This window comes from Aliiglaciecola lipolytica (genome assembly GCF_018860635.1).
In the GTDB taxonomy this organism is placed as follows: domain Bacteria; phylum Pseudomonadota; class Gammaproteobacteria; order Enterobacterales; family Alteromonadaceae; genus Aliiglaciecola; species Aliiglaciecola lipolytica_A.
The window spans coordinates 162,631-220,301 of record NZ_JAHKPT010000025.1 but is presented as its reverse complement, the minus strand read 5'-3'; the positions used below and the strand labels follow the sequence as shown (position 1 = coordinate 220,301).

The following is a 57,671-nucleotide window of genomic DNA, read 5'->3' as shown; positions in this document are numbered from 1 at the left end:
AATTACTTTTGTTGTAGTGCCAATAGTCGCGCCGGTTCTACTGGCTATGGGGGTAGATCCAATCTGGCTCGGTATTATGATTGCCGTCAATTTGCAAACTTCGTTTCTGACACCACCTTTCGGATTTGCTCTGTTTTACTTGCGAGGTGTAGCGCCAGCAAATGTTCAGACCACTCAAATATACAAAGGCGTGATACCCTTTATAATTATTCAATTACTATTATTGATAGGCTTGGCTATTTGGCCGGATCTGGTAACGTGGCTGCCTTCGATTTTGTGACCCCTATGGATTCAATTAAATGAAAACCTTTAAGTTTGTATCTTTATTTTTTTCGATTGCTCTTCTTGCTTCCTGTGGTGGCAAGTCATCGTCCGATTCTAATGCCACTGAATCGCAACAAACCTATCAGTGGAAACTGGTTACTTCGTGGCCGAAGAACTTTCCAGGTTTAGGAAGAGCCCCAGAGACATTTGCTAAACAAGTAGAGCGCATGTCTAACGGCCGCTTAAAAATTAAAGTGTTTGGCGCAGGTCAAATGGTCCCTGGATTTGAAGTCTTTGATACTGTTTCTAGTGGTGCCGCTGAAATGGGTCATTCAGGATCATATTATTGGAAGGGGAAAGCCCCAGCGGCACAAATATTTACCGCTATTCCGTTTGGCATGAATGCCACTGAGTTTAATGCTTGGCTGCACTACGGTGGCGGCATAGAAATGTGGCGAGAATTATATGCCCCATTTAATTTAATCCCCTTTGCAGGTGGCAATACCGGCGTACAAACTGCGGGTTGGTTTAAAAAAGAAATTAATAGCGTTGAAGATTTGCAAGGCTTAAAAATGCGGATTCCAGGGCTGGGAGCTGAAGTTCTTAAAAAATTGGGTGGTATCCCTGTGGCGTTAACTGGAGGGGAATTATTCACTTCATTGCAATCTGGTGCCATTGACGCAACTGAATGGGTTGGGCCTTACAACGATTTATCTTTTGGTTTATACAAAGCCGCGAAATATTATTATCACTCTGGCTGGCATGAACCTGGCGCTAGTTTAGAGTTCATTGTTAATAAAAGTGCCTATGAAGCTTTGCCTGATGATTTACAGGCCATTATCGAGGTGGCTACAAGAGCTGTGAATCAAGACATGTGGGATGAGTATACCGCGGCTAATAATGATGCCGTTCAAGCGCTTGTTGAAACCCATGGTGTTGACATGCGCCCTCTTCCTAAAGATGTTATTGCTGCTTTACATGCTGCTAGTATTGAAGTCATGCAAGAACAATCCGCTGCGGATCCTACGTTTGCTAAAATTTACGCGTCTTATCAAAAGTTCCAAGAAGGCGTATCTAAGTATCACCAAATTTCTGAGATGGAATACTATATTAATCGACAACAAAAAAAATAAACTAGCTGTTCAGATTTGTTGTTGTTGCAATGGCTATTACAATAGGCCTTTATAGTGTAAAAGCTATTCTGAAACCTATTGAAAATTTTTTTTATAATGCGGTTTTAATAGATGACTGGCTGTTTAAAATGTTCGGTAAAATTTTTGAGGAAAATAGACTATGGTAATTAAGCCCAAGGTACGCGGCTTTATCTGCACTAACGCCCACCCAGTAGGTTGCGCTGCAAGTGTTGAAGAACAAATCGAGTATGTTAAAAGTCAGGGAGATTTAGGAGATGGTCCCAAAAACGTTTTAGTTTTGGGATGCTCAACAGGTTACGGCCTTGCGTCTCGAATCGTATCTACTTTTGGTTATGGGGCAAAAACCCTTGGTGTTTGTTTTGAAAAGCCACCTTCGGAAAGAAAAACGGCGACGGCCGGCTGGTACAATACTGCTGCATTTCATCAGCAAGCAAAAGACGCTGGTATTTATGCAAAAACCATAAACGGTGATGCATTTTCCAATGAAATCAAACAACAAGTGATTGAAACTCTTAAAGCCGACATAGGTAAGGTTGATTTGGTTATTTATAGTTTGGCTTCTCCTCGCAGAACCGACCCAGAAACTGGTGAAGTGTATAAGTCTACTCTTAAGCCTGTTGGACAAAACTATAAAACCAAAACCTATGACACCGACAAAGATCTGATCCACGAAATTGAATTAGAAGCGGCCAATGAGGAAGAGATTGCCAATACCATTAAAGTCATGGGTGGTGAAGATTGGGAGCTATGGTTGAACGCTCTAGCTGATGCTGATTTGTTGGCGGATAACTGCAAAACAACAGCCTATACCTATATAGGTAAAGAGTTAACTTGGCCAATATATGGTCAAGCGACTATCGGTAAAGCTAAAGAAGATCTTGATCGTGCCGCGAGTGAAATTATTAAGCAGCATAGCGACAAAAATGTTTCGGCTTATGTCTCTTCTTTGAAAGCATTGGTTACTCAAGCAAGTTCAGCGATTCCAGTAATGCCTTTGTATATATCGTTAATTTACAAAGTCATGAAACAAGAAGGAACCCATGAAGGTTGTATTGAACAAATCACTGGTTTATTCCAACAAAAACTGCTGGTAGATTCTCCTGAAACTGACGAAGCCAATCGACTTCGTATGGATGGCAAAGAAACCAACGAAGCTACTCAGGCTGTTATCAAAGGTTTGTGGGATAAAGTCACACAAGATAACTTCCATGAACTAAGTGATTACGCAGGTTATCACCACGAGTTCTTGAAATTGTTTGGTTTTGATATTGACGGTGTCGATTACGAACAGGATATCAACCCATTAGTAGAATGGTAGATAGCCTTTAGAACTATTTCTAATGTTATTCAAAACCCTAATTGTCGCTCGCGCATTAGGGTTTTTTAACAATTTAGTTACTTGTTAAAAAGGTGAGTGCTGTGCATAATTTGCACTATATTTAGAAAATCCCTAAATATTATGCGGAAAATCCTTATTTAGCCGTAAATAGCGTAGCGTAAACAGCTGGAATAATGCTAAAATTCCAGAGTTTACTGACATGAGTTTCTTTAATTAGTTCATAAGTGACTCAATTGCTCAATCATTCTCTTGCGAGGTGTGGACCAATACGGATTTTATTTCTGTGTTCACCTGGTTAAGGATTCACACTCAACAAAAGACAAAAATAGTTGATAAGTAAGATCACCTTTGAGTTTTCAAGCGAAACTGCGGATGTCACCATTCTTCGCATTATTTAGCCAGAATTCAAAATTGATATTTCTTTCACTTTAATTTTATTTTTACAAGACTGCGGTTGCATATGATAAAAATCAAGCAAGGGTTAGACCTTCCTATTCAGGGGGCTCCTAACCAAACAATTCAAAACGGCCCGAACGTCACTCGCGTGGCTGTCTTGGGGGAAGAATATGTTGGCATGCGTCCTACCATGTTTGTTCAGGTAGACGATGTTGTAAAGAAAGGTCAGGCTCTTTTTGAAGACAAAAAGAATCCTGGTGTTCTCTTTACTGCGCCAGCAGCGGGCAAGGTAGTTGAAATTAATCGTGGAGCAAAACGTGTTTTGCAATCTGTGGTTATTGAATTAGCTGGTGACGAGCAAGAAACCTTCGACAAATATGACGCTGGACAATTGAGTTCAGTAGCACGTGAAAAAGTTGAAGAGAATTTGGTTAAGTCAGGCTTGTGGGTTGCATTCAAAACGCGTCCATACAGTAAAGTGCCTGCACTGGGAAGTGAGCCAAAATCAATTTTTGTTACCGCAATGGATACCAACCCATTGGCCGCCGATCCGCAAGTAGTAATTGCTCAACGCAAAACTGATTTTGAAAACGGTTTAGCGGTATTGAAGCAACTTACCTCTGGCTCAGTATTCGTCTGTAAGGCTCCTGGCGCTGATATTCCTACTGGTTCAACTCCGGTTGAAGTAGAAGAGTTTGCTGGTCCACATCCTGCAGGTTTAGCTGGTACTCATATCCATTTCTTGGATGCAGTGGGTGCAAGTAAAACCGTTTGGTCGATTAACTATCAAGATGTCATGGCATTTGGTGCCTTGTTTACTTCTGGTGAGTTGAATAACCAACGCGTGGTTGCTTTAGGTGGCCCTGCGGCGAAAAATCCTCGTTTGGTGAATACTATCCTTGGTGCTGACATTGAACAGTTAACTGCTGGTGAAACAGTGGGGGATGATGTTCGAGTGATTTCAGGTTCAGTGCTTATGGGAACGCATGCTCATGGCGTTCACGGTTTCTTAGGCCGTTATCACACGCAAATTTCATTATTAGCTGAAGGCCGTGAGAAAAAATTCTTAGGTTGGTTAGCGCCAGGCAGTGACATGCATTCTGTTACTCGTGCCTATCTAGCGCATTTATCACCTAAAAAACTATTTAATATGACAACGTCTACCAATGGCTCAGACCGTTCCATGGTACCTATTGGTAATTACGAGCGCATTATGCCGCTGGATATTTTACCAACTTTGTTGCTTCGTGACATCATTTCTGGTGATACCGACAGTGCGCAAACACTGGGCTGTTTGGAGCTTGACGAAGAAGATTTGGCGTTGTGTACGTATGTTTGTCCGGGTAAATACAACTACGGACCTATTCTACGTGACTGTCTCACCACCATTGAGAAAGAGGGTTAGGTCATGGGATTAAAAGCCTATTTAGAAAAAATAGAACCGAATTTCGAAGCCGGTGGTAAATATGAAAAGTTTTATGCGCTTTACGAAGCAGCAGCGACTATTTTTTACACGCCAGGTAAAGTAAACAAAGCATCTACTCACGTACGTGACAGCATAGATCTTAAACGCATCATGATCATGGTATGGATGGCTACTTTTCCAGCTATGTTTTACGGTATGTACAACGTTGGTGCTCAAGCTCATGAAGCATTGTTACTTGGTGCTGGCACCTTGCCTGATATTTGGCAAGCGAATTTGTTTAGCGCATTAGGTGGGCAAATTGGTGTTGAAGGTACAGGCTGGTTAGGCATGATGTCCTACGGTGCGTGTTTCTTTCTTCCTATCTATGCCACTGTATTTATTGTTGGTGGATTCTGGGAAGTGTTATTCGCTTCTGTGCGTAAACATGAAATAAACGAAGGGTTCTTTGTTACCTCAGTGTTGTTTGCATTGACCCTACCGGCAACGATTCCACTATGGCAAGTTGCTTTAGGTATTACTTTCGGTGTTGTTATTGCCAAAGAAGTCTTTGGTGGTACAGGTCGTAACTTCTTAAACCCAGCGTTGTCTGGTCGTGCCTTCTTATACTTTGCATATCCTGGGCAAATATCCGGCGACCAAATTTGGGTTGCAGCTGACGGTTATTCTGGCGCAACTTGGTTGAGCAAAGCTGCGTCTGGCGAGATGGACTATACCAACATGGACCTTTGGTGGAACTCGTTCTTCGGCAATATTCCAGGTTCGGTCGGTGAAGTATCGACGCTAGCCATCATGCTTGGTGGTCTATTTATTATTTATATGCGCATTGCCTCATGGCGAATCGTTCTGGGTGTTCTGTTAGGTGTTGCTTTCTTTGCATCTCTATTGAACTTTGTAGACAGTAGCACTAACCCAATGTTCGCGATGCCGTGGTACTGGCATATGGTAACTGGTGGATTAGCGTTTGGTATGTTCTTTATGGCAACAGACCCAGTTTCAGCTTCTTTCACTAATAAAGCTAAATGGGCATATGGTTTCTTAATCGGGTTTATGACAGTGATGATTCGTGTACTTAACCCTGCATTCCCTGAGGGTGTGATGCTAGCCATATTATTTGCAAATTTATGGGCGCCACTATTCGATTATTTCGTGGCTCAAAGTAACATTAAGCGGAGGGTTGCTCGTGTCGGATAAGAAAAAAGAAACCTTAGGCAGAACTATCGGTGTTGTAGTCGCTGTATGTCTAGTCTGCTCAGTTGTTGTTTCTGGCGCAGCCGTAGGCTTGCGAGAAATGCAACAAACAAACGCTGCCAATGATAAGCGTAGTAATATTCTTCAAGCTGCTGGCCTTGAAACAACAGCAGAATGTGACGTTCCTTGTACTTTTAATAAGTTTGTTACTGAACGTTATGTTGATTTAGCAACGGGTAAATATGTTGAAGTTGAAGAAGACTTCGATATGTATAAAGCGGCTAAAGAAGAAAAGTACAGTGTTAAAGTCGAAAACAGCAACGTCGGTTTCCAACGTCGCTCTAGCGTCGCCAGTGTTTATTTGATTGAAAATGAAGCCAATCAAGTCACTCGCATCGTTTTACCTGTTCATGGTTCTGGATTGTGGGATTTGATGTATGGTTTCCTTGCGATTGATGCTGATGGCAACACCGTTCGTGAATTGGTTTACTATCAACAAAAAGAAACACCAGGATTAGGCGGTGAAGTACAAAACCCTAGCTGGAAAGCGAAGTGGGACGGTAAAAAACTGTATAAAGATGGTGATGTGGCAATTCAGGTTAAGAAAAATGCAGGATCTGGCAACGACTACGCTGTTGATGCACTATCCGGGGCAACCTTAACCAGTAACGGTGTGCAGAACACATTGACATATTGGTTGGGTGAGAATGGTTTCGGACCATACCTCAAAAATCAGACTTGGAAATCATAGGGCGAAGCACAATGGCTGAAACTAAAGAAATGAAAAAGGTGCTGTTCGGACCCATTCTGGACAACAACCCCATCGCATTGCAAGTGTTAGGTGTATGTTCTGCACTTGCTATTACTACTAAATTAGAAACTGCATTGGTTATGGCTTTAGCCCTGACCTCAGTAACGGCATTTTCTAATTTGTTTATCTCTCTAATTCGTAAGCAGATACCTTCTAGCGTTCGGATTATTATTCAAATGACAATCATTGCATCTTTGGTAATCGTTGTTGACCAAATTCTAAAGGCGGTCGCGTACGATATTGCTAAAGAATTATCGGTATTTGTTGGTTTGATTATTACTAACTGTATCGTAATGGGGCGTGCAGAAGCCTACGCAATGAAGAGTCCACCTTTCATGAGCTTCCTTGACGGTATCGGAAATGGCTTAGGCTATTCTTTAGTACTTATTATTATCGGTACAATTAAAGAATTGTTTGGTTTTGGTACCATTCTCGGTTTCCCAATTTTACCGCTAGTACAAAATGGTGGCTGGTATCAAGGTAATGGTCTATTAATTCTACCTTTCAGTTCTTTCATTTTGATCGGTGGATTAATTTGGTTTATTCGTACCATTCGTCCTGAACAAGTCGAACCTAAGGAGTAAGACATGGAACATTATTTAAGCCTTTTTGTTAAGTCTGTCTTCATTGAAAACATGGCATTGTCATTGTTCTTAGGTATGTGTACTTTCTTAGCAGTATCTAAAAAAGTAAAAACTGCTATGGGACTTGGTGTTGCGGTTATCGTAGTGTTGGGTATTTCAGTACCTGTAAACCAAGTAATTTACGTAAACATTCTTGCTCCTGGTGCACTTGCTTGGGCTGGTTTCCCTGATGCAGATTTGAGTTTCTTAAACTTCTTAACCTTTATCGGTGTTATCGCAGCATTAGTTCAGATTCTAGAAATGAGTTTGGATAAGTTTTTCCCAGCGCTATATAACGCGTTAGGTATTTTCTTACCGCTAATTACCGTTAACTGCGCCATCTTTGGTGGTGTAGCTTTCGCCGTACAACGTGAATATAACTTCACTGAAAGTGTGGTTTACGGTATCGGTAGTGGTGCAGGTTGGGCAATCGCGATTACCCTACTAGCGGCAGTACGTGAAAAATTAAAATATGCTGATATGCCTGAAGGCATACGTGGATTAGGCTCTGTGTTTATGATTGCAGGTCTTATGGCATTGGGTTTCCAGTCGTTCACTGGCGTAGCCCTTTAAGCGAAGACACTAAGGAGTATTTGTAAATGAATCCAAATGAAATTTACCTTGGTGTAGGTATGTTTATTGCCATTGTATTGGCACTCGTACTTATCATCATGTTCGCAAAGTCTAAGCTTGTACCATCAGGCGACGTGACTATCACTATCAATGGCGACCCTGATAAAGCCATTACGGCTTCACCTGGCGGCAAGTTGCTTGGCGCTTTGGCTGATTCAGGTATTTTCGTATCATCTGCGTGTGGCGGTGGTGGCTCGTGTGGCCAATGCCGTGTTGATATTAAATCTGGTGGTGGCGAGATTTTGCCTACTGAACTGGATCACATAAGTAAACGTGAAGCGAAAGAAGGTTGCCGTCTATCTTGTCAAGTTGCGATTAAACAAGACATGGATATTGAATTACCAGAAGAAGTCTTTGGGATCAAAAAATGGGATTGCGAAGTTATTTCTAACGATAACAAAGCAACCTTCATCAAAGAACTTAAATTGGCTGTGCCAGATGGTGAAAGTGTTCCTTTCCGTGCCGGTGGTTATATTCAAATTGAAGCTCCACCTCATCACGTTAAATACAAAGATTACGACATTCCTGACGAGTACAAGCCTGATTGGGAACGTTTCGGTTTCTTTAATATCGAATCTAAAGTAGACGAAGAAACTATCCGTGCATATTCAATGGCTAATTACCCAGAAGAAGAAGGGATAATCATGCTGAATGTGCGTATTGCTACGCCTCCACCGAACAATCTAAGCTTGCCTGCGGGTAAAATGTCTTCTTATATTTGGAGTTTGAAAGAAGGCGATAAAGCCACTATTTCTGGTCCATTTGGTGAATTCTTCGCTAAAGACACACAAGCTGAAATGGTCTTTGTGGGTGGTGGTGCAGGTATGGCGCCAATGCGTTCTCATATTTTTGACCAATTGCGTCGACTTAAGACTGACCGTAAAATTACCTTTTGGTATGGTGCTCGTTCGCTACGTGAAATGTTTTATGTTGAAGATTTTGATATGCTTCAAGCAGAAAACGAAAACTTTAAATGGCACGTTGCCTTATCTGACCCTCAACCAGAAGACAATTGGGAAGGTGATACTGGATTTATCCACAACGTATTGTTGGAAAACTATTTGAAAGATCATCCAGCGCCAGAAGATTGTGAGTTCTACATGTGTGGGCCTCCTATGATGAATGCTGCAGTCATCAATATGCTTAAAGAATTAGGCGTTGAAGACGAAAACATCATGTTAGATGACTTCGGTGGCTAATATCTAAATGGAAAGTTGTAAAGAGGGACATTTATGTCCCTTTTTTTTGTGAGCATTAGTGTTATTAAATGAGCTTGTTATATGAATAAAGTGAAATCCCTTGGCCTACTATTATGTGTTTTAGTGGTAATACTGGTTGTTTGGAATACTCCTAAAAGTGCTGGCGAAATCCATTTGTCAGGTGCGACTATGGGGACTAGCTACAATGTGAAAGTTCTTGCAGATGTGGGTTTGCCTCCGGAAGAATTACAGCAAAAAATTGATGACCTGTTGGTCGATATCAATAAGTTAATGTCAACCTACGATCCTAACTCCGAGTTGTCCCGCTTTAATCAACAACTTAGCTCTGAACCCTTTAAAATGTCGCCAGCTACACTAACAGTATTAAAGGAAGCGAAAAGGCTAGGGGAAGTCAGTCTGGGCGTACTGGATGTAACTATAGGACCTCTAGTTAATTTGTGGGGCTTTGGACCTGAAGCCCGACCAGAAAAAATTCCTTCACAGCAGACAATCGATTCGCTTAAAGAACAAATTGGCCTGAACAAGTTGGTTATCCAAGATAACTATCTAATTAAACTGCAGCCTGACTTGTACGTGGATTTGTCGACCATTGCAAAAGGTTATGGTGTAGATGTTGTAGCTGAATTATTGGAGTCTTACGGTTACAAAAACTATTTGGTAGAAATTGGTGGCGAGATGCGCGTGGCCGGTGTAAAGAGCAATGGTTCAGGTTGGCGTATTGCGGTTGAAAAGCCAGTCAATAACGAACGCGCTGTACAGTCAATCCTCACAATTGGGAATAACGCGGTGGCAACGTCGGGAGACTACCGTAATTACTTCGAACAAGATGGCATTCGTTACTCCCACTTGATTGATCCCAGAACTGGCTACCCTATTCAGCATAACTTGGTTGCGGTAACCGTTGTTCATCCTTCTTCTATGACTGCAGATGGTTTAGCGACGGCTTTAAATGTATTGGGGAAAGACGATGCACTGCGAGTTGCGAAAGAACATAACCTAGACGTGATGTTAATTACGCGAGAAAAAGGTAGCTTTAAAGCGTATACTACCGGAAAGTTTGACGAATATATTAACGCTGCAACTGAGCAGTAATTTAAATTAAAATAGTTAGGATATAGTGTGAGTACATTTATTTTAGCCTTTGTGTTTTTTCTCGTTGTGGTGCTAGCCATGGCAGTAGGTTACATATTCCAGCAAAAAACAATTGCAGGAAGTTGTGGAGGTTTAGGTGCGCTAGGTATTGCAAAAGCTTGTGACTGTCCAGAACCGTGTGACCGCAAAAAAGCGCGCTTAGAAAAAGAAGAAATACGCCAGAAAAAACTGGCCGAATGGAAACAGAACCAAATTTTATAAATTCTGAGATGAAAATTATCACAAGGTTGTAAGTTTTATTACAACCTTGTACCTACCAAAACTTAAACCGTTTTTCCGCTATTTCCCAGCTGGTTGCAAGATAATATACTGCAAAATAAATTACTTTTACTACACTTAGTAAAAAGCTAAGCAGGGAAAGAAAATGCCTAAAGAAACCCCAATAGAACGTCGCAGACGCATAGCAGCGCATACCGGCATCACCAGTTTACGAACTGATTTTTTACATATTTGCAAAAAACACCCTGATAGAATTGGCATCATCACAGAAGGCGATTCTTGGTTTGCATACCCTAAGAAGTGGGTTGCATTTGGTGGCGATATTAACGTTATCCATCATATTGAGAATGTGGTTTCTAGAACAGATAAAGTCAACTTACTTAGGCTGGCAAGTAATGGCGATGAAGCGGTTAATATGATGTCAGGTCAGCAAAAAGCAGACCTATCTTCAGTTTTGCAACAGAGTGCTCAATACGTGAAGTTGATTTTATTCTCTGGCGGCGGCAACGATATTGTCGGTAAACGTGACATGCCAATGATTTTGAACCAATACGAAGAAGGATTTAGCGCTCAGGACTGCATTCACGCTTCACGCTTTAACCGCAAAATGGATGCAATCATGTTAGCTTATGATCAGTTAATTGATTTACGTGACGAGTATAATCCTCAAGCAACTATCATTACCCATACTTACGATATTGCCAAACCGAGTAAAGACGGCGCTGAGTTTTTTTGGGGGCTGATAAAGACAAAACCTTGGATTTATCCTTATTTAATAGAAAAAAATATACCACTAGAGCTACATTTGCCGATAGTCGAAATTCTTTTAGGTACGCTAAAAACGCGACTTCAAGCGTTAGCAAGTCGTCCGGAACATTTGAATAAACTCATTGTTGTGGATACCCAAGGAATTTTGCGACCTGGTAATAAAACAGATTGGCTGAATGAAATTCATCCTACAGAGTCGGGCTTCAAAAAAATTGCCAAACCTATATATGCGCAAATGAAATCACTAGAGCCTGAACTTCCTGCATTCAAATGACTTGACCTGAATTTACCATTACTGTATAAAAAAACAGTTTAATGGTTTTGGTTGAGGTTATGCGCAAAATTATTCATATCGATATGGATTGCTTTTATGCAGCAGTAGAAATGCGTGATAATCCTGCGTTACAAAATGTACCTATTGCTATCGGAGGTCGATCTGACAAGCGAGGTGTTATTTCAACTTGTAACTATCCCGCTCGCAAATTTGGGGTACGTTCTGCGATGGCTACGGCACATGCGCTTAAACTCTGTCCTAACCTTGTTATGGTGCCAGGTCGTATGGAACTATATGGACAGATTTCCAAACAAATACGCGCCATATTCCAACGATACACCGACAAAATAGAACCGCTGTCTTTAGATGAAGCCTATTTAGATGTTACTGACTCCACATTATTTTCCGGCAGTGCCACTTTAATCGCAGAAGACATACGTAAAGCGATTCAGAATGAAATAGGATTAACTGCTTCAGCTGGTGTTGCGCCTATCAAGTTTGTGGCAAAAATTGCCAGCGATGAAAACAAGCCCAACGGCATTTGCGTGATCACGCCAGAAACACTTGATGATTTTGTAAAAAAACTGCCACTAGGGAAAATTCCTGGAGTGGGTAAAGTGACTGTGCAGAAGTTGCATAATTTAGGCTTATACACCTGCAATGATGTGCGCACTTATCCCATTGAGCAGTTAATTAAGATCTTTGGTAAATTTGGTCCGATAATTTGGAAGCGTAGCAATGGCATAGATGATCGCGATCTCAGTTTATCTCGTGAACGAAAATCCGTTGGTGTTGAGCGCACATTACATGAAGATATTCAGACCAAAGAACAATGTTTGCAAGTATTAGAAAACCTCTACCCTAAATTGGAAGAACGATTAAAAACAGCCCGCAGTGACAACAAGATTCAAACTCAAGGTGTGAAACTAAAGTTTAGTGACTTTCAACAAACCACTGTTGAGCACCGATGTTCTGAATTAGATAAAAACTATTTTGTTGAATTGCTTGATGAAGCCTTTAGTCGCAAAACCGAACGTGGAATTCGCTTAGTTGGCTTGCATGTAGGCTTACCAACTAAAAGTCGGTTTCAGCAAATGGTGCTGCCTTTTGATTCAGCCCTAACATAGCCATAATGCGCTAACTTGTTTGCAGCAAATGTAGTTAAATGATGTTTAACAGTTGCACTTTAAACTATGTTATTTTCAAGTATGCGTTTTCACTCTATTAGGTAGTTAATACTTTGTTTTCCCTCCCTCGAAATGTTTGGATTTTGACATTTATACTTGCCTTAGCGATGAGTGCGGGAGCGATGATGGTAATGGTAGGAGGCCTTGTTGGAGCGAATTTAGCCCCCTCTGTTGGTCTTTCCACGTTGCCGGTAGCAATGATGATCATAGGTACCGCTTTTGGCGTCATACCCGTTACTCGTTGCATGGGAAAGCTAGGTCGAAAACCTGTTTTTTTAGCCGTTGCTGGATTGGCTTGTTGTGCCTCATTGCTTGCTGCATTGAGTATATATATTGCACATTTTATATTATTTTTAGTGGCTACTTTTTTGTTAGGGATAGCAATTTCTGGGTTTCAGCAAATCCGCTTCGCCGCTATGGAGTCAGTGACCTTTGAACGTGCCCCTAAAGCTGCATCCACTGTACTACTTGGCGGCTTAGCCGCAGCCATCATAGGTCCGGAACTCGCCACTATTGGTAATCAATTATTGGCAACCCCATTTGTTGGTTCATTCGTTTTAATGGCCGTACTTTGTTTGATTTGTATAGGGTTATTCGGCTTATTTAAAGAGACCCATACCCCGCTGCAACATACAGGAAAGCAAAAAGTTGTTATTCGTGACGTCTTGTCTAAGCCTTCTTTCATTATTGCGGTTTCTGCGTCAGTGATAGGTTATGCACTCATGAGCTTTATCATGACAGCAACACCTGTGCATATGCATATCAATACTTTGTATAGCTTAGAGCAAGCTAAGTGGGTAATTCAAAGTCATATTCTGGCGATGTACATTCCTTCAATATTCAGTGGTCTGTTGATTGCAAAACTCGGCGTTTATCGGGTGATAGTGGCGGGTCTTATTATCTACTTGTTAACCATTGCGGTTGGTTCAATTGACAGTCAACTGATCAATTACTGGGTCGCTCTCATTTTATTGGGTATAGGCTGGAATTTTTTATTCTTAGGTGGAACTGTGCTTCTGCCGCAAACACATACTATTGAGCAGAAGTTCCAAGTTCAGAGTATTAATGAATTCGCTGTTTTTAGTGCTCAAGGCATGGCTGCGTTGGGAGCCGGTGCACTACTCTTTGCTTTAGGTTGGAAGGGGTTAATGCTAACTAGTTTTATGATTATTTGTTGCCATCTAATTTTGCTGTCTTGGCAGGCTTGGCGGATTAGATCAGCAACAGTATTGGAATTGAATGGAGAAGGGTAAGTATGCTAAAAGCAGGTAAGTATCGTCATTACAAAGGCAATGATTACGAAGTGATTGGGGTTGCTAAGCACTCCGAGGATGAAACCGAATTAGTGGTTTACCGTCCACTTTATGGTGAAAGAAATTTATGGGTGAGGCCATTGGAGATGTTCATTGAAGAGGTTGATGTTGAAGGCAAACTTATTCCGCGGTTTCGATTTATCGATTAAAAGCAGAGCTGTAGCGCCTTGAGGCTTAAAACAGACAATTAAAAACGGAGCTATTTAAGCTCCGTTTTGAGTTTGCTAAAGTTACTTTTTAGTTTAAATCAAAGTACTAAAACTTAAATTTAAGACCTGCTTTATAGATTCTACCCAAAACTTCATAGTTGCTTGGAAAGGTATTGCCCGAATTTGAACTGGTGTCACCAATATCATTGCCTAAAACCGGTGGTTCCTTGTCAAACATATTATCTATACCCAAAGTAAAGGTGGCGTATTTGGTAAAACTATAACTGGCAAATATGTCGAAGTAGTCATAAGAGTCGATTTTTCTGAATGCTTCGAATCGTAGTTCGCGTTCTCCTGGTTCTACATCCACAGAATTGATATGTCTCCACAATAACGAAACAGTAAAGTCATCATATGACCAAGTTGTACGCTGGATCCAACGTATATCAGATAGCGGATCACAACTGGTGCCATAATATCCTTTGCAGTCTAGCACTGGTACTGTGTCTGAGCTTTGTGACTCCTGAGTTAAGTATTTATTGATGTTACCTGAGATAGCGAGATTACCCATGTCATCTAAATCAAAATTCATGTTGAATCCAATTTCAATCCCTTCAGCACGAAGATACTTCAAATTGGTAGTGAATTGATTTACACCCGCCGCAGAACCGGTTAAGTCTCCTCCAACACGATTGATTTTGGCACATTCACCAGCGTCACCATTGATATAACATGAATCAAGTATTTCCTGCGCGGAAAAATTACCAATGATCCCAGAAATATCGATGTCGTAATAATCGACCGATAATGTAAAGTCGTTGGCCCAATCAAAATCTGGGGTCCACACGAAACCAGCAGTGAAGGTGTCTGCTTCTTCTGGTCCTGGCGGATTACTGGGTGAACTGCCGTTAAAGGTATTGATTTGACCCGAGATAATGTCGGGTATCACGCCTACTTGCGCTTCAGTCATGCCAGTTGAGACACATAGTGCTGTTAATGCCGCGTCAATATTTCCTGCATTGGCTATCGAGCAGGGATCAATAACGGCATTATCTAAACCAGATGTGACAGGGGAAGCCAGTTCACCTACGTTTGGCGCTCTATTGGCTTTTTGTTGCATCACTCGCAATAACAGTGGCCCTACTGGACGCCAATTGAATCCTATTTTCCATGATTCTGCAGTTCCGATAGTATCAAAATCTGAAGTCCTAAAACCGAATTCTAGATCCATGGTTTCAGCAAACGCAGCACCATCGAACACGGGTAGAATCCCTTCAAAATAAAATTCATCAACTTTAAAACCACCTTTAATTGGAAGCAAGTTACCTCCAGCTCCACCTTGACAGCTAGCTGGGGTTTCTTTTAAACATTCATCCGGCTCCAAAATACCAGTCTCCGTCCTGTTTTCAAAACCAAAACTCATGGCTAGTGGAGCCCCAGCAGTGGGTAACTCAATGAAGTCTACTGGGCCGGTAAGTACTAGGGATATAATTTCTTGTTCGTATTTTTGTTGCTGTAAAGCAATCGCTCTAGCGTAGGCCGAAGCCGCATCTGTAATAGTGCCAAAGCCGCCAAATAAATTAATAGGAACACAAGTTCCACCCACTGCACAGGTGACACCATCACGGGTATCCAATGCATTTTGGATGTTACCAAGATTGGTATAGCCGTCACGCACTGTTGTGCGGTTTGACTCACCATACTGGTAAGAAAAATCATAATCCCAGTCGGCTACTAACTCGCCGCGAATACCGGCATTAATTTGCCAAAGTTCGGCATCATAGCGTTCGGAACGTGGGCCTAATTCTAGGGTTCGTCTACGTAATCTAACGGTTAGAGAATCCTCTGTATCCACAATTCCATTGTTGTTAGCATCATTCCAACTGCCACCATTTAATAAGGTTCCATCACCTACAGCGGCATTCGCGCCATCAAGAATAAAGTCTAAAGCCTGTGTGCCAATGAGAGGGTTGTATAGCGGTAAATTAAAACTGCTACCAAATGTACCGGAAGGCGCGACTTGCTGAACCACTGTGGTATTAGTGAAGTTAAACGATGAGTAGAATTCCATGTGATCGTTTATTTCATAGTTAGCAAGGGCTGTTGCGCCATAACGTTGAGCTGGCGTTTGATAATAATTAAATGGGTTAAAGTTGAATAAACTACAGTTTGAACCAAGGGTACCGTCCTCTCTAAACTGTCCACTTACACCGGTTCCTATTAATTCAAATCGAGTGGGGATTGCAGTAGTTGAACCGCTACCAGATAAATCCACAACGTTTGGACCGCCACAACCAGCCGGCGGCGGTGTGGCTACATCTCCGTTTAGAAACTCTTGATAACCGGAACCTGTGTTGGAATTAATACCGAATAATCCTAAGGAACGATCGCCGAGCAGTACTGAGTCCCGTTCCATCCAGCTAATTGATAAAACCGCATTCCCTCGGCTGTCGTCAAAGTTAGCGCCAATGGTAAGAGACATATTGTCTTGGTCGCCATCACTTTCGCTACTTTGCGAGTGATTCATATCCAGAGCAACACCTTGAAAGTTGTTCTTCAGTACAACGTTCACTGCACCAGAAATGGCGTCAGAACCATAAACGGCAGAAGCTCCCCCGGTGACTACATCGATTCTGTCAATTAGTGCCGTAGGAATGTTGGCGGTATCTACTTGGCCATTAAAATTAAATGGCACCATGCGTTTTCCATTTAGCAGTACTAAATTACGTTGCGCCCCTAAACCACGTAAATCTATGGTTGCAGCACCTGCGGTGCCATTATTTACGTTGCCACCATCGGCGGGAATAGTAGAGGGTAATGAGCGAATTATTTTTTCAAACTCGGGGGTTTGTAAATAACCAATCTCTTCCTCTCCCAAGGAAAAAATAGGACTGGATGATTCAACTCCGGGTGACAAAATACGACTACCTGTTATTGAAATCTTTTCTACATCGGTCGTGTCTGTAGCTTCTTGAGCGGCAACAAATGATGTACTAATTGCTGCCATCGAGCTAGCACAAAGTGCCAACTTAATTGATCTGGCTAGTTTTGAGGTGATATACATTTTTAGCTCCCCAATGGGTCTCAATGGTTAATTGGACTCACATTTTTTGTATAGTTAGTTTGTGACAAAAACCACTTGTCTAGAGATAAGCTATGCGCTATCTCGGAGTTGCTCTAGGTGGTTTCCGTCAAGCGTTGTAAGTGTGTGACCAAAGGAGTGTTTTGCGTGTTGAAGCGGGGGAACTTTCGATGAACGGCGGCTGTGCAGGTTTAATTGTCGCCCAATAAATTACTCGGAAATTAATTAAGTTATTGAAATTTAGCGATTAAATTATATTTATACGATTTTTGTTGTGCTTTAGGCTGGTTACTTCTAAAGTTTTAATTGAGATGGCTTTGGGGCGAGTGGGGACAGGTTGTGATGAATAGTTAACCCACTTTAATGCAATTTTATGTGTGGATTATTTATGAAAACATCGATATGTTAAAAAAAAGCCAACGATAAAGAATAATTGAAATGGCCCATTCAAAACTTATTTTTAATCGCTATTTCTGGTTTGCCAACACCTTCTTTTGGTTGGCTGTTCACGCCCTTTACACACACGTTAAATTTTTAGCGTTTGAGCAAAATGACAAAAATCCAAATTGGACAGAACTTTGGATCGCGATAAGTCCTTGGTTTATTATTTGGATAGGCGTGACCGCCATTATCTTTAAGCTAGTGCAATACACAAGCCACTCATCTCATTCAACCACTGTTAAAGTTTTTTTTCACTTAAGTTGGATGGTGTTTATTCTATTTATCTATTGGGGCACGGCGCATCTACTCATCATCGCCGTAACAGATCGAACAATGGATGAGTTTTCGTATTACTTTCTGCGCACCATAACTCAGAATGCACAATTGGATATTTCTATGTATTTAGGAGTGCTTGGGGCAGCGATGGCATTGCGTTTTTATCATAATGCAGTGCAAGAAAGTCTTGAATTGAAGCGTTTGCATCATGAACTCATCCAAGAACAGTTACGGACTTTACGTTCTCAGCTGAACCCCCACTTTCTGTTTAATGCATTGAATACTATTGCCAGCTTAGTGCGCTTAAAACGTGAAAAGGATGCAGTAACAGCCCTATCCGAATTGAGTATTATGTTACGTAAAATACTCGAAACTAAAAATCATGATGATATTAAGATCAAAGATGAAGTTGCTTTTATAAACAGTTATTTAGCGATCCAAAAAATGCGCTTTGCAGATAAATTAGATACCCATATTCATGTGCAGCCAGAATGTCTCGAGCTGACTATTCCGAACATGCTTTTGCATCCTTTAGTTGAAAATGCGGTGCAGCATGGTTCCCAATTAGAGTCGAGTCGAAACCTTTTGAATTTAGATATAAGTCGTGATGAAAACGAACTTAAAGTCGTGTTAACCAACAAGGTTGCAAGGAACGATAATCATTGTGGCTTTGGAATTGGCCTTAGCAATACCCGTGAGAGGTTAGCTCGATTATATGGACAATTTCGTTTGGAATTGCATCCACTTGAAAACGATTTATTCGAAACCTTATTAGCAATACCGATAGGAGGACAAGATGCTTAATGTTCTTATCGCAGACGATGAATATTTGGCTCGGGAAACTATCAAAGTATTATTATCCAACGAATCAGATATTGGCAATATTTATGAGGCCGAAGATGGCAATCAAGCACTCTCACTGGTCAGCGAATTTAAACCTGACGTGGTATTTTTAGATATTGAAATGCCAAAAATATCGGGTATCCAAGTTGCTAAACATGTACCTCCTGAAAGCGTTATTATTTTTGCAACCGCTTATAATGAGCATGCTGTAGAGGCATTCGAACTCAATGCGATTGATTACATTTTAAAGCCTTACGATGATGAACGTTTTTTTAAAGCGCTGGAGCGGGCTAGAGCAAAAATCACCGGTGAGCAACAAGATGACTATGCTAAATTGAGTGAGGCCATTCAGCAGATGCTTTATGAGCAGCAAAAAGCGTATCGTGAAAGATTAGTAATACGAGATCCTGGGCGAATTCGTTTAATTGATGTGGCTCAAATTACCTTTATTTCTGGGGCGGGAAATTACGCCGAAATTCATCTTGATGATGGCAAGCATGTATTGCATCGAGAAACACTTTCGACTTTAGAAGAACAGCTTAATCCCCAAGAATTTGTGCGAATCCACCGTTCATCTATTGTCCGTCGTAGTGCAATAAGTGAATTACGGCCGAATGATAAAGGAGATTATTCAGTGATTTTACAAAGTGGTGAGGTGTTAACCCTATCTCGTCGAAATAGAGTGAAACTCGACGAGTTAACCAACTAAACAGAGAACGTTATTTCAGCTTAAGATTAACTCATAAACAGCGCGCATAACGTCCATAAAACCGCGGCAATCGAAGCGGCAAATGTAGCAGGAACAAGTTGTGTTTTCACATGATCCATTAAATCGCAGCCAGTTGTCATGGAACTTAAAATGGTGGTATCCGATATCGGTGAGCATTGGTCGCCATACACGCTGCCATTTAAAACACCAGCAAAACAAATCATCATAAATACTTCTGGATTAGCTAACATTTCGTTTTGAGAAATGTCCCACACCAAGGGCATCGCTAATGGGAATGCAATGGCAAATGTTCCCCAACTTGTACCTGTGGAAAACGCGATGATCATGGTGAGTAGTTGTAAAACCACCGGTAAAATCCAAAACGGTAGCTCTTCGCCTAGTAGATCTACTAAATAAATTCCGCCGCCAAGTTGTTTGCTGATAGTGCCGATGGTGATAGCTAACATTAAAATGACGGATGCAACAACGACTCCTTTCCAGCCTATACCAAGCCCATTGAGCATTTCGCGAATTTGCATACCTTTACCCAGCGCGAAGAGCACAGCGATGAGTAACGCACCGCCAAAAGCCCAGTGAATTTGTGGGGTACCGGTGAATATAAAGGTTACCACAGCAATCCCAATTAGACTGACTAAAGGAAAAACAAACTCGATCCAATGAGGGTTATACCCTTCAGGCACGCTCGTCTCTTGCAGTTCTTTTGCGCTAATAGGGGCCGCGTCTGGAGCATCTAACTGGCCGGTCAGTCTGGCCCTAGAAATGGCTTTTCGAATTGGTGCACCGGAAAAAACGGTGAATTCTAAGCTAAGAAGGAGAGTACCAATTACTGCAAAAATGCCGTAAAAACTAAATGGAATACTGGAAAAAAAGAAAGCTATTCGGTCGGCTTCAGTGGCTAAGAATGCCACCCCTGGAACAAATATAAATGCCTGAATATATGCAGGCCAGGCGTTAAATGCGATCACTGCTGCAATAGGCGAAGCGGTGGAGTCAACCACATAACTCAGTTCTTCATGGCTCACATTCGCTTTGTCAGCCATGGGCTTGACAGTGGTACCAACTAATACAGTACTCATGGTGCCACCTTGGAAAAACAACACCCCTAACATCCAAGTTACTAGCTTTGCTGAACGAGGACCGGTGACAAAGCGTTCACTCATCATTTCCGCAAACGCTTGTGCCGCGCCTGTTTTAGACCAAATTCCCATCAGCCCGCCCAGCAACCACAAGTACAATATTAAAATTGAGGCTGCGTCAGTGGTGGCCATATTAGGTATTAAAACTTCTTGGCTGATATCAAACTTGCCTAACATAAAAGCGCCCACAACGATCCCGCTAAACAAGGCAAGCAGAGGTTCTCGGCTGATTAAGCATAGGGCGATCGCGATGAATGCTGGTAACAGCGACCATACTTTAAAGTGATAATCTGCGCGAAGTAAAATAGGGTTTTGACCGACGTCTGAGATGACAACCCACTGTTCTTTTATTTCTGGTTCTGAGGTCAGTAAATTTAGTTTATGCTGGGCCAGTGGCGATTGTTCGTAAGGAGTAACGTCGCTAATAATTTGTTCATTACCTTGCTTTACGTATGCCCATTCACCTTGTTCTGTTAAGTAGGTTTGGTATTGTATCCTTGATTCGACCCAAGTTGCTGAAACATATAAATTGACATACAAAGCGCCTATTAAACCTAAAATAATACATAAAAAGGTCAACTTATTTTGCAATTTATTCATTCTAGCGCCACTCTAAGTAATTATGTCTTTAGCAAATTGAGAAAGTAATAGTCTAGCATCCAAGGAGGCTAAACTTCTAAGCTATTTAGGCACTATTGTCGTTAAATGCTAACGATTAGTTGAGCTCTTAATATTCATAACTGATTAAACACATAGGATAGGAAAATGCGTAAACAAGTTGTTTTATTGATGTTTCTGTTAACTGGATTTTTAACTACGTCTGGCTATGCTCAAAATAATCCTGATGACGTTACTATGAAGTCTGAAAATTTGGGGGATTCAGTCTATATGCTAACGGGTATGGGCGGAAATATTGGGGTATCAGCCGGTGAAGAAGGGCTTCTGATTATTGATGACCAATATGAACCTATGGCAGAAAAAATCTCTGCTGCTTTAGATTCAATTCTGAAAGACAAGTTAAGGTACGTGATTAATACCCACTATCACGGTGATCATACTGGCTCAAATGCGTATATGAAAGAAGTCAAAGATGCCACTATTTTCGCCCACGATAATGTCCGTGTCCGACTGCTAAACAAAGAGGAGCATAAACACTCGGAATTGCCTGTCGTCACTTATTCTCAAGGTGTTACCTTTCACTTTAATGGTGACACACTAAAAGTAATGCATTTATCCAACGCTCATACCGATGGAGACAGTGTCGTTATGTTTGAAAAAGCCAATGTTTTGCATACTGGTGATTTATTTTTCAATGGGCTTTTTCCCTATATCGATATAGACAGTGGGGGCTCAGTAAAAGGTTACATTGCCGGGGTAGAAAAACTGATTAGTATGATTGATGATGATACTAAAATTATTCCAGGTCATGGACCTTTAGGCGACAAGGCGCAATTACAGGCATTTGTTGAAATGATTAAACAAACATCTTCGCAAGTTAAACAGTTGAAGATAAATGGATTGCCAGTTGAAGATATTATAGACGCGGGATTAGATGATAAATGGAAAGAATGGAGCTGGGCTTTTATCAATGAAGAAAAATGGATAAGAACACTTTACCGTTAATTTTAGTCGAGGCCTCCGAACAGGATATAGCTAGCCTTTGTGGGTGGTTTGTCAGTTTTGATGAAATTCGTGATTGGGGGGGACCTAACATCTCCTTCCCCATTAGCTCCCGCAGTCTAATTGTAGAAACTAAATTAGCGCAGGGAAGGAGTTATAAGCTAATAGATACCAAAAACAACATGCTCGCTTTTGGGCAGTGTTATGAACGACTTGGAAGGTGTCACTTAGCCCGTTTGGTTGTCAATCCTCAGAACAGAGGCTGTGGTGTTGGTAAGCAACTCGTTAAGCAACTACTGACTCAAGCCCCCGAATACCTAGTAACTAAGGGCTTTTCGTTATTTGTATGGCCTCATAATAAAGTCGCTAAGAAGCTGTATCAATCTTTGGGTTTCCGGCGAGTAAATTATCCGGAATCTATAACACCTGAGATGGCTAAGTGTGACTATTTAATTAAAGACTAAATAACAGATTGAAATAATCAGCACTAATCAGGTTAAAACAACGCAAGTTTGGGGGTTGAAAACAAAATCAATCAACGCCGCCATGCAAAACATTCGTTTTCAAATCTAAAGTAACTATTTAATTTTACCCTCGCAGTCAACTCTGAGTACAAAATTTCCCATAGCAATCAAGCGCATGTACAAATAATGAACAATTATATGAGGGCGAAAAAGTGAAAATATATGCGCATAAAATAGGCACTCGTTTGAACGGTACGCCCTAATAAAGTGCTAATGCACCAAACTGGTATGATGTGCGTCAAAAGACACTAATGTGAAAATATTAAGCTGTTGATTTTTATAGATAAAAAAGTTGGCACTGAAGCTGCTAAGTAAGCTTTGATTACGCATCTACGATAGAAAAGTTATATGTGTAACCATTGATAATAAAAATAATAAACAATGTTGAAATACTTCAAACGCTAGCTAAGTTGTTTGAGGCAGGAAGGCAATACTACCCGCACAAATTTTCGTGTCCTGTGGTTTGTGCGGGTTTTTTCCTTCTATTATTCTTTACTATTCTCATATACGCGTTTACCAGCAACCCAAGTTTCCACTACGTTAGTTTTCCAAAGTTCTTTCTTATCAATTTCGAAGATATCCTGATCTATCAAAATGAAGTCAGCCCATTTACCTTTAGTTAATCCACCTAACACTTTTTCTTGATGAGCGGCATAGGCTGCATCTATGGTAAAGCCTTTAAAAGCTTGTTGGAGACTTAAAGCTTGACTAGGAATCCAACCTTCGACAGGTTGGTTGTTTCTATCCTGACGGGTGACAGCTGCGTGAATGCCATAAAATGGATTAGCTAATTCAACTGGAAAATCTGAACCTAGCGGCAATGGTGAGCCCTGATCAATGAAGCGTTTCCAAGCGTATGCACCACGTAAACGGTCTTTTCCTAAACGGTCTTCAGCCATGTTCATATCGCTGGTGGCATGGGTAGGTTGCATGGAGGGAATGATGTCTAGTTGTTTAAAGCGTGGGATATCATTCAAGCTGATAACTTGAGCATGTTCCACTCTATTGCGCAGCTCTTTACCGCCAACGGTTTTGAATGAGGCTTCAAATTGATTTAAGGCTAAGTGATTAGCGAGATCACCAATAGCGTGCACATTGAGTTGAAATTTGTGCTTGAGTACCAAATCAAAAAGGGGTTTAAATTGTGCTTCCTGCATGACCATCAGCCCCTTATTGTCAGCTGCATCTGAATAGTCTTCGAACAAAGCTGCTCCACGACTACCTAGGGCTCCATCGGCCATGGCTTTGACACTTCTAATCGATAAAAAATCGTCGGGATCATTAAAATAACCCGCCTCGAGTACTTCCTGTAAACTGGGATCTTCAAACCAGAACATTGCATAAATACGCACAGCTAAACTTTCTGCTAAGGCTTTTTGTTTAAAAAAATCATATTCTGATTTGCTTATTCCAGCGTCATGCACATTGGTTATACCCACTGAAAGTAAGTGCTGTGAAGCGGCTTCTAAGCTAGCTTCAATGCTGTCGTTACTTTCTTCTGGTAGATGTTCCGATAGTAAATCCATCGCCGTATCTATTAATACACCTGATGGATTTCCTTGTTCATCTCGAATGATCTTGCCACCTGGCGGATCCAAAGTGTCTTTGTCTATGCCCGCGATTTGCATTGCTTTACTGTTAACCCAAACGGCATGACCATCCACTCGACTTAAAATAACAGGGGTTTCATTCACATATTCGTCAAGCAGTTGTGCTTTGGGAAATTGTTTGTCTGGCCACAATACTTGATTCCATCCGCCGCCTATTATCCACTCTAAATGTGAGTTTGCTGCTGCATATTCGCCTACCTTAGAGGCTGACAGTTGTGCAGATTGCACATCGCGTAAGTCAACTTCTAGCAATGAGTAGCCAAGGTATAATAAATGCCCGTGCGCATCAATTAAGCCCGGTAAAAGGGTTTTTTGGCGGCCATCAATAAATACACTATCTGGATATTGATTCATTAAGGTTTGATCGCCGATGGAAATCACTTTGCCGTTTTCAAAGACTATATGAGAAAACTGGATCATCGCTCCATCATTATTGAGGGTATATCCTTTAACATTGCCTACCATTGTTGGTTTAGCATGTGTAAAAAAGCTAAGGAAACAGACAAGCAGTACAAGTAAATTTTTCATAAATCCTCTTATTTTTATAAGCTAGGTAAATGACCTAGGTAATCGACGGACCAAATTTGTTGCATTTTTTTATGATCAATATTTCCGCCCGATAACAGCACTAATATTGTTTGACCTTTCGGTTGATGTTTTAACCACTCAATGACGGCCTGCATCGACATAGCGCTAGTGGGCTCCATATGCAGCTTGAGTAAATGTTGTAACCACTGAGTCCAGTAAGCGATATCAGGTTCGGATACTTCCACTATACCATCTAGCATTTTTAGTACCGCAAAAGTATGCTCACCTATTGATGGCGTCGCAGCCCCATCGGCCATGGTTTGCGGTGGTTTGTTCAGCGTTATTATTTTATTCTGACGTAAAGACTCTGCGGCATCGTTGGCTACCAGTGGTTCTGCCCCCAATATTTTTGCCGATGGACAAAGGGCTCGAGCCGCAATTAACGTACCTGATAATAGTCCACCGCCACCACAGGGCGCAAATATCGCGTCTACATCACCTGTTTGTTCGAGTGCATCCACTACCAAGGTGCCCTGTCCAGCGATAATGTCGGGGTGATTAAATGGAGGTATCCACAAGGTTCCTGGTTCTATGGATGCCTGTTTTACTGCATCGTCTGCTTCTAGTCGAGTTGGGTATAGCGCTAGTTCAGCACCATAATACCGAGTAGCTTGTGCTTTTACTGCCGATACATTTTCGGTACTAAATATTTTCGCTGGAATACCATATAGGCTGGCTGCGTATGCAACTGCTTGGGCATGATTGCCTGAACTATTGGCAACCACACGTTCTGGTAAAGCATTCTGTTCGGCTAGTTTGGCCAAGGTATTAATAGCACCGCGCACTTTGAATGCGCCGGTTCGTTGTAAACATTCTGCTTTAAATAAGATTCGGCTGCCCAACCATTCATTCAATAACGAAGATTCAATTATTGGGGTTTGATGTATCATTGAAGCAATCCGTTTGCGGGCTTGAACAATGTCAGAATAGCTTGTCATCTAGACTCCTTTTTTCGCATATTAAGTCGTTATCTACAGATTTTATGTATAGTAAGCGGCTTACTTCGTCTGACGTTTATTTTTGATTTCCTAGTGAAGCATAAACTCGACACAATGGGTATAGGTGTATTGTGTTTTGCAACCAATCCCCTATGCTTAATACCGCAACATGAATCAGGAGACAAAAATGGGATTGTTAGACAAAATAATGGGGAATGCGTCAGAAATTAATGTGGCTGACGTTAGTGAAGAGTTAGCTCCTATCATAGGGGCAAGTGAAACCATAGAACGTGTATTTAAAGAAATCCGTGATATGTACGTCTTTACTAATAAGCGTTTGATATTAATAGATAAACAAGGTTTAACTGGAAGGAAAGTCGACTATCACTCAATTCCTTATCGGGCAATTACCCAATTTAAACTGGAAACCGCAGGACATTTCGATTTAGATGCTGAGTTCAAAATTTGGATATCTGGAATTGATGAGCCAATTGAAAAAGAATTAAATAAAAATGTGGTAGTTGGCATTCAACGTACCCTTGCCGATTATATGTTTTAAGCGATATAGCCAAATTAGGTGGGAATGATTTTCCACCTCGTCTACTTTATGAATAGCAGCGTGCAAGTAAGTGATCCTTCCAAATGATCCCCAAAACTAAATTTAACGGATTTCGATTTAAACAATTCGATATTGAACATAAAGATTGTGCCATGAAAGTGGGAACTGATGGGATATTGTTAGGAAGCTGGGTGGCGAAAGGCAATTACTCTTCTATTTTAGATATTGGAACCGGCAGTGGCTTAATTGCGATTATGTTGGCGCAACGAGCTGCCGAGCAAAGTCACATATTGGGCATAGATGTTGATGAGAAAGCGGTTTTACAGGCTCGAAAAAATGCGAACAACTGTCCGTGGACAACAAAACTGTCTTTCCAACATACAGCTTTGCAGCAATTACCTAGGTCATCTCAATACGACTTAATTGTTAGCAATCCGCCATACTTTGAAGGAAAAATGGGAGAGCTAGAAGTCACAGACGCTAATTTCATGACTGAATCAAGAAGGCAAGCTAGACACGATACGCGCTTAAGCCTCGCCGAATTATTCCACTCAGTATCTAATTTATTAACACCGCATGGGCATTTTTACTGCATATTACCGTTGCAAAGTGGCGATATCTTTACTCTTGCTAAGCAGCAAGGCCTTTTCTGTCAAATGCTAACAGTGGTGAAATCAAATCCTTCTAAGCCGGCAATACGTCAATTACTAAGGTTTGGATTTAGTCAAACAGAGCTAATTACAAAGGAATTCAGTATACATAACCAACAAGGCGCTTATTCCGATGAATACCTAGATCTTTGTCGGGACTACTATATTAATTTTTGAATCGGCATGGTTACTTTAAGTTGCTTTGCTGAAGGTTTTTTATACAAACAATTTTCTCTTAGCATATTTGTTGCTATATTTAATTTAGATGGTTTAGATAAAGTGGTGATGTATGCGTGATATTGAACTACCGGATTCAATCTCTAACTTAGCCGATAAGCTGCAAATTGTTGAAATTGTATGGCAAGGTATTCCGTTTCAAATTCCCAAATTTGCAGTTTACAGTATCTTAAATAACTCCGTTTTCGACAGATTTATGTATCGTAATGGGCGACGTGTGGCACTAATCAAACTTGGGCGCTATGAGGTGCCAGTAATTGATCCATTTCGAGGCAATATTGATAAGCCACCTGAGCATGTTGTTATCATCACTCACAGCAAGGGAGATAGGTTTGGGTTGTATGGTTATCCTGCCGATCATGTGGCTGATGATGTCTGTGTAGCCAGAAACCATCGTTCGGTCAAACGTATTATTAAAGACTTTGTTTAGTTAAGTTAACTATGACCTGAATAATTCTCAAGTTTGAGTCATGACAAAGTAATAGCCAAAAAAAAGCCCTTCAATTGAAGGGCTTTTAAAATCAACTTGAATCTTATCAGCTGTCTTTAACAAGAATTGACACTTTGTCTATTCCTGCTTCTTTGGCTTGGTTCATTACTTCAACCACGATACCGTGCTTGGTTTTTGAATGAGCCTGGATCGCTGCAGAATCAGTATTATTCTCTGCTAAAAAGCTTTGGATGTTTGCCACAACACGACGGATATCAACTTCACGGTTATCCATTACAATGGTACCTTGCTGATCAATTCGTATCGCCAATGTTTTTGCATTACTTGGCGGCGGCGGCGCATCTGGAGCCTTTGGACGATTAGCCATCAAGCCAGCTTCTTTTACAAAAGACGTCGTTACAATGAAGAAAATCAACATAATAAAAACGATGTCTAGCATGGGGGTCATATCAATTTGAGCTTCGTCATCAGCGGAGCCGTGCTTTTTCTTTCTCATAAATTCAACCACAGTTACTAATCGTTAATGTCCTAGTATAGAATCACTTTGGTGTCAGAGTAAATGCGTTAAATGAAATTTGTTGCTAGATTTTAGCAATTAATTTTAATTTGAGTTTAAAATTGCCCGTTAATTGAGCGCTTTCCCCAAAATTCTAAAATATTTCAGCACACTAGCGTTACTTTCTAACCTATGTTTTTCAATCGGATATATTCCTACTTGTGCTTCTACAGTTTGTTTTGTGCCTTGCACTAGGAATGCATTTTTAACGCTTTGATCCTGAATAGCCGCTTCAAACGCCCTTGCAGCCATCTCTTGTGGTTGAGCGAAATAATACAGTTGCATGCTTTTATCTGCTTGTACGCAGCGTGTGACATATTCGCTGGGCTCGATTCCATTACTGTCTAAAAATAAGGTTTGAAACCAATTCGAGAGGGTTTGGTTTAAAGGATGTGAATGCATTATGGCATCTTCTAACCAAAGACTAGAGGCAAATGCATGGGGTAGGTTTGTGGAATACATTTTAGCGCTAATGTAATGATCGAAACCATGGAACCACTCATGGGCTAGGGCGCCGCCACCTGCATTTTTAGCTAAGGATAGTTGTCTCTTAGGTGCATGATAATGTGCGCTACTGTGCTTTTGTCCGCCAATCCCAAAAGCCAGTGACAAAGTACCATTGAGGGAAATGACTTGCTCATTGACTTGCAAGATGTCCATTAAGTCACACAGCGCATCGAAAAATAGGTTAGCCGCTAACTGTTGCTCCGATTGGGTTACCCATTTTCCGATTTGAATCGTCTTGAAACCGAAAATTTTACGAATATCTCCAAAACTTACGTCCGCTCCCGCCCGATGCTCTGCACCGTTTCGATAAAAAGGTCGCTGAATTCTAGGGATAATATCCGACATTAGATGGCTAGCTTAGTGGAATTTCAGTCAGCAGTTGTTCACACCATTGACTGATACGTTGTTCGCTTAAGTCGTATTGGTTTTCATCATCTAATGATAATCCAACAAAATGACTTTTATCTGCAGTCAGTCCTTTGGAATGATTAAACTCATATCCTTGATTGGGCCAATAGCCTATAAATTCACACTCAAGCACTGCTAACTCGTCGTGTAACATTCCTAGCGCATCCTGAAACCAGTCGGCATAACCAATTTGGTCTCCTAATCCGAACAAGGCAACGGTTTTTCCTTTTAAGTTCAGGCTTTTAATATCATCCCAAGTCGACTCCCAATCTTCCTGCAATTCACCAAAATCCCATGTGGAAATGCCGAACAACAATATGTCGAATGATTGTGCTTTGCTCAATGCTACGTCTTTTATATTAAATAGTTGAACAACAGGGGCATCGAAAAGTTCGTTGATTTCTGATTGGATTTTTTCTGCGGCCATTTCTGTATAACAGGTGGTAGAACCGAAAAATAAACCAATGTTTAGGGCGTTTTCTGACATTTTTTTCCTCATACTAATTCCGATAAGGGATGCGTTATTTAGAAACGCTCCTAAACGAAATAGGTATTAACGATTACTCAACCATTATTGTCTCTGTATGCGCTATCAATATCCAACGATTTTTTATTTTTATCTGTTAGCAGCCGTTTTAACTACTGCAGAGTCGATGATGTGGCGTCAATCTTTTTTGATAAAAGTGACTTGCTCACCATTTGCTAATAGAACAGAGGCTTCTACTTCGGTGCAATCGTCGTTTACTTTCAATTGGCCTATTCCCGCTCCGTTTAGAAGCGTTCTTATTTGTTGGTTGCTAGGACGGCGATGGCGAATAGTCATGTTGCGACGTTGTGTGAACCAGTTCAACGGTGACTTTGGACCGAATAAAATCTGATTCAGTCTATCAAACCAACTTATTAATTTTTCTGGAAACTCGTTTTTAATACCGCTACTGGTTATTTGAGTGATGTGGGGACTGTTGCGCCTGAATTTTAGGGTTATGTCGTAGACAAAGGAATAATGTACGTCACCAGATAAGATCACAAAATTGGGGGGCGTTTTGTAATGCCGGAAAATATTAAGAATCACACTCGCAGTGCCTTTGTGCGCCATCCAGTTTTCCGCATCAACCATTAATGCTCGACCAAAAAAGGTAAAAATGCGCTGAATGGTCTCAATCAGTTTAACACCGAATATCGGTGCTGCGGAAACCATAATAACAGCGGGTTGATCGATCAACTCTTGTTGTAAGTCGCATAACGCTTCCCAGTCCATCAATCCTGAAGGTTTACTTAAACTTGATTCCGAGCGCCAACGCTGAGTCCGCGTGTCTAACACAACAATTTTCGGGTGAGTGTTCAAGGTATAATGCCATTGGTCCCAGTGCAGCAAAATATCAATAACCTGATCATGTTGTTCGATACCACTATCGCTGAAAAAAGGCAGTAATTTTTCTGTGAGCGGAGAAAGTTTTGTTACATCATTGCCCCAACCTTGGCACAGCCAATATCCAATTAAGGCATTACCAACAATGCGTTTAGCAAACGCATTGTTATAAACCGCTTCCTCCCAACCTCGGGTTAAGTTCCAATCGTCGGTAATGTCATGGTCGTCGAATATCATATACACAGGAATATGCGCCATTGCTCGGCGCACTTTAGGTAACCCCTGTTTAAATTCTTCTACCCAATGCAATTCTTCTGCGTAGGTAGCTTGATATTGAGGGGCGATATTGTCTGCTTCAAGTTTGCTAAAACGCCACATTTCAGGAGACCATATTAGCGCGTACATACCTATTACTTCTGCGAAGCTTATCAAATGGTTATTTGCATTTACCGAAGTAAATATCGGTTTCTTTTTACCCTTGAAAAAGTAAGACATTACGTTTTCAGTTGTATCATTGTCAGGTAACAAAGTAGGGCGTTGGTAATAACAATTTTCATCAGTTGGTAATTGCTTACTACTATCTATTGTCGCCCCTGACAGTTCTTCTTGGAATAAACCTAAATACTCAATAACTTGGTTAATAGCGAATAAAGTCGGGCCTGCCACATCATCAATATAAGCCTGATCGCCAGATAATATGAGTAAATCGGGTGCTGAGGCTTCATCTGCAAATGACTGTTCCAAAGCCTGATCAATAGATAGCATCCCATCCTTACTATTGTGATGAGGTTTACGGCAGGAGCCATGTAAGACGTTATTGATTTGCCTATTAAAAAAGAAACTCGGAGAGCTTTGCTGGTTATACACTATGTCAGGCATCAATTCTTGCAAGGTTTTACGAATGCCTTGGTTATCGGTAAGGGTAATGTCGTAAAAATAGCGGGTCGCTTCCGTTAACGATTCAGAAAGTGCTAAGGTAGTGACGTAAATGAACGCATTTTTGCCTACTCTGACGATATTTGAGTGTTCGTCAATATTCTGGTGATATAAGATATCAGACTCTTTGGTCCAGACTTTAGCATCGAATTCGTATTTGTGACTAACTAGCATCCACAATGTAATACTAGTTTCATCAATTGCACGAAGAATAGGTCCCGCAATAATCGGGGGCAATTCTTTGGGAGGATGTTGAGAAAGTCTTGATTTTACCAAAGCAATATTAAAAATAGTCGAAATTTCTATTCAGTTTGCATTAGTTTTAAGCGAACAAGCAAATAGTTTTCTGATTTACTTGCTATTAATAAATTAACAACTTATAAAACCTGCCGAAGGATGAGGAAAGGAATAATGAAGAAACTGAGTCTAATTTTTTTAGTTGTTGTTGGACTGGCGGGGTGCGCGGAAGAGAAAGAGCAGAAATCACAAAGTATTCCTTTGCAAGGTCAGTGGTTAACTGAATCTACTGGCGATGTGATGCTTGATCCACAAACTTCCGGACTTAAAAGTTGGCGTGGGAAATTACTTTCTGTCTCTGATGGAAGTGCGGATATTTCTCAGCGTAAGCAGCTACATGTTATCGAGCCTAAAAATGCACTGGTTTTAGAAGAATCACTGTTATTTGTTATGTCGGAAGCTGTTCAGCAGAGTTGTTTTGCCGCATATTTAAATGATGCGCCTGATCTAGAGGCACTTGCCGTTGATCCGCGTAATGATAAAGTGTTTGTGGTTGTCACCGAAGATGCGACTCGTGGTGAAAGCATGTCAGAAAGTTGTTTTGAAAAATATCGAAACAGCGGTTCAACTGACTATCCAACATTGTTAGTGCGACTTGAGCTACAAGACGACAATTCATTGTTGATCACGCATGTAAGGCCATTACAGTTTGAAGCATCATTAAACATTGGCAATTTCCCCAATGACGGTATCGAAGCGATGACTTTTGGACCCGATGGCACTCTTTATTTGGGCTTGGAGAAGGACAAACAAGTAAACGCTCGAATCTTCTCAGTCAAAGTCGAAGATTCTTTTTGGGCATCTGATGACTTTGTTCAAGTAACTGATTTGGAGCTCAGATTACCAAAGTTTGAATCCGGTAATCATCCGATTAATGCCATGGACTATTTGCCTAGAACTAATCACCCTGGCTATTTAGTTGCTGCCGCTAGAAATGATAACAATATTTGGTTGGTTGATTTAAAAAAACAACACGAAACCAAAATTATCCCAGTTCACTATTACGCACCTACTAATTCTAATGATCCTAATTGTGGTCAATGGGAGTTAATGAATAACGCTTCTTTAGAGGGGTTGGCTGTAGTGGGAGATAAAATTTGGATGATCAACGACCCGTGGAAAAAATATTACAAAGAAAACGTTGTTTGTGAAACGAATCGAACTAAATACGAACAAATGGCGCCGCTGTTATTTTCTATGCCTATCGATCCTAATTGGTTTAACTAAATAAGAACCAGCGTAACCGACGAGTTAAATACTTATCGGTTATGCTGTTTGTTATTCGAATATCCTGATAGTTAAAACGTTGTCATTTCAATCGACTGGCAAAGTTCTTTTTAAATTTCGCTAATTTAGGGGCCACGACCATATTGCAATACTGGTTCTGTGGGTTGTTAGTGAAATAATCCTGATGATAATCTTCGGCTTGGTAATAATTGTTGATTTCCGTGACTTCGGTAACGACAGGGTCTGGCCAGATCTTTTGCTCTTCAATTTCCGCGATAATCTCTTCGGCTAATTTCTTCTGTTCATCATTATGATAAAAAATAGCACTTCTATATTGGCTGCCTACATCATTGCCTTGTCTATTTAATTGGGTGGGGTTGTGCAAAGAAAAGAATATTTCCAATACATCTCGAAACGAAATTTTATCCGCATCAAAATTGACTCTCACCACTTCAGCATGGCCCGTTGAGCCACTGCAAACTTGCTCATAAGTTGGATTATCAATGTGACCTGCAGCATAACCTGAATAAGCTGATTGGATGCCATCAACAGAGTTGAATGCTGATTCAATACACCAGAAACAGCCGCCTGCTAGGGTTGCTTGTTGAATATTTGCCATTTTTTCCTCAGAAAATAAGTTTTCGTGAATTGTTGCACTTAACATGGTAACGAATTTAGTTTAGTTCAAGGCATCCACAACAGATAGTTTTGCGTACTAAGATTATCATTGCCCGCTTAACCCTCTCTTATTTTGCTTAGTGATGTGCATGGGAATAATTGAGTTAGCGGAAAGGGGCAAGCTATTGAGCTCTAAATACAGAGGTAAAATTCAGTTATGCAAAAAACAAATGCGCTAATTATTGGCAGTTCATCAGGTATTGGTGCCGAGCTTGTTCGTCGATTGTGTCATAACAGTCACTTCGATGTTGTCCATGCTGTATCTAGAAGACCCGATAAAATCGAACATCCAAAACTCTGCACTCATCAACTAGACAGTGTAGATGAAGTGCAAGTAGAGAACCTTTGTAAAGAGTTGCAAGCATACGGTCAATTTAGCCTGGTTATTTGTTGTATCGGCGTTCTTCATGCCGACGACATAGCGGGGGTGGTGAGGCCAGAAAAAAGGCTAGAGGATGTTACAGCTAGACAATTGGAATACTACTTTAAAGTAAATACTCTGGCGCCTATGATGTGGTTAAAACACCTGCCTATGCTTTTTTCTAAATCGGTTCATTCTCAAGTGGTTTTTCTATCGGCCCGAGTAGCCAGTATAGAAGATAATAAACTGGGAGGTTGGTACGGTTACCGAGCCAGTAAAGCCGCGTTAAACATGCTCGTGAAAACTAGTCAGGTGGAATACAAACGTCGATTTAAAAACGTAGAACTTATCTGTTATCACCCAGGTACAGTAGATACGGGGTTGTCTAAACCTTTTCAATCCAATGTGCCAAAGGAAAAGTTATTTAGTGTGGATTTTACTGTGCAAAGACTACTATCACACCTGCAAACATTAGACTTCAACCAAGCTCCGCATTTTATTGATTGGGATAATCAACCGATTCCATGGTGAAATGTGGGTGTTTTATCAATATTACGCTGCATATCTGCTGTGTTTTAATTTTTGGCAAACCTATATTTTTAAGTAAAAGACATTTTAAAATTAGCCTGTTAACATCGTCATTCTAACCTAAAAACAATAAGGGTGATTAAACTGCGCTGTAGTCTACAGTAAGGGGTAATCAACCAACAAAAAAGGAAAATATTATGGCAGCAGATCGCGAACAGTTTGGTTCTCGTCTCGGGTTTGTTTTGGCTGCGGCAGGGTCCGCTGTGGGTATTGGCAACATGGTGGGATTTCCAGTTGCTGCCACCAAAAATGGTGGCGGAGCATTCTTGCTCATTTATGCCGTTTTTGTGATGTTAATTTGTTTACCCGTGATGTTGGCAGAGATGTCTATTGGACGGCGAAGTCGAATGGATCCCCTCAATGCTTATGTCAAACTTAGCCAAAATCAGTTGCATTGGCGGATAGCGGGATGGTTGTCAATTATTACGCCTTTTATGATCGCGGTATTTTATCTGGTCATTACCGTGTGGATCTTTGGTTACCTGTTTCAAATCGCGATGGGTAATTTAGATAAATTAGCCGATCCTTCAACATTTACTGATTTCGTAAAGTCTTCGCAGTTATTTATATACATGGTTGGTGTGTTAGCTGTGGTGTACTTAATTTTGCAAGGAGGGGTAAAACAGGGGATCGAAAAAGCCGCAAAAGTGATGATGCCCGCCTTGTTTGTCATGCTAATCGGTCTGGTTATTTTTGTACTTACCCTAGACAATGCCTTTGCTGGGGTGGAATATTATTTGGTCCCCGATTTCAGTAAAATTGATGCATCTGTGGTCAGCGCCGCATTATCTCAAGCGTTCTTTTCCTTATCTTTGGGGATGGGGATTATGATCACCTATGGTTCGTATTTAGATAGCAAAAGTGATGTACCAGGTTCGGCCAAATTCGTTGCTTTAGCGGATACAGGGGTGGCCTTCATTGCAGGGCTTTTAATTCTTCCAGCGGTATTTTCGTTTAACCCTAATACGAATACAGCAGAGTTGAGTGACTCCTCTGTAGGAATGATTTTTACCTTTTTGCCTAAGATATTTTTAGCTTTACAGGCCTCCATTGGCTACGTTGGAGCAAGTGTTGTCGCCGGTTTGTTCTTCTTACTGGTATTCTTTGCCGCCATAACCTCTTTGGTTTCAATTTTCGAAGTGCCAGTGGCATCCTTTATGGAATCGAAAAAAGTGGGCCGGAAAAAAGCGTTGGGCGTAATGGGGCTGTTATTGGTTGTGACCTCTGGGGTGACGACTCTGTCATTTGGTATTTGGGATCCCGTCACCTCATTGACGAGTTACGCAGGACAGAATAAATCCTTGTTCGACATTATTGTTGATGTTTTTTATGACACAATTTTGCCGTTAAATGGATTGCTAATCTGTCTATTCGTGATTTATCGTTGGAAAAAAGAGAATTTTAATGCAGAGTTAGACCAAGGAGCTCCTAGTTACAAAGGCAGTTTCTTTGAAAAATACGTCGACTTTTCGGTGGGAACCTTTATTCCGCTAATCCTATTTTTAGTCTTTATTAATACTGTCGCACTGAAGTATTTCGGAAAAGCGCTGATTGGATAGTTAGGTAACTAACTTCAAATTAAAGCCGGTCAACAGACCGGCTTTTTTACATCTGATAAATATGAATTTGAGGTTTTAGGTTGGCGCTAAAGCATATCGTATGGACTAGGGTAGGCTAAGGTTAGCTCAAGTGCGTTAATGGTGAGGTCACAATTGATGCGTTTGCCTGAGGGCGCTGAGGTGACAGGGGTAAATTCAGGAGGCGGCAAGCCTAAAGACGTTGCGGCATCAGTATAATATTGCTGTCGGGTTGGGTGCTCAACACTACTTAAGTGATAAGTCTGGCCAAACTTATTGTTTGTAATTATCTTTTGAATGGCGCTAATCACGTCTTCCCGGTGTACAAGGTTGATAGCTTGCTGACCATTTTCAATATTTTTCCTGCCACTTAAACTACGTACAGGATGTCTATCTTGTGAGACCAAACCTGCTAATCGAAGAATACAGGCGTTTTGCTGGAATAGATCGCGAATCCAATTTTCAATCTCGACATGAGCTTTGCCACTGTTGGTGTGTGGAGCTACTGGTGAATATTCGTAAATTATTCCATCGCGATTACCATAGACCGCAGTAGTTGAAATGAAAATAACCTTTTGCACACCTTTTTGTTTGGCTGTTGTGACTAATGCTTGCATCTGATTAGTGTATTCAGTCAAAGATGGCGATTTGCGACCTGGCGGTATATTCAGGATAAGAGTTTGCACGTCAAACAAGTTGCCTAGTTCAGGGCTGTTTAAGTTATCGCCCAGAGCATATTGGAACGCTGATACACCCATATCCTGTAACTTTTTGACGTCAGAGGCAGAACGTTTTGTGGCCACAATTGAGTGGCCACTTTGAGTTAATGCTTGGGCAAGTGGTAAACCTAACCAACCCGCCCCAATAATTGCTATTTTCACGATATTTATTTTGCCTTTTACATTTTATAATCTGACTTCACGGTAATCAGATTTAATCCTGACAACTCTTGCATTGAGTTTTGAAGTTTATTTTCAGCATAATCAATGCTTGCTAAACGCATGCAAAAAGCATCGGCTTTTTGTTCTAACTTTTCAGCTCTGGCTTCAATCTTTTGTTCGATATTTTGGCCAAAGTTATCCATACGTTCATCGAAAGCATCTGTATCACCATCACCAAATATAAGTTCGGTTCCAAGGGCAATCATTAAATGGCCAATGGATGCGGTAACCACTTCTTCCACTGTTTCTTCAAAATCTTGTTGCCACTGCGCACCTAAAAAATCGCCATCTGAAAAGTTAGCAGAATCTATATGAATGCTGCCATCATCAGCGTAAAAGTTGAATTCAATTTTTTCCTTAATTTGATCTAATTTTTCTTGGATCTTATCCACTGCGTTGCTGTCCGTTCCCAGCAAATTACCCAAAACTTCAGACACTGCAACATTGGCTATTGCTACACCATCTAGGGCAAGTTCAGCCGCTACTGGGACTGCATCGTAGATACCATTGTAGTATTCAGATACCCACCTTTCTTGGTCCCTGTTTACATCCATGCGCTGGCCGTTTACAAATAACGCTTCGCCAGCATCAATTTTAATTACATCATTGGCTTCAGTCGTTATGGTCAATACGTTGTTTATTAAGGAAACTTGACCATCCATGCTAACGTCACATTCATTTGCGGCCGCGGTGCCAGAGAGCAACAATATACTTGCGGCGATCACTGATTGTTTCATAATTTTTTCCTCTACATAAATTAACTAATTAGCACAATGACCGCTAGCGACCACTGACTGTGTTGATTGAATTTATTAATAAGGTAGCAACACTCTGGCCAGTTTTAATTAGTTCAGTATAATCAATTAGTTAACTTATTTTAGAATTGTGAAGTTGGTAATATGACCTACGATGAATAGGAAGAAATACTAAAAGTTAGTCAATTTAACTATATTCTTTTGGCTATTATATATTGAAGAAAATTTTAACTGTTTGATATAGATCACTCCCCCAATTAGACGTTTTGGTGCATAATGTACGGAGTTTAACGTTAATTAACTTGGAGATAGCATGGTTGATGCCATTTTATTTGGAATAACAGTTCTTGTGTTTGTTTTGGGCGCAACCTGTTTGATTATGGGTTTTCTACCTTCACCTGCTGGTGGAATGCGTGAGAAAGTTGAGTATGGATTCTTCGGTGTGACGGGATTGGTTGCGACTTTGTTGTTGTCCGTAGCCCTAGCCTGGAGCTAAATCTAAGCTTTTTAATCAATGATATTAACGCTGACTAAAGTTTTCCTCTAAATGGATGCAAACAGTCAGCGTTATTGTTTGCAAGACTAGGGCGCAATCCCTGTATTGATTATTTGTCGCTAACTCTTTGATAAGCTCTCAGATTAAAAATAGGTAACATAGCTAAACAGTGATCAAAAATATCTGCCTGCACCCCTTCATAATTTACCCAATTTTTATCTGCACAAAAGCAATATATTTCCAAAGGTAGTCCGGTTTCAGTTGGTGGCAATTGACGAACCATCATGGTCATATCTTTATTGAGTTGCATATGATGATGCAAATACGCATTAACGTAGGCTCTGTAAGTACCTATGTTGGTTAAACGGCGACTGTTTAATAAATCTTGCTCGTCAATATGTTGTTGGTCGTGATAATCGCGCAGCAACTGGATTTTAGATTCAATATAGTCACTGATATATCGGATTTTTTTGTACTCGCTAAGCGTTTCAGCATCACAGAACTTAATACTACTGATATCTATTTTAATCGCGCGTTTTATTCGCCTCCCGCCCGACTCAGACATGCCGCGCCAGTTTTTCACCGAATCACTGATTAACGTATAAGTGGGTATTGTTGAGATGGTTTTGTCCCAGTTCTGTACTTTAACTGTGGTTAATCCAACTTCTAATACTTCACCGTCAGCACCGTATTTTTGCAGTTCAATCCAGTCGCCCGTATTCACCATTCGGTTCGCTGCAATTTGAATTCCCGCCACAAAACCGAGAATAGTGTCTCTGAATAACAATAATAATATGGCTGTAACAGCACCAAGACCTGAAAGTAACAGTAGGGGAGATTTATTGAGTAAATTAGAAATAATAAGCAGTACAGCAAGGATCACGACGACCAGTTTAGCCACCTGAATAAAGCCGGTTATCGGCGCTCGTTTGGCCAAATCTGACGCGTTATACACGTCTTCAATTGTGTTAAATAGCGCACTACTAGACCATACAACTGAGACAGCTATATAAATCAACATGGTTTTTTGAATAAACGCGTAAAGAATATTAGATACGTCAAGCAAAACAGGGGTTAATAAAAATATAACCAAAGCAGGAACTATGTGGCCTATACGCTGGAAAAACCCATGTTTATGGAGCTCATCATCCCAATTATTTCGGCTTAATGAAACGATTCTCGAAATACGCCCGCGCATCAACAAACGGGTTAACATGAAAGCGATTGTGGCCAGACCTAAAGAAAGTAAAATAGCGGAGGTTTGATACAGCCAACTATGCTCAGTGATGCCTACATCAATTGTACTTAAATTCGTCAGCAACCATTCTTTGACTTTTTCTTGTTGAAGCATTATTTCGAGCTACCTAATTGTGATATGAATTTATCTTTACTGGCCCACAAATCATTTAGCCAAATCTGGAACCGTCCTTTAAACTCCGCATCGTTGAAATAGTCTCCAATAACATCATCCGCCACGGGGAGTACATCAATGTGCACAACTATGCGGGTAAGATTGCCGCACAGCATATCCATCATTGGATGTTGGTTGTTTTCAGGATACAAAATGGTGACATTCAAGATATTAGTAAATTGGTCGCCCATAGCCGCTAATGTAAAAGCTACACCTCCGGCTTTAGGGGGAAGTAAATGTTGGTACTGGCTGGATTTAGCCCGCTGCTTTTCTGGTGTGAATCTTGATCCTTCAACAAAGTTGATTACCGTAGTTGGTGTGCTTTGAAACTTCTTACAGTATCTACGGGTGGTTTCAATGTCTTTGCCTTTTAAGTGGGGATTCTTCTCCACGAACTCTCTGCTATAGCGCTGCATAAAAGGCATGCCAAGGGCCCAGGCTCCTAAACCAACAAAGGGCAACCATATGAGTTCTTTCTTGAGGAAAAATTTGGGGGCGGGGATCCGCGATGCGGCAAACTCAATCAATAAAATGATATCTAAATAGCTTAAGTGATTTGGCATCATCAAATACCAGCTGTCTTTGCTCAACTCCCCTTCTACAGAACAGTCCCATTGGACGTTGTTGGTCAGTCGTATGAGTTTGACACTAACCACCCCAAACGCAAACATCATAAAATGCATCATTGGACTGAGCAGTGATGCTACCCATTTAAATGGGAGTATAAACTTAATTACCCCCAAAATAATAATCAACGCTGCCCAAAAACCAAGATTAAGTATTTGTAATGCAAAATGGATTGGGAACATCAAAAAAGCAGGGATAAAACTCAACATAACACTCTATTTACTCGAAGACATAGTCGTGAGAGTGTGATCTTTTTCAGACCACAATTGATTTAACCAACGTTGGAATCGAGCGCGTTGTTCGGGGTTGTCAAAATAATCCATTCCAAAGGCATCGCTATTAAGAATGTCTTCGACGGACAAAATTCTCACTTTTACTTGTATTTTTTTGACCCTACCACACACAAAGTCCCAAAAAGACGGTATACCTTCTGGATAATATATTGTTACGTCCAAAAACTTGTGCAATTGATTGCCCATGGCACTAAGCACAAACGCCATCCCGCCAGCTTTAGGTTTTAAAAGGTGTTTATAGGGACCGTTGATTCGCTTCAACTTTTCCTCTGTTAACCGTGTGCCTTCTACGAAGTTCATAATACTGACTGGTTTAGTGCTGAACTTTTCACATGCTTTGCGGGTACTTTCCATATCTTTACCCTTCAAATGCGGGTTCTTGGCTAGAAAAGACTTCGAATGACGACTCATAAAAGGAAAATCTAACGCCCACCAAGCGATACCTAAAAATGGTACCCAGATTAATTCCTTTTTTAGAAAGAATTTAAGAAAGGGAATTTTGCGATTAAAAATACGTTGTAAAACAAGAATGTCGACCCATGACTGATGATTAGACGTCACTAAATACCAGTCATTAAGTGTAAGTGTTTCAACGCCTTCTACATCCCACTGGGTATTGGAAGTGATTCGTTGATTTAAGTTATTCACGCCAATCCAAGCAGTTGCACAACCATCTAACGGATAACTAACCAACTTTTGCCAAGATTTAATTGGGATCAACTTTAAAAATGAAAGGATCACAATGGGGATGACCCAAAAGACAGTATTAAAAAAATAAATAATGACAGATATGGTACCAATAAAATGACCAACAATATTGCGGATAGACACGCTAGAATAGACCCCATTTCTCAGAATTAATGGGCGATATTGTAAACTAAATTGTGGGCTTTGTTGCAAACAATTATTGTGATTCGGTAGACGATTACAAAATTTGATCCAGCCAACTTCTATTTCGTGAAAAGTGATTCCCCAAAAAAGCCATTTGGTCAGCCAAAATACGTCGATTCATCAGGTAAAATCGCTCATACAAATTGGGTGTGAAGGGCACTGCAATTAACGACATTTGAGCTTCTTCAGGAGTACGCGCTGCCTTGTGGCAGTTACAGCGTGTGCAGGAAGTTGCTGAGTTGGTCCACACATCTTTTCCGCCGCGAGAGCGAGGGATAATATGATCGCGAGTGAGTTGGGATGATTTAAATTTTTGTCCGCAATACATGCAAAGAAAGTTGTCTCGACGGAATAGATAACGATTACACAGGGAAATTTTGCCGTCCAAGTTCGTCACTTTTCCTTCGCAACCAATAATTGAAGAAAGCTGAAGTCGACTCTGAATTCCTTGATTATTCCAGCCACCAAGCATGACTTTTTTGCTTTCACCCAGCTCGAATAAAACCCGATCTTGGGCATAATACTTGGCCGCTTCTTCAGGTGTTATCCACGCTTGCGGCATACCAGATTTGTTCAATCGCAATACCAACATAAATTTCCCCAACTCGCTGTAGTTGTTTCAAGCTCCCTGAAAAATGGTCGATTGATGATTACTTGTATTGTCTACAAACCACTTTGTCAGGAATTTGAGCCTGTAATTATAATTATGGTTCCAAATCGGTATAAATAATATACAGCTACTGTGACAGATTTAGTGCAAAAAATCTAACAATACAATTTTCGTTCGATTCAAATATTTATTTGCGTTTAAACATAATCTTTTTGTGAAGCTAGTGCATAATAATGACTTGCAGTTGAATCTATAAAAGGATGCTATTTATTCAATCTTATATTCCAGGACAAAATGATCTGTGGTTCTTGCCGTTAGGTGGTACAGGCGAAATCGGTATGAACATGAATCTTTTTGGACATAACAATCAGTGGTTAATGGTAGATTGTGGTCTCACTTTCGATGAACCATTAACCTATAAAGAAGGATTTGCAGTTGGACCAAAACATGATGTGGTCTGTGCCGATCCCTCATTTATAACTCGTCAAAAAGAAAATTTGGTTGGCATAGTTATCACTCACGCCCATGAGGATCATATTGGTGCCTTACCGCATCTTTGGCAACGCTTTAAGTGTCCCGTTTATACAACCCCTTACACCGCTGAAATACTTCGTCGGAAATTGCGAAATAGCGCTAATCAAAATATGCCAATTATTGAAGTGGTGTCTGAGCAAATTGTGGATATTGGCGTTTTCAATGTGCAATGGATGCCAATTACACACTCTATTCCAGAACCCCATGCGTTAATTATACGGACTGAAGCGGGGAATATTTTCCATACTGCGGATTGGAAAATTGATAGTCATCCGGTTACCGGTAAAGCATTTAATGAACAACCGTTTAAGTCACTGAGAAAGCAGAATATTTTAGCCATGATTTGTGATTCAACCAATGCCACAAAAAGTGGATATTCTATATCCGAAGGGGCTTGTTATCGAGGATTGAAGCAGCTAGTGGATGAAGCACCTGGCCGTGTAGTCGTGGGCTGTTTCAGTAGTAATATTGCGCGATTGATTACCCTAGCGAAAATCGCCAAACAAACAGGACGATATCTAGCGTTGCTTGGTCGCTCATTGCAAAATACCGTAGGGGCCGCCAAGGCAACAGGGCATTGGCCTGAAGATTTAAGCATAATTGACTCTTATCACAGTGGCTACTTGCCGGCTAACGAAGTATTGGCTGTCGCTACAGGTAGTCAAGGTGAACCAAGGGCTGCCATGTCTAAACTGGCGCAAGATCATTACCGTGACTTGTCACTTGATGAGGGGGACTTGGTCATATTCAGTTCTATTGTCATTCCTGGAAATGAAAAAGCCGTTGAGAATCTGATCAAGGCGTTCAAAGCGCGTAACATAAACACTGTTTTGTCTGAAGACTGTGAGTTTGCTATTCATGCTTCGGGTCACCCTTGTGAAGAAGAGTTGAAATTAATGTATAACTGGGTGCGTCCACAAGTTGCAGTGCCGACTCACGGTGAACAAATGCATATGCAAAGAAACGCTTATTTAGCTAAGCAGTCAAATGTTTTACGCACGTTAACCGGCAATAATGGGGATATATTTTTGCTGGCTCCACAATTAGGAGTAAAGCGCCAAGCGGTAAAAACAGGGCGTATTGCGCTGGATAACAATTAAATACAACATGCTTCGAATTCTATGGGTTTATCTTTAGTGTTTGCCATGCATGATTGCTATAAATGTAGCGATTTCGCTTATGTGGGGTGAGTTTGAGCTGAAGATGATCAACTTCGGAGACCGAAAATAATAGCAAGGCAAAGTTTACACTTACTTCGTCTTGGTTAACGTTATCACTTACTTGAGCTTGGTGGATGTCATCAAGACCTAAAATTTCGCCGGGGGTTTCCCAAGAATACGACTGTTGCGCGCTAGAAGACAGGTTTTGCCAATGTTGTAAACGCAGCGACTGATGTTGCTCATTTTGGAAATCTATAATCTGGATATTGCCGGTTAAGCGGTACTGCTCTCTGGATTGACTAAAATACCAACATATTTGAGCTTGGTTATGGGTCTGAATTTGATTGATTTTATTGCTTCGTATATCGGTGTGGATAAGCAAAGACGTAGTAGTATTCAAAAAACCACGAAAAACGACGGTTCTGACTTCTGGCTGGTTTTGATTATTAGTAGTCGCTAGTTGGACATATTTTGATTCAGGTCTAGTTTGGCTATCAACTATTGAAGTCTGTAGTTTTTTTAACCACATTATCGAGTCCATATTTTCATTCATTTTTTCAATCAACTTCCGTACTTTGGCCTACCAGCATTTGCCTAAATATATTCTGGTTAATGTCCTAGACTAACATGTTGTTTGCTTAAGATTGGCAATAACATCCTTCGCCATCAGTGACCACTGTGGCACCTAGATGATTATTTGCGACTATGGTTTTAGCTATTGGTTCTATTAAACTTGTCCGAGAGCTACACAGATAACCAGTGGAATAGGGGCCTAAATATCCTAAATTACCTGACTCATCAAAAATAACCACTGCTGGGTAGGATGGAATTAGTTTTTTCAGGTTGGCGTTATTTTTAGGATCAATTGTTTGCACCTTGTAGCCATTTTCAGCAAAGGTAATATTGAGTTTACGAATATGGGTTTGTGACAGTTTATTGCAACTGCAAGATCCCCCTTGAATATGAAAGACCGTATTGTTTATCGGTTGTAAGGCGCCGGAAAAAACGGATTTAACTTTGTCATCAAAGTCTTGTGACATTGAGGCTAGCAGCAATGATTGCTGGGGGTCGAAACTCGTCACCTTATTTTGAGCAAAGTAAAATAATGCGAACAGACTTGCACCTGCCCACATAATCACAGCTAAGATCCCTTTAATTGTCATCGGTTAGTTTCATCTGAATTTACTAAGACTTTGCATTAATTTGCTTGATATGAGCTCTAACTGTTGAGTTTCATTGGAAACAGATTGCACTAATGCGGACTCTTTCTGACTAATTGAATCCAATTGCCCCACAGAGTTGGCGATATTGTTAATCACATTGGTTTGGTTTTCCACCGCGCTCTTCAAACCATTAGTCACCTCATCAACGTGTTCGATATTTGATTGTACGCTTTGCATTAAATTAAGCGCTGAATCAGCTTGTTTACTGGTGGTGTTTCCTAAAGTCATACATTCCTGCATAAATAAACTAGACTGTTTGGAAGATGACAGCAGTCTTGCCATGATTTCATTGACTTCTTCGGTACTGGTTTTTGTTCTCGAAGCTAATTGACGAACTTCATCGGCAACTACTGCAAATCCGCGTCCTTGCTCACCCGCTCTGGCCGCCTCAATCGCGGCATTTAGTGCTAGTAGGTTAGTTTGGTCTGCTATAGATTGTATGGTTTCTAAAACACTAGAAATGCTATCGCACTCATTGGCCAAGTCTTCAATACTTTTACTGGTCTTTGAAATGTTCTCAACTAATTTGCTCACTTCGGTATTTGCGTTCGTCATCTCCGTTTGCGCTTTTTCGGTATCCTGTCTGGCATCACTAGCGCGATTATAGGTTTCTATGGCTAAATCCGATATGCTTGTGGCAGAATCCGATAGCTGCTCAGAAGCATTCGCAATAGCGGATATTTCGGAGTTTGCGATTGGTTTAAATTCTTGTAGTTCATTTGAAGCAGCTTTGGTGGAACTCGCATTTTTGTCTATTTTTTCCCCGAGCATCTCCACTTCATTGACAATAATTTCAAAGGATTGAATTAATTGATTAAAGGCAATGACTGATTGGCTTTTAGAATTGGGGTTAGAGCGATAAGTCAGATTAAATTTGCCGTCACCTGTGGCAATGCCGCCAACACTTTTTAACAATTCATGGGCAGCTTGGGTGTTAACTGCGTTCTTTTTACTCATCCAGGCTAAAATCACACCTTGCGCAATAGCATAAGCAAAATGCACTAATAGTAAGGTGAAAAGTAGTTCACCATCTAACAGCACATATAGGGGCGCACCATCCTGCTGTAAAAAGAAAAAGCCTAAATGGTGCACTGCAACGACAATAATTGCGGTAATAAAAATACGCCAATTTTGATAAAAAGCTAAAAACGACATCAACACAAATATGCCAAAGTGAATTTCAATCGCGCCGTGCATCTGCTGAATATGCAAAGCTGAAAACAACATAAAGCTGACAGCAACTACGTGCTGAGTAATTTCGGCTTGCGCGTTTTTATTGATCAAAAGTAGTGGAATAATAACGGCAGGAATGCCTACCACAGCCGCTTCAAGCCAAGTTCCATAAATGGGAGCGATGGCGAAGCTGATCAGTAATAGTATTGGTAAAACAAAAGTCACAACCTTGTTAGCGCTGTCTATCCATGGTCGGTTCATGCTATTCATTTCGTATATCCACATTTTTGTTGAAAATAAAATGCTAAGTTTGCAGGTGAATTTGCTTATTTAGCCTTTAAAATGAGAACGGAAAGTTTTAAATGCAGATGAGCAAACGGTATATTATTCTTTGCTTCAATGTGTACCTTGAACTAGCAGTGCTAGATAAAGCTTAAGCACTTTCTAAAACGTTGAATAATTGCCGTTCTTAAATTATCCGTAGCAAATTAAGCTTTCATTCGTTCTTTCAATATTCTCTTTATCGTTGTTTAATAAAGTTACATTAATGTAACTAATGTAGATCAAACAAATATTATCATTCGAATATCTCAACACTTAATGTTAGCTTGGATTTATACATTTTGCCTTTACATTATGAGAGTTAAAATATGACAGTCACGAAACAATTATTCACCGAAATTACTTCAAATGGCCAACTAACCGTTTCTTTAAAAGAACGAGAAATACCCGCTTTGAAGCCTCATGAAGTGATGGTTCAAATCCAAGCCGCACCTATTAATCCGTCCGATATGTGGCCAATGTTTGGTCCAGCTAACGTATACGAAGGAACCTTTAATAAAGATCAAATGGAATTTACTGCGCCAGTTGCACCAGCGATGCTTGCTAGCGTGCGCTCAAGATTGGATCAGGTTTTACCAATAGGTAATGAAGGGGCTGGTAAAGTGGTCGCCACTGGAGACAGTGAATCAGCCAAAGCCTTGATGGGGAAAACGGTCGGCGTATTAAGTGGTGCAACTTACTCTGAGTTGTGTGTTGTGCCATTTCAAGCATGTATTGTCCATAATGAAAATACCTCAGCTAAGCAAGCGGCTTCTTCTTTTGTTAACCCATTAACCGCTTTAGGTATGGTAGAAACTATGCGTGCAGAAGGACATTCTGCTTTGGTACATACAGCAGCTGCGTCGAGTCTAGGAATAATGCTGAATAAAATATGTATTGCTGAAAATGTTCCGTTAGTGAATATCGTTAGAAAACAAGAGCAGGTAGAAATACTAGAAAAGCTTGGGGCAAAATACATTTGTAATTCCTCAAGTGAAAACTTCAAACAAGATCTGTATGAAGCAATCGAATCTACCGGAGCCACATTGGCCTTTGATGCAATTGGTGGTGGCGACTTAGTCAGTAATATACTCGCAGCAATGGAAAGAGTGGGAAGTAAAGACGCCAAAGGATTTAATACTTATGGTTCAGCTGATAACAAGCAGGTGTACATTTATGGTGGATTAGACTTTTCTCCAACAGTGTTAAATCGCGCCTATGGCATGACATGGGGTATTGGAGGCTGGTTGCTAATGCAATTCTTAGGCAAACAAAGTCCACAAAAGGTAAAACAATTACATCAGCGTGTTGCTAATGAAATCGATACAACTTTCGCCATTGATTTTACCGATGAACTGTCTTTTGAGCAGGTTCTAGAGCCTTCTGTTATTGCCAAATATATGGCAAAGAAAACCGGCGAGAAATTTTTACTCAACCCCAGTTTAGGTTAATCTCAGTCGGTTAAAAAACTAAAAATAGTGAAGGATATAATTACCCTTCACTATTTTTTTTGGTTTGTTTTGATATCGGATGTTGCGGTGAATTCTCATTGCAAATAGCTTAACTAATGCATGACTAACGCTTTGCATACCTACTTCTTTATGTAGAGTGCAAAGCGTTAAGAAGTGTGAGCTTTACCCAACAAGCCACATCCCATCTGAATGTTAGATAGGATGGGAATTATCACGCTTCAGCTACATTGAATAAATCAACGAAGGATGGCTGTAATTGAATATCTACTGGTAATTTCAACAGCCTTGCGACATCGCTTGCTGAAATCAACCCACGAATTTCGTGATTACTCTTATCAATTACCAAACAATGTTGTTGATGATTATCCCTCAGAGTTTCTACTACATCACCCACTCTGGCTGTACTTAATTCCTCGTAAGCGAAAGCTTTAAGCGTGTTTCTTGGACGCATAAAATCGGTGACGGTAATTTCTTCCCGAGGTTGATTTTTGGTAACTTTCGCAAGTATTTTCTGCTCGGTTAAGTCACTTAATGCAATAACTCCAATGAAGTTCTTTTCACTATCAAGTACCAGTTTCATTCTAACATGTGACTTTTTCATCAGATCTTCAAGCTCCACAGCTTTCGCTGTGGAATCGATAACCAAAGGCATGAACTGCTTGAAATCAGTGAAAATAGACAACGCATTTGAACGCATTGTGATGCTAGTGTTTTCGGGGGGCCAAACGAGTTTGTCTACCGATTCAGTGTTATAGAGCGCTAACTTTTTCATTTGCACGCTCCTTTTTAACACTTTTTAACAGATTGCTTTTTGTTTTAGACTGAATAAATGCACAGTCGACACGATAACGAATTAAAACGTCAGTTATACTCATGGGAATACCCTCTGATTTTATAAAATTATAAAATTAAAAAATTGTTTTTGTATCAGATGGATATAGAGGGCGGACCGCGTATAAAGTCAGCATTTTTGAATACAATAAAAGCTGCATTTTGCTGATAAGCGAAGGGGGCATAGCTGACTAGGCTTGAAGATGAAGTGAATGAATTTAAGGTCGCATCGAAATCAAAGTCTAAAGGATCAAGACTAAATATTTGCGCCTGTTCTACTATTGAACTGGATTGGTCGACTGCACCTTGTTGATTCTCAAATGCTACTGATGAGAAGCTAAAACTAGCTACCCACGACATCAGCAATATATTGAACCAAAGGGTTTTCATCAAATTCTTACTCTTTACTACTTAGTAATTATTTACAGACAGTGACATTAATCTTAACTGTTTGGCATCTCCAAAAGTGTTTGGTTCACCCGAAAATGCAAACAAATATCAAGTTGTTCAAAATTAGGAGAAAAAGTAATGCCTATGCAATTGCTTTCTCCCAATCTGTTATATGGTAAAATACGCCTATAAAGTGGCTATGTACAAATTTTTCAACCCATTAAATCGACCAATTGTCGTAGATGTTAAAAAATTGTCACAATTTCGCATATTAATTTAACTATAGGTTTATAACCTCGATATTTTAGGCAACTGGATTCCATTGAATACTTCAATCATCAACCGCACCATTTCAATCGCGCCAATGCTGGATTGGACTGATAAACATTGTCGTTATTTTTTACGACAGATTTCACAACACTCTTTGCTTTATACCGAAATGGTGACAACGGGGGCTATCATCTTTGGTAAGGGCGATTATTTAGCTTTCAATGATGAAGAGCATCCAGTTGCGCTGCAATTAGGTGGTTCGGATCCCGTGGATATGGCTCGCTGTGCGCTGCTCGCACAACAACGTGGTTATGATGAGGTGAATATTAACGTTGGCTGTCCGTCTGATCGTGTACAAAATGGACGCTTCGGCGCTTGTTTGATGGCTGAGCCAGAAACCGTTGCTGCATGTATTAAGAGTATGCAGGCCGAGGTAGATATTCCAGTGACTGTGAAATCTCGTATTGGTATCGATGAAATGGACGAGTATGAAGATTTGACCAGATTTATCGAACAAGTCGCGGGTGCTGGTTGCGATACCTTTATTGTGCATGCCCGTAAGGCTTGGTTAAAGGGCTTAAGTCCGAAGGAGAATCGCGACATACCGCCTTTGATGTATGAGCGTGTTTATCATTTAAAAGAGCAATTTCCAGATTTGCACATTAGCATTAATGGTGGAGTGAAGACGTTAGACGATGTGGCCTTACACTTAAAATATATAGATGGGGCAATGATAGGTCGCGAGGCTTATAGCAATCCGTATATTTTAGCCGAGGTTGATAAGCTTTTTTACAACGATAACCATGCTATTCCAACTCGTCATCAGGTTGTTGAAAAAATGATTGAGTATGCAGAGGTCCAATTAGAGTTACCTCATACCCGAATCTGGCACATAGCTCGGCATATGCTCGGTTTATTCCAAGGACAACCTGGTGCGCGTATTTGGCGCAGATACTTAAGTCAGAATGGTACTCAAAAAGGTGTCGGCATTGAGTTATTGCATGATGCATTAGATACTCTGGATGAAGCTCAATTCCAAGCGGAACAATTTCGCAATACTCATGCACCTGACCAAGTTGGTTAAAAACGCTAAGTGACTTGGTCAAAAACACTAAAATATTATTTTTTACTTCAAAAAAATGTTATTTGGTTTATTTGTCGCGTCCCATGTTTTTTGAAAATCCTTTAAAAAACAAATGGATGAAATTTTTTTTAGTAGTTGGCACAACTATCGCAATAATGATTGCGACTTAACTAGTAACTGAATAATCAGTTACACATACAGCACAACTACTAAGGAAATTATTATGTTTAAGAAAATCACAGCAGCAACAGTACTTATCTCAGGTTTATTCGTAGCTTCATCTGTACATGCAGCAAATGTATCAGTAGAACAACTTGTTGGTTCACTTATTTCACAAGCAGTTAGCGTTACTAAAGAAGAAATATCATACGGTGTTGAAGAGGCCATTTTGACAGTAAACAATTCAATTGGTTTTGAGTCTGATTCACAAGATTATGTAACTAACGTAACCATTACAGATTTAAACAGTGACACTGAACTTAAAAAAGAAGAAAGTGATAAAGCTGAATAGTAAGGAGACTAACTATGTTTAACCACATACATCTACTTACTCTATTATTAGCACCGGTAATGGCCTACCTCGCAGCAGCATTAGTATTTAGTCTGGTCGAGTGTAAAAAGAACAGCCATGCAGTACCGGTTAATGGTTCTAATCTCCAATATCATGACGGTCGCAACGCGCAGTAGAGACCGTCATCTTTTATTTAAATTACCCTCTCGAAATTTATCCATCCTTAGCTTAAATAACTTTCCATCCTGTCCGCTTTGTCATCTAAAATAATGGTTCACTAAATTAATTGTTGATATATACTTGATGTGTCAATTAATAATTTGGATATGAAATGAAAAAACTAACTGACTCTATGTCGCTGTTAATCAATTTGAACTTAGCTGCTGTAAAGGTTAATAAAAAGCTTGATCGTAGTTTAAGTGTGCACGGGGTTAGCTTTAGTGAGTACATGGCATTGCATGTTTTGTCTAATCAACCGATGCACACAATGAGTCGAATCGCCTTAGCTGAAGCTTTAGGTATGACAGCTTCAGGTGTAACACGTATGTTGAATCCTCTAGAAAAAATTCACCTCATTGAAAAACAAAAAAATCCAAGAGACGCCAGAATAAGTTTGGTTAAGTTATCGGCCACAGGTGCTGCATTGTATGAAGATGCATCTGTCAGCTTTAAACACTTTTCTGAGAATAGTGTATCTGACTTAAGGCAATATCAAATGGAGTCTGTTCTGGAAGTACTTAAGAAGTTTTAGTTGCCCGTCCGTTTCAAACCCTAGTATTAGGTTTAGCGGACTTGCTAAAAGTACTATTCACTTTTCAGAGGTTTGTTGGTCTGCCTAGTGAGATCGCGATCTCTCTAAAGATATGTTGTGCGCCGACAACATACTCCCATCACTATGACGTTTTTTTCACGCCCTTAATTCAGACATCGAACATTTATCTGCCGCTATTTTATAACGCTTTCCTAGTTTTAATATTTTGACCAACTAATTAGCGAATTTGACTAATATCCTAATTTGAAATTCAAAACGTATTTTTTAAATTCAGATGGCAATATTAAAAGTAGATAATAAACAATGGTTTAGCTGTATTTGAAAGTTTGGCACGTAGTTTGTAATAAGAGAAGTACTGGTAAAGAAAATTGAATTTAGAATTATCAAAGTAATTCAAAATACAACACTCATATAAATCTCGGAGGATCGAAAAATGGGTATGTTCACAAGAATGTCAGACATAGTACAAGCAAATCTTAATGCCATCTTAGACAAAGCGGAAGATCCACAAAAGGTCATTCGCCTAATAGTGCAAGAAATGGAAGAGACCTTAGTAGAAATACGCTCAGTTGCGGCAAGAAGTTTAGCTGATAAAAAACACTTAGTGCGCAAACAGGAAAAGCTAGAGGGACAAGTTAAAGATTGGCAGAGCAAAGCCACAGTCGCGCTTAAAAAAGAGCGTGAAGACTTAGCTAGAGCCGCTTTAGTTGAAAAAAACAAAGCGCAAGAGTCGTTAAAATTGCTAACCAAAGAAATGGACGTGGTTGAAGAGGCTATTGCTAAATTGCAAGACGACACTTCACGTTTGCAAGAGAAACTTAAAGAAGCAAGAAGTCGTCAAAAAGCGTTGGATATTAGACAGCAATCAGTGTCAGTACGTCTGAAAGCGAAAACCTCTCAGAGTGTTGAGAAAATTGACGATGCAATTGCTCGGTTCGAACATTATGAAAGTCGTATCGACGACTTAGAATCACAAGTCGAAGCTTATGATTTGGTATCTGAAAGCCAATCTTTAAGTGCGCAAATCGAGAAGCTTGAACAAGACGAAAATATCGAAAAAGAGTTGGCTGCGCTGCGCAAGAAAGTCGCGTAACAAAGTCGGCTTGGCAATCTCTAAAATGTTTATTCGTAAGGCCTGAAATTTTTGGGCCTTCGATTAAAACGTACTAATTTCTGTAGGAGTATCAACATGAAAGACTATTTAAATACAAATCAACTATATCGTGACACGGTTCGTGGCAAAATTAGCGGCGTATGTGCAGGCATTGCAACGCATTTTAGTGTTGATGCTTGGATTGTAAGAATCGCAGCTATCGCAGCCTTTATTTTTATGCCAATGGTTGTTGGTGTGGCTTATCTGTTAGCGGTTTTGTTAATTCCAACAAGATAACCTTAGTTTCGTAGGGAGAATGCGATGAAAAATCTTATTTTAGCTATTTTGATTGCCGTACTTATTACTTACAGTTGCGGTATCTTGGTTAGCGAGTGGTTTGATTTCTCGATTCATTTAGATGAGCATATATTTGGTCCGATGGAGTCGGTTGTAGGGGTTACCGCTATTGGCGCCGTATTGGCCATTGTTGGTGTTATTGTCGCTATCAGCGTGTTTGGTGCCATAGCATTGGCTTTGTTTGTTGCGTTTGTGGCTATGTTATTGGCTGGCGTTACTGTGTTTTGGCCAATGTTACTGGTGATTGCCTTCATTATCTGGTTAGTAAAAGACAAGCGGCCAACTCAATATTAACGGTAAAAATCGCCGGGCCGCATGAATACCAATTACCGTTATTAACCGCCCAACATAATCTGCCGCCATTATTAGGTGAGACGATAAACAACTCACAACTGAAAAAGCGCTGACTATTCTGGTAAAAGCGCGTGAATTAATTGATAATTACGGGAAATTTATTATTCAGGAAAGGCAGTTTATGAAATTCGTCAAGCAGCAACCGTGGTTGATTTTCATCGGATTATTGGTTTGTAGTTTTGCTAGCTCTGCAAATATCAAAATATCAGATGCAACAGTACGTTTATTACCGCCAACAGTTCCTAATACAGCTGCTTATTTTAAAATCCAAAATACTTCCAACAAAGATGTGGTTCTGGTATCCGCCAGCACCGACATTGCTGAAAAAGCTGAATTGCATGCTCATGTTATGGAAAACGGTATGATGAGTATGCAACAACAAGAACAAATTAAAATACCAGCTGGGGAAACAGTCGCCTTCAAACCTGGTGGTTTACACGTAATGATATTTGGTCTTAAAAAGCCATTGTCAGAAAATCAAAGGGTTTTAATTACCTTGGTCAGCGAAGATCAAAAAACGATTCAGGTAGCAGCAAAAGCGGTTATGCCCGGAAAAGAAAAGTCACATAGCCATCATTAGAATAGATGATGTTATGCGTGTAAGGTGTCATTAATTCAAAATACAGGAAGCATATTATGCAACGTTTTTTAAATGCGAAATGGCTCACCACCACTTTCCTAATAATTGTGTTTATAGGTTGGTTAGTTTCTATCTATTGGAGTTCAGAACCTGATTCGTTCAATGTGAGAACGGAAGCTCAATCATATGCTCAAGCGAATTCGGAAAATGTGGTTGTAGGTTACACAACAACTCATACACTGATTCGTGTGGTGGAATCGTTAATGGATAAACCAGGTGGTTATTTATCAAACGACGTTATGCCGCCGGGAATATTCATGGATAACATGCCTAGATGGGAATTTGGAGTGTTAGAAATGTCCCGTGATCTTGCGTTGGCAATGCGCAAAGATTTTAGTCGCTCGCAGTCACAATCTATGGAAAACCCAGAGTTAATAAAAGCGCAGCCAGCGTTAAATATGAATCACCTGAGTTGGATGCTTCCTTCAGCAGAGTCAATGTACCAAGACGCGCTTAAAGATTTGTATGCTTATCGAACTGATTTGGCTGATAAAGGCCAAGGCAGTGCGCAATTTTTCTCTCGAGCAGATAACTTGAGGGATTGGTTGAAGCAAGTAGAAAAACGATTGGGCAATCTTTCACAGAAGCTAAGTGCCAGTGTCGGCCAAGAAGTGCTAAACACAGATTTAGCTGGGGATGCGCAAGCTAGACAGTCTACACCTGAACCTAAACAGCGTTATGAAAAAACCAGCTGGTGGAAAACCGACGATAATTTTTATGAAGCAAGAGGTGCCGCATGGGCTCTGATTCATTTTCTCAAAGCGGTAGAAGTCGATTTTGCTGACGTGCTTGAAAAGAAAAATGCCACAGTCAGTTTGCGTCAAATTATTCGTGAACTCGAATCTACTCAACAGACAATTTGGAGTCCGATGATTTTAAATGGAAGTGGCTTAGGTATGTTAGCTAATCACTCATTAGTCATGGCGAACTATATTTCCCGAGCAAATGCTGCTTTAATCGAATTAAATGAACTGTTAAATCAAGGATAAAAGAGTGAAACATAGAGTCAAATCATTAATTTTAGCCGCATCCGTAGTCGCTGTACCTGCCCAAGCAGATACTCTACTCGGTTTGTATGTGGGTGCCCAAGGCTGGAATATGGATACCGAAGGTGGATTTGCCAACGATGCTGATATAACCAGATTTAATTTTGATACTGAAACTAAGTCGAGTTTTTATGCCGCATTAGAGCATCCGATCCCGTTGTTACCGAATATCAAAGTACGTCAAACAACCCTAGATACCAGTGGCGATATTACACTAAATAGCACTTTCACCTTTAATGGTGAGATTTTTAGTGTAGACACGGCGCTGACCACGGAAGTGGATATGAGCAATACCGACTTTATTTTGTATTACGAATTATTTGATAACGATTTGATTAGTTTTGATTTCGGCATCAATGGGAAATACGTAGACGGTGAAATATTTGTCAGAGAAACGGCGGACGCCTCTAACTTTGCCAGAGAAGAGTTTTCTGGCGTTGTGCCTATGGTGTATTCAAAACTTTACATTGGCCTACCTTTTACCGGCTTAGGAGTTTACGCGGAGGGCAGTTATTTGGCGATAGATGACCACTCTTTGAGTGATTATGAAATCGCGTTAGCTTACGAATTTGTCGATAATTTGGCGATTGATATGACGCTACAACTGGGCTACAGAGCGACTTCTTTAGAGTTGGAAGATCTAGATGATATCTACTCAGATTTAGAGTTTAGTGGTGCATTTGCCGGGATCGAAATACACTTCTAAGTCAATAAAGTTTGGTTTTAAGTCCAATAAGTAATAAAAAATCCTATTTAGGTCTTTCCTGTTAATAATAAAAAACGCTAACCTGCTTGCATCAATTAAAAGGTTAGCGTTTTTATGTCTTCAAAGAACAATCAGGCACTTGTGCCAACTGCTGTTATTAACGAATCACAATGGCAACAAATTAATAGCGCCATCGCGCCGCTAAACAATGACCAGCTTACTTGGATGAGCGGCTATTTGGCGGGTTTAGCACATCAACAAACCGGTGGGCAAGTCGTTGCGCCTGCTGCAACTGGTGCCGTTGTTGAAAAGCAACTTACAATTCTTTATGGATCACAAACTGGCAATGCCAAAGGTGTTGCCCAAGACTATAAAGAAAAGGCAGAACATGCTGGTTTGAAAGTCAACTTACTGAGTATGGCTGACTACAAAGCTAAGCAGTTGAAAAGTGAAACTCATCTACTTATCGTGGTCAGTACTCACGGTGAGGGCGATGCGCCAGATGATGCAGTTGAGTTACATGAGTTTGTTGGCAGTAAAAAGGCACCAAAACTGCCAGAATTAAATTTTGCTGTAGTTGGCTTAGGTGATAGCAGTTATGAATTCTTCTGCCAGACCGCAAAAGACTTTGACGCCCGTCTTGAAGCCTTGGGGGCCAAACGCATTACTCCAAGAGTCGATTGTGACGTAGATTACGAAACTGTAACCAACGCATTTTTTGATCAAATAGCCATTCAGTTAAAAGAAGAATTTGCCGCTAGTCAAGCGCAAGTTGCACCTGTCGCTGGGGCTGTAGTTAGTACTTCTGGAACGGCAAGCAAATCAGAATATTCTAAGAAAAATCCATTTACGGCTACTTTATTAGAAAGTCAAAAAATCACTGGGCGAGATTCAATTAAAGATATTCGTCATATCGAAATTTCTCTTGAAGAATCTGGTATTCAATATCAACCAGGTGATGCATTAGGAATTTGGTTTACCAATGACGAAGCGCTAGTTGACGAATTATTGAAGCTTGTTGCTGTTGATGAAAATGAAACCGTGGTGGTTGGCAAGGATACTCTTAGCGTTAAACAGGCGTTAATCGAAAAATTTGAGTTAACCTTGAGTTATCCTACATTTGTGAAGAGCTATTTAGAGTCTGCTCCGAATGAAAAATTACAAGCATTATTCGATGATAAAGCGAAGCTAAGAGAGTATTTAGCGGATAAGCAAATTGTTGATATTGTGACTGATTTCCCAGCAAAAATTAGCGCTGAGCAGCTGGCTAGAGCACTCAGGCCCATTACCCCAAGACTGTATTCAATCGCTTCGAGTCAAGCAGAAGTAGATGATGAAGTGCACCTTACTGTTGCAATGGTTGAATATGACGTCAATGGCAATGTGCGCCAAGGTTCAGCTTCCA

General features: G+C 40.5%; 59 protein-coding genes (2 of these 59 only partly in view). 39 read left to right on the top strand and 20 right to left on the bottom strand.

What is annotated here, in order from left to right:
* The 15 genes from KO530_RS13450 to KO530_RS13380 form a co-directional block, all read left to right on the top strand.
* Window positions 1–280: the 3' portion of a TRAP transporter large permease gene (locus tag KO530_RS13450; protein WP_216048960.1), read on the top strand. 1,079 nt of this gene lie to the left of the window's left edge; 280 of the gene's 1,359 nt are visible here — the last part of the coding sequence; its start codon lies off the left edge, out of view; it ends in the stop codon at window positions 278–280.
* Between the two features lie 19 nt (window positions 281–299).
* A complete protein-coding gene (locus KO530_RS13445) occupies window positions 300–1,397 on the top strand; it encodes a TRAP transporter substrate-binding protein (protein WP_216048959.1) in 1,098 nt (365 codons plus the stop codon).
* A gap of 160 nt (window positions 1,398–1,557) precedes the next feature.
* Window positions 1,558–2,736 (top strand): enoyl-ACP reductase FabV, encoded by a 1,179-nt coding sequence (fabV, locus tag KO530_RS13440; RefSeq protein WP_216048958.1) that lies wholly within the window; start codon window positions 1,558–1,560, stop codon window positions 2,734–2,736.
* A gap of 481 nt (window positions 2,737–3,217) precedes the next feature.
* Window positions 3,218–4,558, top strand: a complete 1,341-nt coding sequence (locus KO530_RS13435) for a Na(+)-translocating NADH-quinone reductase subunit A (protein ID WP_216048957.1) — start codon at window positions 3,218–3,220, stop codon at window positions 4,556–4,558.
* Between the two features lie 3 nt (window positions 4,559–4,561).
* Window positions 4,562–5,770: an NADH:ubiquinone reductase (Na(+)-transporting) subunit B gene (locus tag KO530_RS13430; protein WP_216048956.1), complete on the top strand. Its 1,209-nt coding sequence runs from the start codon at window positions 4,562–4,564 to the stop codon at window positions 5,768–5,770.
* Window positions 5,760–6,518 carry a Na(+)-translocating NADH-quinone reductase subunit C gene (locus tag KO530_RS13425; protein ID WP_216048955.1) on the top strand — a complete coding sequence of 253 codons (759 nt, stop codon included), beginning with the start codon at window positions 5,760–5,762 and terminating at the stop codon, window positions 6,516–6,518. Before KO530_RS13430 ends, KO530_RS13425 begins: the two co-directional genes overlap by 11 nt.
* Before the next feature lie 11 nt (window positions 6,519–6,529).
* Window positions 6,530–7,162, top strand: coding sequence for an NADH:ubiquinone reductase (Na(+)-transporting) subunit D (locus tag KO530_RS13420; protein WP_216048954.1), 633 nt, complete (start codon window positions 6,530–6,532; stop codon window positions 7,160–7,162).
* Window positions 7,163–7,165: 3 nt separating this feature from the next.
* Complete coding sequence (gene nqrE / locus KO530_RS13415) at window positions 7,166–7,774, top strand: NADH:ubiquinone reductase (Na(+)-transporting) subunit E (protein ID WP_216048953.1); 609 nt, start codon at window positions 7,166–7,168, stop codon at window positions 7,772–7,774.
* A gap of 26 nt (window positions 7,775–7,800) precedes the next feature.
* Window positions 7,801–9,033, top strand: coding sequence for an NADH:ubiquinone reductase (Na(+)-transporting) subunit F (nqrF, locus tag KO530_RS13410; RefSeq protein WP_216048952.1), 1,233 nt, complete (start codon window positions 7,801–7,803; stop codon window positions 9,031–9,033).
* Between the two features lie 81 nt (window positions 9,034–9,114).
* Window positions 9,115–10,146 (top strand): FAD:protein FMN transferase, encoded by a 1,032-nt coding sequence (locus KO530_RS13405; protein WP_216048951.1) that lies wholly within the window; start codon window positions 9,115–9,117, stop codon window positions 10,144–10,146.
* Between the two features lie 27 nt (window positions 10,147–10,173).
* Window positions 10,174–10,407: a (Na+)-NQR maturation NqrM gene (gene nqrM / locus KO530_RS13400; protein WP_216048950.1), complete on the top strand. Its 234-nt coding sequence runs from the start codon at window positions 10,174–10,176 to the stop codon at window positions 10,405–10,407.
* A 163-nt stretch (window positions 10,408–10,570) separates the two neighbouring features.
* A complete protein-coding gene (locus tag KO530_RS13395) occupies window positions 10,571–11,467 on the top strand; it encodes a hypothetical protein (RefSeq protein WP_216048949.1) in 897 nt (298 codons plus the stop codon).
* 59 nt (window positions 11,468–11,526) lie between these two features.
* Window positions 11,527–12,594, top strand: a complete 1,068-nt coding sequence (gene dinB, locus KO530_RS13390) for a DNA polymerase IV (protein ID WP_216048948.1) — start codon at window positions 11,527–11,529, stop codon at window positions 12,592–12,594.
* A 143-nt stretch (window positions 12,595–12,737) separates the two neighbouring features.
* Window positions 12,738–13,907, top strand: a complete 1,170-nt coding sequence (locus KO530_RS13385; RefSeq protein ID WP_252729251.1) for an MFS transporter — start codon at window positions 12,738–12,740, stop codon at window positions 13,905–13,907.
* Window positions 13,908–13,909: 2 nt separating this feature from the next.
* Window positions 13,910–14,116: a DUF1653 domain-containing protein gene (locus tag KO530_RS13380; RefSeq protein ID WP_216048946.1), complete on the top strand. Its 207-nt coding sequence runs from the start codon at window positions 13,910–13,912 to the stop codon at window positions 14,114–14,116.
* A gap of 106 nt (window positions 14,117–14,222) precedes the next feature.
* On the opposite strand, the gene KO530_RS13375 is transcribed toward KO530_RS13380, so the two are convergent.
* Entirely contained in the window at window positions 14,223–17,180 is a 2,958-nt protein-coding gene (locus KO530_RS13375) for a TonB-dependent receptor domain-containing protein (protein WP_216048945.1), read from the bottom strand.
* Window positions 17,181–17,636: 456 nt separating this feature from the next.
* On the opposite strand from KO530_RS13375, the gene KO530_RS13370 reads away from it, so the two are divergent.
* Window positions 17,637–18,719 carry a sensor histidine kinase gene (locus KO530_RS13370; protein WP_216048944.1) on the top strand — a complete coding sequence of 361 codons (1,083 nt, stop codon included), beginning with the start codon at window positions 17,637–17,639 and terminating at the stop codon, window positions 18,717–18,719.
* Window positions 18,712–19,467, top strand: coding sequence for a LytR/AlgR family response regulator transcription factor (locus KO530_RS13365; RefSeq protein ID WP_216048943.1), 756 nt, complete (start codon window positions 18,712–18,714; stop codon window positions 19,465–19,467). The genes KO530_RS13370 and KO530_RS13365 overlap by 8 nt, the downstream gene beginning before the upstream one ends.
* 26 nt (window positions 19,468–19,493) lie before the next feature.
* Here KO530_RS13365 and KO530_RS13360 read toward each other — a convergent pair whose 3' ends face one another.
* The gene (locus tag KO530_RS13360; protein ID WP_216048942.1) at window positions 19,494–21,224 is read right to left on the bottom strand and encodes a Na+/H+ antiporter NhaC family protein; all 1,731 of its coding nucleotides are present in this window, start codon (window positions 21,222–21,224) and stop codon (window positions 19,494–19,496) included.
* 165 nt (window positions 21,225–21,389) lie between these two features.
* Between KO530_RS13360 and KO530_RS13355 the strand changes: the two genes are divergently transcribed.
* Window positions 21,390–22,247 (top strand): MBL fold metallo-hydrolase, encoded by an 858-nt coding sequence (locus tag KO530_RS13355; RefSeq protein ID WP_216048941.1) that lies wholly within the window; start codon window positions 21,390–21,392, stop codon window positions 22,245–22,247.
* Window positions 22,223–22,708, top strand: a complete 486-nt coding sequence (locus KO530_RS13350) for a GNAT family N-acetyltransferase (RefSeq protein ID WP_216048940.1) — start codon at window positions 22,223–22,225, stop codon at window positions 22,706–22,708. Before KO530_RS13355 ends, KO530_RS13350 begins: the two co-directional genes overlap by 25 nt.
* Window positions 22,709–23,253: 545 nt before the next feature.
* Here KO530_RS13350 and KO530_RS13345 read toward each other — a convergent pair.
* Window positions 23,254–24,906 (bottom strand): amidohydrolase, encoded by a 1,653-nt coding sequence (locus KO530_RS13345; protein WP_216048939.1) that lies wholly within the window; start codon window positions 24,904–24,906, stop codon window positions 23,254–23,256.
* Between the two features lie 14 nt (window positions 24,907–24,920).
* Window positions 24,921–25,904 carry a serine/threonine dehydratase gene (locus KO530_RS13340; RefSeq protein WP_216048938.1) on the bottom strand — a complete coding sequence of 328 codons (984 nt, stop codon included), beginning with the start codon at window positions 25,902–25,904 and terminating at the stop codon, window positions 24,921–24,923.
* 187 nt (window positions 25,905–26,091) lie between these two features.
* On the opposite strand from KO530_RS13340, the gene KO530_RS13335 reads away from it, so the two are divergent.
* The 3 genes from KO530_RS13335 (at window position 26,092) to KO530_RS13325 (ending at window position 27,780) form a co-directional block, all read left to right on the top strand.
* Window positions 26,092–26,463 (top strand): PH domain-containing protein, encoded by a 372-nt coding sequence (locus KO530_RS13335; protein ID WP_216048937.1) that lies wholly within the window; start codon window positions 26,092–26,094, stop codon window positions 26,461–26,463.
* 83 nt (window positions 26,464–26,546) lie between these two features.
* Window positions 26,547–27,290 (top strand): tRNA1(Val) (adenine(37)-N6)-methyltransferase, encoded by a 744-nt coding sequence (locus KO530_RS13330; RefSeq protein WP_216048936.1) that lies wholly within the window; start codon window positions 26,547–26,549, stop codon window positions 27,288–27,290.
* Between the two features lie 112 nt (window positions 27,291–27,402).
* Window positions 27,403–27,780: a hypothetical protein gene (locus KO530_RS13325; protein ID WP_216048935.1), complete on the top strand. Its 378-nt coding sequence runs from the start codon at window positions 27,403–27,405 to the stop codon at window positions 27,778–27,780.
* A gap of 106 nt (window positions 27,781–27,886) precedes the next feature.
* On the opposite strand, the gene KO530_RS13320 is transcribed toward KO530_RS13325, so the two are convergent.
* The 4 genes from KO530_RS13320 to KO530_RS13305 form a co-directional block, all read right to left on the bottom strand.
* Entirely contained in the window at window positions 27,887–28,297 is a 411-nt protein-coding gene (locus KO530_RS13320; protein ID WP_216048934.1) for an ExbD/TolR family protein, read from the bottom strand.
* Between the two features lie 129 nt (window positions 28,298–28,426).
* Window positions 28,427–29,209, bottom strand: coding sequence for a CLCA_X family protein (locus KO530_RS13315; RefSeq protein ID WP_216048933.1), 783 nt, complete (start codon window positions 29,207–29,209; stop codon window positions 28,427–28,429).
* Between the two features lie 7 nt (window positions 29,210–29,216).
* Window positions 29,217–29,759, bottom strand: coding sequence for a flavodoxin FldB (gene fldB, locus KO530_RS13310; RefSeq protein WP_216048932.1), 543 nt, complete (start codon window positions 29,757–29,759; stop codon window positions 29,217–29,219).
* 177 nt (window positions 29,760–29,936) lie between these two features.
* The gene (locus tag KO530_RS13305; protein WP_252729277.1) at window positions 29,937–31,751 is read right to left on the bottom strand and encodes an alkaline phosphatase D family protein; all 1,815 of its coding nucleotides are present in this window, start codon (window positions 31,749–31,751) and stop codon (window positions 29,937–29,939) included.
* Between the two features lie 237 nt (window positions 31,752–31,988).
* On the opposite strand from KO530_RS13305, the gene KO530_RS13300 reads away from it, so the two are divergent.
* Entirely contained in the window at window positions 31,989–33,101 is a 1,113-nt protein-coding gene (locus KO530_RS13300; protein ID WP_252729249.1) for a hypothetical protein, read from the top strand.
* A gap of 82 nt (window positions 33,102–33,183) precedes the next feature.
* Here the strand turns inward: KO530_RS13300 and msrA are convergent, their stop codons facing one another.
* A complete protein-coding gene (gene msrA / locus KO530_RS13295; protein ID WP_216048930.1) occupies window positions 33,184–33,720 on the bottom strand; it encodes a peptide-methionine (S)-S-oxide reductase MsrA in 537 nt (178 codons plus the stop codon).
* A gap of 216 nt (window positions 33,721–33,936) precedes the next feature.
* Between msrA and KO530_RS13290 the strand changes: the two genes are divergently transcribed.
* The gene (locus tag KO530_RS13290) at window positions 33,937–34,671 is read left to right on the top strand and encodes an SDR family NAD(P)-dependent oxidoreductase (protein WP_216048929.1); all 735 of its coding nucleotides are present in this window, start codon (window positions 33,937–33,939) and stop codon (window positions 34,669–34,671) included.
* Between the two features lie 194 nt (window positions 34,672–34,865).
* On the top strand, window positions 34,866–36,287 hold the full coding sequence (locus tag KO530_RS13285) for a sodium-dependent transporter (protein WP_216048928.1): 1,422 nt from the start codon (window positions 34,866–34,868) through the stop codon (window positions 36,285–36,287).
* Between the two features lie 86 nt (window positions 36,288–36,373).
* Here the strand turns inward: KO530_RS13285 and KO530_RS13280 are convergent, their stop codons facing one another.
* Entirely contained in the window at window positions 36,374–37,186 is an 813-nt protein-coding gene (locus tag KO530_RS13280) for an SDR family oxidoreductase (RefSeq protein WP_216048927.1), read from the bottom strand.
* Between the two features lie 17 nt (window positions 37,187–37,203).
* Window positions 37,204–37,983 (bottom strand): DUF2884 family protein, encoded by a 780-nt coding sequence (locus tag KO530_RS13275; RefSeq protein WP_216048926.1) that lies wholly within the window; start codon window positions 37,981–37,983, stop codon window positions 37,204–37,206.
* Window positions 37,984–38,314: 331 nt separating this feature from the next.
* Here KO530_RS13275 and KO530_RS13270 point away from each other — a divergent pair, with 331 nt between their 5' ends.
* The gene (locus tag KO530_RS13270) at window positions 38,315–38,497 is read left to right on the top strand and encodes a hypothetical protein (RefSeq protein WP_216048925.1); all 183 of its coding nucleotides are present in this window, start codon (window positions 38,315–38,317) and stop codon (window positions 38,495–38,497) included.
* Window positions 38,498–38,606: 109 nt separating this feature from the next.
* Here the strand turns inward: KO530_RS13270 and KO530_RS13265 are convergent, their stop codons facing one another.
* The 4 genes from KO530_RS13265 to KO530_RS13250 form a co-directional block, all read right to left on the bottom strand.
* Window positions 38,607–39,848, bottom strand: coding sequence for a mechanosensitive ion channel family protein (locus KO530_RS13265; protein ID WP_216048924.1), 1,242 nt, complete (start codon window positions 39,846–39,848; stop codon window positions 38,607–38,609).
* Window positions 39,848–40,744 carry an acyltransferase gene (locus KO530_RS13260; RefSeq protein WP_216048923.1) on the bottom strand — a complete coding sequence of 299 codons (897 nt, stop codon included), beginning with the start codon at window positions 40,742–40,744 and terminating at the stop codon, window positions 39,848–39,850. The genes KO530_RS13265 and KO530_RS13260 overlap by 1 nt, the downstream gene beginning before the upstream one ends.
* A 6-nt stretch (window positions 40,745–40,750) precedes the next feature.
* Entirely contained in the window at window positions 40,751–41,659 is a 909-nt protein-coding gene (locus KO530_RS13255) for an acyltransferase (protein WP_436792303.1), read from the bottom strand.
* Between the two features lie 94 nt (window positions 41,660–41,753).
* Window positions 41,754–42,311, bottom strand: a complete 558-nt coding sequence (locus KO530_RS13250; RefSeq protein WP_216048922.1) for an HNH endonuclease — start codon at window positions 42,309–42,311, stop codon at window positions 41,754–41,756.
* 356 nt (window positions 42,312–42,667) lie between these two features.
* Here KO530_RS13250 and KO530_RS13245 point away from each other — a divergent pair, with 356 nt between their 5' ends.
* Complete coding sequence (locus tag KO530_RS13245) at window positions 42,668–43,963, top strand: ribonuclease J (protein WP_216049199.1); 1,296 nt, start codon at window positions 42,668–42,670, stop codon at window positions 43,961–43,963.
* A gap of 19 nt (window positions 43,964–43,982) precedes the next feature.
* On the opposite strand, the gene KO530_RS13240 is transcribed toward KO530_RS13245, so the two are convergent.
* From KO530_RS13240 to KO530_RS13230, 3 genes are all read right to left on the bottom strand, one after another.
* A complete protein-coding gene (locus tag KO530_RS13240) occupies window positions 43,983–44,552 on the bottom strand; it encodes a pyridoxamine 5'-phosphate oxidase family protein (protein WP_216048921.1) in 570 nt (189 codons plus the stop codon).
* Window positions 44,553–44,661: 109 nt separating this feature from the next.
* Entirely contained in the window at window positions 44,662–45,186 is a 525-nt protein-coding gene (locus KO530_RS13235; RefSeq protein WP_216048920.1) for a DUF6436 domain-containing protein, read from the bottom strand.
* A 9-nt stretch (window positions 45,187–45,195) separates the two neighbouring features.
* The gene (locus KO530_RS13230) at window positions 45,196–46,689 is read right to left on the bottom strand and encodes a methyl-accepting chemotaxis protein (protein ID WP_216048919.1); all 1,494 of its coding nucleotides are present in this window, start codon (window positions 46,687–46,689) and stop codon (window positions 45,196–45,198) included.
* A 380-nt stretch (window positions 46,690–47,069) separates the two neighbouring features.
* Between KO530_RS13230 and KO530_RS13225 the strand changes: the two genes are divergently transcribed.
* Window positions 47,070–48,191, top strand: coding sequence for a zinc-binding dehydrogenase (locus tag KO530_RS13225; protein ID WP_216048918.1), 1,122 nt, complete (start codon window positions 47,070–47,072; stop codon window positions 48,189–48,191).
* A gap of 232 nt (window positions 48,192–48,423) precedes the next feature.
* On the opposite strand, the gene KO530_RS13220 is transcribed toward KO530_RS13225, so the two are convergent.
* Both KO530_RS13220 and KO530_RS13215 read right to left on the bottom strand, forming a co-directional pair.
* On the bottom strand, window positions 48,424–48,984 hold the full coding sequence (locus KO530_RS13220; RefSeq protein WP_216048917.1) for a CBS domain-containing protein: 561 nt from the start codon (window positions 48,982–48,984) through the stop codon (window positions 48,424–48,426).
* A gap of 155 nt (window positions 48,985–49,139) precedes the next feature.
* Complete coding sequence (locus tag KO530_RS13215) at window positions 49,140–49,433, bottom strand: hypothetical protein (protein ID WP_216048916.1); 294 nt, start codon at window positions 49,431–49,433, stop codon at window positions 49,140–49,142.
* A gap of 322 nt (window positions 49,434–49,755) precedes the next feature.
* Here KO530_RS13215 and dusA point away from each other — a divergent pair, with 322 nt between their 5' ends.
* The 11 genes from dusA to KO530_RS13160 all read left to right on the top strand — a co-directional run.
* Window positions 49,756–50,787 (top strand): tRNA dihydrouridine(20/20a) synthase DusA, encoded by a 1,032-nt coding sequence (gene dusA, locus KO530_RS13210; RefSeq protein ID WP_216048915.1) that lies wholly within the window; start codon window positions 49,756–49,758, stop codon window positions 50,785–50,787.
* A 223-nt stretch (window positions 50,788–51,010) separates the two neighbouring features.
* The gene (locus tag KO530_RS13205; protein ID WP_216048914.1) at window positions 51,011–51,298 is read left to right on the top strand and encodes a hypothetical protein; all 288 of its coding nucleotides are present in this window, start codon (window positions 51,011–51,013) and stop codon (window positions 51,296–51,298) included.
* Between the two features lie 14 nt (window positions 51,299–51,312).
* On the top strand, window positions 51,313–51,474 hold the full coding sequence (locus tag KO530_RS13200) for a hypothetical protein (RefSeq protein WP_216048913.1): 162 nt from the start codon (window positions 51,313–51,315) through the stop codon (window positions 51,472–51,474).
* 155 nt (window positions 51,475–51,629) lie between these two features.
* The gene (locus KO530_RS13195; protein WP_216048912.1) at window positions 51,630–52,049 is read left to right on the top strand and encodes a MarR family winged helix-turn-helix transcriptional regulator; all 420 of its coding nucleotides are present in this window, start codon (window positions 51,630–51,632) and stop codon (window positions 52,047–52,049) included.
* Window positions 52,050–52,503: 454 nt separating this feature from the next.
* The gene (gene pspA / locus KO530_RS13190; RefSeq protein WP_216048911.1) at window positions 52,504–53,163 is read left to right on the top strand and encodes a phage shock protein PspA; all 660 of its coding nucleotides are present in this window, start codon (window positions 52,504–52,506) and stop codon (window positions 53,161–53,163) included.
* A gap of 96 nt (window positions 53,164–53,259) precedes the next feature.
* Complete coding sequence (locus tag KO530_RS13185; RefSeq protein ID WP_216048910.1) at window positions 53,260–53,460, top strand: PspC domain-containing protein; 201 nt, start codon at window positions 53,260–53,262, stop codon at window positions 53,458–53,460.
* Between the two features lie 24 nt (window positions 53,461–53,484).
* Window positions 53,485–53,814, top strand: a complete 330-nt coding sequence (locus tag KO530_RS13180; RefSeq protein ID WP_216048909.1) for a hypothetical protein — start codon at window positions 53,485–53,487, stop codon at window positions 53,812–53,814.
* A gap of 181 nt (window positions 53,815–53,995) precedes the next feature.
* Window positions 53,996–54,454: a copper chaperone PCu(A)C gene (locus tag KO530_RS13175; protein WP_216048908.1), complete on the top strand. Its 459-nt coding sequence runs from the start codon at window positions 53,996–53,998 to the stop codon at window positions 54,452–54,454.
* Between the two features lie 56 nt (window positions 54,455–54,510).
* Entirely contained in the window at window positions 54,511–55,503 is a 993-nt protein-coding gene (locus tag KO530_RS13170; protein WP_216048907.1) for a DUF2333 family protein, read from the top strand.
* A 4-nt stretch (window positions 55,504–55,507) separates the two neighbouring features.
* Window positions 55,508–56,266 (top strand): TIGR04219 family outer membrane beta-barrel protein, encoded by a 759-nt coding sequence (locus tag KO530_RS13165; protein WP_216048906.1) that lies wholly within the window; start codon window positions 55,508–55,510, stop codon window positions 56,264–56,266.
* 114 nt (window positions 56,267–56,380) lie between these two features.
* Window positions 56,381–57,671, top strand: partial view of an assimilatory sulfite reductase (NADPH) flavoprotein subunit gene (locus tag KO530_RS13160; RefSeq protein ID WP_216048905.1) — the 5' portion only. Its footprint extends 533 nt past the window's final position; 1,291 of the gene's 1,824 nt are visible here — the first part of the coding sequence; its start codon is at window positions 56,381–56,383; its stop codon lies beyond the right edge, outside the window.

Bases quoted from the DNA above. Each gene is read 5' to 3' on its own strand.
- KO530_RS13445 (WP_216048959.1), top strand. From the start codon at position 300: ATGAAAACCTTTAAGTTTGTATCTTTATTTTTTTCGATTGCTCTTCTT.
- fabV (WP_216048958.1), top strand. From the start codon at position 1,558: ATGGTAATTAAGCCCAAGGTACGCGGCTTTATCTGCACTAACGCCCAC.
- KO530_RS13435 (WP_216048957.1), top strand. From the start codon at position 3,218: ATGATAAAAATCAAGCAAGGGTTAGACCTTCCTATTCAGGGGGCTCCT.
- KO530_RS13430 (WP_216048956.1), top strand. From the start codon at position 4,562: ATGGGATTAAAAGCCTATTTAGAAAAAATAGAACCGAATTTCGAAGCC.
- KO530_RS13420 (WP_216048954.1), top strand. From the start codon at position 6,530: ATGGCTGAAACTAAAGAAATGAAAAAGGTGCTGTTCGGACCCATTCTG.
- nqrE (WP_216048953.1), top strand. From the start codon at position 7,166: ATGGAACATTATTTAAGCCTTTTTGTTAAGTCTGTCTTCATTGAAAAC.
- nqrF (WP_216048952.1), top strand. From the start codon at position 7,801: ATGAATCCAAATGAAATTTACCTTGGTGTAGGTATGTTTATTGCCATT.
- KO530_RS13405 (WP_216048951.1), top strand. From the start codon at position 9,115: ATGAATAAAGTGAAATCCCTTGGCCTACTATTATGTGTTTTAGTGGTA.
- KO530_RS13395 (WP_216048949.1), top strand. From the start codon at position 10,571: ATGCCTAAAGAAACCCCAATAGAACGTCGCAGACGCATAGCAGCGCAT.
- dinB (WP_216048948.1), top strand. From the start codon at position 11,527: ATGCGCAAAATTATTCATATCGATATGGATTGCTTTTATGCAGCAGTA.
- KO530_RS13380 (WP_216048946.1), top strand. From the start codon at position 13,910: ATGCTAAAAGCAGGTAAGTATCGTCATTACAAAGGCAATGATTACGAA.
- KO530_RS13375 (WP_216048945.1), bottom strand. From the start codon at position 17,180: ATGTATATCACCTCAAAACTAGCCAGATCAATTAAGTTGGCACTTTGT.
- KO530_RS13370 (WP_216048944.1), top strand. From the start codon at position 17,637: ATGGCCCATTCAAAACTTATTTTTAATCGCTATTTCTGGTTTGCCAAC.
- KO530_RS13365 (WP_216048943.1), top strand. From the start codon at position 18,712: ATGCTTAATGTTCTTATCGCAGACGATGAATATTTGGCTCGGGAAACT.
- KO530_RS13360 (WP_216048942.1), bottom strand. From the start codon at position 21,224: ATGAATAAATTGCAAAATAAGTTGACCTTTTTATGTATTATTTTAGGT.
- KO530_RS13355 (WP_216048941.1), top strand. From the start codon at position 21,390: ATGCGTAAACAAGTTGTTTTATTGATGTTTCTGTTAACTGGATTTTTA.
- KO530_RS13350 (WP_216048940.1), top strand. From the start codon at position 22,223: ATGGATAAGAACACTTTACCGTTAATTTTAGTCGAGGCCTCCGAACAG.
- KO530_RS13345 (WP_216048939.1), bottom strand. From the start codon at position 24,906: ATGAAAAATTTACTTGTACTGCTTGTCTGTTTCCTTAGCTTTTTTACA.
- KO530_RS13340 (WP_216048938.1), bottom strand. From the start codon at position 25,904: ATGACAAGCTATTCTGACATTGTTCAAGCCCGCAAACGGATTGCTTCA.
- KO530_RS13335 (WP_216048937.1), top strand. From the start codon at position 26,092: ATGGGATTGTTAGACAAAATAATGGGGAATGCGTCAGAAATTAATGTG.
- KO530_RS13330 (WP_216048936.1), top strand. From the start codon at position 26,547: ATGATCCCCAAAACTAAATTTAACGGATTTCGATTTAAACAATTCGAT.
- KO530_RS13325 (WP_216048935.1), top strand. From the start codon at position 27,403: ATGCGTGATATTGAACTACCGGATTCAATCTCTAACTTAGCCGATAAG.
- KO530_RS13320 (WP_216048934.1), bottom strand. From the start codon at position 28,297: ATGAGAAAGAAAAAGCACGGCTCCGCTGATGACGAAGCTCAAATTGAT.
- KO530_RS13315 (WP_216048933.1), bottom strand. From the start codon at position 29,209: ATGTCGGATATTATCCCTAGAATTCAGCGACCTTTTTATCGAAACGGT.
- fldB (WP_216048932.1), bottom strand. From the start codon at position 29,759: ATGTCAGAAAACGCCCTAAACATTGGTTTATTTTTCGGTTCTACCACC.
- KO530_RS13305 (WP_252729277.1), bottom strand. From the start codon at position 31,751: ATGCTAGTTAGTCACAAATACGAATTCGATGCTAAAGTCTGGACCAAA.
- KO530_RS13300 (WP_252729249.1), top strand. From the start codon at position 31,989: ATGAAGAAACTGAGTCTAATTTTTTTAGTTGTTGTTGGACTGGCGGGG.
- msrA (WP_216048930.1), bottom strand. From the start codon at position 33,720: ATGGCAAATATTCAACAAGCAACCCTAGCAGGCGGCTGTTTCTGGTGT.
- KO530_RS13290 (WP_216048929.1), top strand. From the start codon at position 33,937: ATGCAAAAAACAAATGCGCTAATTATTGGCAGTTCATCAGGTATTGGT.
- KO530_RS13285 (WP_216048928.1), top strand. From the start codon at position 34,866: ATGGCAGCAGATCGCGAACAGTTTGGTTCTCGTCTCGGGTTTGTTTTG.
- KO530_RS13275 (WP_216048926.1), bottom strand. From the start codon at position 37,983: ATGAAACAATCAGTGATCGCCGCAAGTATATTGTTGCTCTCTGGCACC.
- KO530_RS13270 (WP_216048925.1), top strand. From the start codon at position 38,315: ATGGTTGATGCCATTTTATTTGGAATAACAGTTCTTGTGTTTGTTTTG.
- KO530_RS13265 (WP_216048924.1), bottom strand. From the start codon at position 39,848: ATGCTTCAACAAGAAAAAGTCAAAGAATGGTTGCTGACGAATTTAAGT.
- KO530_RS13260 (WP_216048923.1), bottom strand. From the start codon at position 40,744: ATGTTGAGTTTTATCCCTGCTTTTTTGATGTTCCCAATCCATTTTGCA.
- KO530_RS13250 (WP_216048922.1), bottom strand. From the start codon at position 42,311: ATGTTGGTATTGCGATTGAACAAATCTGGTATGCCGCAAGCGTGGATA.
- KO530_RS13245 (WP_216049199.1), top strand. From the start codon at position 42,668: ATGAACATGAATCTTTTTGGACATAACAATCAGTGGTTAATGGTAGAT.
- KO530_RS13240 (WP_216048921.1), bottom strand. From the start codon at position 44,552: ATGTGGTTAAAAAAACTACAGACTTCAATAGTTGATAGCCAAACTAGA.
- KO530_RS13235 (WP_216048920.1), bottom strand. From the start codon at position 45,186: ATGACAATTAAAGGGATCTTAGCTGTGATTATGTGGGCAGGTGCAAGT.
- KO530_RS13230 (WP_216048919.1), bottom strand. From the start codon at position 46,689: ATGAATAGCATGAACCGACCATGGATAGACAGCGCTAACAAGGTTGTG.
- KO530_RS13225 (WP_216048918.1), top strand. From the start codon at position 47,070: ATGACAGTCACGAAACAATTATTCACCGAAATTACTTCAAATGGCCAA.
- KO530_RS13220 (WP_216048917.1), bottom strand. From the start codon at position 48,984: ATGAAAAAGTTAGCGCTCTATAACACTGAATCGGTAGACAAACTCGTT.
- KO530_RS13215 (WP_216048916.1), bottom strand. From the start codon at position 49,433: ATGAAAACCCTTTGGTTCAATATATTGCTGATGTCGTGGGTAGCTAGT.
- KO530_RS13205 (WP_216048914.1), top strand. From the start codon at position 51,011: ATGTTTAAGAAAATCACAGCAGCAACAGTACTTATCTCAGGTTTATTC.
- KO530_RS13200 (WP_216048913.1), top strand. From the start codon at position 51,313: ATGTTTAACCACATACATCTACTTACTCTATTATTAGCACCGGTAATG.
- KO530_RS13195 (WP_216048912.1), top strand. From the start codon at position 51,630: ATGAAAAAACTAACTGACTCTATGTCGCTGTTAATCAATTTGAACTTA.
- pspA (WP_216048911.1), top strand. From the start codon at position 52,504: ATGGGTATGTTCACAAGAATGTCAGACATAGTACAAGCAAATCTTAAT.
- KO530_RS13185 (WP_216048910.1), top strand. From the start codon at position 53,260: ATGAAAGACTATTTAAATACAAATCAACTATATCGTGACACGGTTCGT.
- KO530_RS13180 (WP_216048909.1), top strand. From the start codon at position 53,485: ATGAAAAATCTTATTTTAGCTATTTTGATTGCCGTACTTATTACTTAC.
- KO530_RS13175 (WP_216048908.1), top strand. From the start codon at position 53,996: ATGAAATTCGTCAAGCAGCAACCGTGGTTGATTTTCATCGGATTATTG.
- KO530_RS13170 (WP_216048907.1), top strand. From the start codon at position 54,511: ATGCAACGTTTTTTAAATGCGAAATGGCTCACCACCACTTTCCTAATA.